General features: G+C 55.0%; 52 protein-coding genes, 1 tRNA gene and 1 pseudogene (2 of these 54 only partly in view). 36 read left to right on the top strand and 18 right to left on the bottom strand.

Annotated features, from left to right (window positions below; genetic code table 11):
• The 3 genes from U738_RS08120 to U738_RS08110 all read left to right on the top strand — a co-directional run.
• Positions 1–926 carry the 3' portion of an antiporter gene (locus U738_RS08120; RefSeq protein ID WP_035579093.1) on the top strand. The gene continues 667 nt to the left of window position 1, outside the view, so 926 of the gene's 1593 nt are visible here — the last part of the coding sequence; the start codon falls outside the window, past its left edge; its stop codon occupies positions 924–926.
• Positions 927–998: 72 nt separating this feature from the next.
• Positions 999–1457, top strand: a complete 459-nt coding sequence (locus tag U738_RS08115) for a universal stress protein (RefSeq protein ID WP_035579090.1) — start codon at positions 999–1001, stop codon at positions 1455–1457.
• 57 nt (positions 1458–1514) lie between these two features.
• Entirely contained in the window at positions 1515–3008 is a 1494-nt protein-coding gene (locus U738_RS08110; RefSeq protein WP_035579089.1) for an MFS transporter, read from the top strand.
• Positions 3009–3206: 198 nt separating this feature from the next.
• On the opposite strand, the gene U738_RS08105 is transcribed toward U738_RS08110, so the two are convergent.
• The 4 genes from U738_RS08105 to U738_RS08090 all read right to left on the bottom strand — a co-directional run bounded on the left by U738_RS08105 (position 3207) and on the right by U738_RS08090 (position 5393).
• Positions 3207–3283: transfer RNA gene (locus tag U738_RS08105), tRNA-Pro, on the bottom strand.
• Positions 3284–3415: 132 nt separating this feature from the next.
• Positions 3416–4237 carry an inositol monophosphatase family protein gene (locus U738_RS08100; protein ID WP_035579086.1) on the bottom strand — a complete coding sequence of 274 codons (822 nt, stop codon included), beginning with the start codon at positions 4235–4237 and terminating at the stop codon, positions 3416–3418.
• A 94-nt stretch (positions 4238–4331) separates the two neighbouring features.
• A complete protein-coding gene (locus U738_RS08095; RefSeq protein ID WP_035579085.1) occupies positions 4332–4766 on the bottom strand; it encodes an anti-virulence regulator CigR family protein in 435 nt (144 codons plus the stop codon).
• A 132-nt stretch (positions 4767–4898) separates the two neighbouring features.
• Positions 4899–5393 (bottom strand): pilin, encoded by a 495-nt coding sequence (locus tag U738_RS08090; protein WP_050713502.1) that lies wholly within the window; start codon positions 5391–5393, stop codon positions 4899–4901.
• Between the two features lie 219 nt (positions 5394–5612).
• Here U738_RS08090 and pilB point away from each other — a divergent pair, with 219 nt between their 5' ends.
• The 6 genes from pilB (at position 5613) to U738_RS08060 (ending at position 11348) form a co-directional block, all read left to right on the top strand.
• Positions 5613–7364, top strand: coding sequence for a type IV-A pilus assembly ATPase PilB (pilB, locus tag U738_RS08085; protein WP_035579083.1), 1752 nt, complete (start codon positions 5613–5615; stop codon positions 7362–7364).
• A gap of 3 nt (positions 7365–7367) precedes the next feature.
• Positions 7368–8600: a type II secretion system F family protein gene (locus U738_RS08080; protein WP_035579080.1), complete on the top strand. Its 1233-nt coding sequence runs from the start codon at positions 7368–7370 to the stop codon at positions 8598–8600.
• A gap of 48 nt (positions 8601–8648) precedes the next feature.
• Complete coding sequence (locus U738_RS08075; RefSeq protein WP_035579078.1) at positions 8649–9494, top strand: prepilin peptidase; 846 nt, start codon at positions 8649–8651, stop codon at positions 9492–9494.
• Between the two features lie 84 nt (positions 9495–9578).
• Complete coding sequence (gene coaE, locus U738_RS08070) at positions 9579–10181, top strand: dephospho-CoA kinase (RefSeq protein WP_035579076.1); 603 nt, start codon at positions 9579–9581, stop codon at positions 10179–10181.
• Positions 10182–10215: 34 nt separating this feature from the next.
• Positions 10216–10449, top strand: a complete 234-nt coding sequence (yacG, locus tag U738_RS08065; RefSeq protein WP_022523595.1) for a DNA gyrase inhibitor YacG — start codon at positions 10216–10218, stop codon at positions 10447–10449.
• Positions 10450–10460: 11 nt separating this feature from the next.
• A complete protein-coding gene (locus U738_RS08060; protein ID WP_035579074.1) occupies positions 10461–11348 on the top strand; it encodes a DNA replication terminus site-binding protein in 888 nt (295 codons plus the stop codon).
• A 39-nt stretch (positions 11349–11387) separates the two neighbouring features.
• Here the strand turns inward: U738_RS08060 and U738_RS08055 are convergent, their stop codons facing one another.
• Entirely contained in the window at positions 11388–11729 is a 342-nt protein-coding gene (locus U738_RS08055) for a hypothetical protein (protein ID WP_035583345.1), read from the bottom strand.
• A gap of 387 nt (positions 11730–12116) precedes the next feature.
• Here U738_RS08055 and U738_RS08050 point away from each other — a divergent pair, with 387 nt between their 5' ends.
• Positions 12117–12935 (top strand): helix-turn-helix transcriptional regulator, encoded by an 819-nt coding sequence (locus U738_RS08050; RefSeq protein ID WP_231896712.1) that lies wholly within the window; start codon positions 12117–12119, stop codon positions 12933–12935.
• Between the two features lie 89 nt (positions 12936–13024).
• Here U738_RS08050 and U738_RS08045 read toward each other — a convergent pair whose 3' ends face one another.
• The 8 genes from U738_RS08045 to U738_RS08010 form a co-directional block, all read right to left on the bottom strand.
• Complete coding sequence (locus U738_RS08045) at positions 13025–13399, bottom strand: histone-like nucleoid-structuring protein, MvaT/MvaU family (RefSeq protein WP_035579070.1); 375 nt, start codon at positions 13397–13399, stop codon at positions 13025–13027.
• A gap of 349 nt (positions 13400–13748) precedes the next feature.
• Positions 13749–15428, bottom strand: a complete 1680-nt coding sequence (gene rpsA / locus U738_RS08040; RefSeq protein WP_008957327.1) for a 30S ribosomal protein S1 — start codon at positions 15426–15428, stop codon at positions 13749–13751.
• Positions 15429–15611: 183 nt separating this feature from the next.
• The gene (gene cmk, locus U738_RS08035) at positions 15612–16310 is read right to left on the bottom strand and encodes a (d)CMP kinase (RefSeq protein ID WP_035579068.1); all 699 of its coding nucleotides are present in this window, start codon (positions 16308–16310) and stop codon (positions 15612–15614) included.
• Positions 16303–18582 (bottom strand): bifunctional prephenate dehydrogenase/3-phosphoshikimate 1-carboxyvinyltransferase, encoded by a 2280-nt coding sequence (locus U738_RS08030; RefSeq protein WP_035579066.1) that lies wholly within the window; start codon positions 18580–18582, stop codon positions 16303–16305. The genes cmk and U738_RS08030 overlap by 8 nt, the downstream gene beginning before the upstream one ends.
• Before the next feature lie 5 nt (positions 18583–18587).
• Positions 18588–19679, bottom strand: a complete 1092-nt coding sequence (gene pheA / locus U738_RS08025; protein ID WP_035579064.1) for a prephenate dehydratase — start codon at positions 19677–19679, stop codon at positions 18588–18590.
• Positions 19680–19684: 5 nt separating this feature from the next.
• Complete coding sequence (serC, locus tag U738_RS08020) at positions 19685–20788, bottom strand: 3-phosphoserine/phosphohydroxythreonine transaminase (RefSeq protein WP_035579062.1); 1104 nt, start codon at positions 20786–20788, stop codon at positions 19685–19687.
• Entirely contained in the window at positions 20772–23510 is a 2739-nt protein-coding gene (gene gyrA, locus U738_RS08015; RefSeq protein ID WP_035579060.1) for a DNA gyrase subunit A, read from the bottom strand. The genes serC and gyrA overlap by 17 nt, the downstream gene beginning before the upstream one ends.
• A 152-nt stretch (positions 23511–23662) precedes the next feature.
• Positions 23663–24097, bottom strand: coding sequence for an acyl-CoA thioesterase (locus U738_RS08010; protein WP_035579058.1), 435 nt, complete (start codon positions 24095–24097; stop codon positions 23663–23665).
• A 143-nt stretch (positions 24098–24240) separates the two neighbouring features.
• Between U738_RS08010 and U738_RS08005 the strand changes: the two genes are divergently transcribed.
• The 12 genes and pseudogenes from U738_RS08005 to U738_RS07950 all read left to right on the top strand — a co-directional run bounded on the left by U738_RS08005 (position 24241) and on the right by U738_RS07950 (position 36174).
• Positions 24241–25170: a recombination-associated protein RdgC gene (locus U738_RS08005; RefSeq protein WP_035579055.1), complete on the top strand. Its 930-nt coding sequence runs from the start codon at positions 24241–24243 to the stop codon at positions 25168–25170.
• 67 nt (positions 25171–25237) lie between these two features.
• Positions 25238–26419, top strand: a complete 1182-nt coding sequence (locus tag U738_RS08000; protein WP_035579053.1) for a 1-acyl-sn-glycerol-3-phosphate acyltransferase — start codon at positions 25238–25240, stop codon at positions 26417–26419.
• Between the two features lie 128 nt (positions 26420–26547).
• On the top strand, positions 26548–26829 hold the full coding sequence (locus U738_RS07995) for a hypothetical protein (protein WP_035579049.1): 282 nt from the start codon (positions 26548–26550) through the stop codon (positions 26827–26829).
• Between the two features lie 102 nt (positions 26830–26931).
• Positions 26932–28968, top strand: coding sequence for a methionine--tRNA ligase (metG, locus tag U738_RS07990; RefSeq protein ID WP_035579046.1), 2037 nt, complete (start codon positions 26932–26934; stop codon positions 28966–28968).
• A 175-nt stretch (positions 28969–29143) separates the two neighbouring features.
• The gene (gene rsxA / locus U738_RS07985; RefSeq protein ID WP_007114112.1) at positions 29144–29725 is read left to right on the top strand and encodes an electron transport complex subunit RsxA; all 582 of its coding nucleotides are present in this window, start codon (positions 29144–29146) and stop codon (positions 29723–29725) included.
• 12 nt (positions 29726–29737) lie between these two features.
• Complete coding sequence (gene rsxB, locus U738_RS07980) at positions 29738–30334, top strand: electron transport complex subunit RsxB (protein WP_035579043.1); 597 nt, start codon at positions 29738–29740, stop codon at positions 30332–30334.
• Entirely contained in the window at positions 30334–31986 is a 1653-nt protein-coding gene (gene rsxC / locus U738_RS07975; RefSeq protein ID WP_035579040.1) for an electron transport complex subunit RsxC, read from the top strand. The genes rsxB and rsxC overlap by 1 nt, the downstream gene beginning before the upstream one ends.
• The gene (locus U738_RS07970; RefSeq protein WP_035579037.1) at positions 31983–33032 is read left to right on the top strand and encodes an RnfABCDGE type electron transport complex subunit D; all 1050 of its coding nucleotides are present in this window, start codon (positions 31983–31985) and stop codon (positions 33030–33032) included. Before rsxC ends, U738_RS07970 begins: the two co-directional genes overlap by 4 nt.
• Positions 33029–33664, top strand: a complete 636-nt coding sequence (gene rsxG / locus U738_RS07965; protein ID WP_035579035.1) for an electron transport complex subunit RsxG — start codon at positions 33029–33031, stop codon at positions 33662–33664. The genes U738_RS07970 and rsxG overlap by 4 nt, the downstream gene beginning before the upstream one ends.
• Positions 33661–34362 carry an electron transport complex subunit E gene (locus U738_RS07960; RefSeq protein ID WP_035579032.1) on the top strand — a complete coding sequence of 234 codons (702 nt, stop codon included), beginning with the start codon at positions 33661–33663 and terminating at the stop codon, positions 34360–34362. The genes rsxG and U738_RS07960 overlap by 4 nt, the downstream gene beginning before the upstream one ends.
• Before the next feature lie 71 nt (positions 34363–34433).
• Positions 34434–35072 (top strand): endonuclease III, encoded by a 639-nt coding sequence (nth, locus tag U738_RS07955; protein WP_035579030.1) that lies wholly within the window; start codon positions 34434–34436, stop codon positions 35070–35072.
• A gap of 31 nt (positions 35073–35103) precedes the next feature.
• A pseudogene (locus U738_RS07950) lies at positions 35104–36174 on the top strand (hypothetical protein).
• Here U738_RS07950 and U738_RS07945 read toward each other — a convergent pair.
• Positions 36157–37233, bottom strand: coding sequence for a tRNA-queuosine alpha-mannosyltransferase domain-containing protein (locus U738_RS07945; protein WP_035579028.1), 1077 nt, complete (start codon positions 37231–37233; stop codon positions 36157–36159). The pseudogene U738_RS07950 and the gene U738_RS07945 sit on opposite strands and share 18 nt — an antisense overlap.
• Before the next feature lie 232 nt (positions 37234–37465).
• Between U738_RS07945 and U738_RS07940 the strand changes: the two genes are divergently transcribed.
• From U738_RS07940 to U738_RS07925, 4 genes are read left to right on the top strand one after another with little or no spacing between them, the layout of a single operon-like run.
• Positions 37466–37840: a response regulator transcription factor gene (locus U738_RS07940; RefSeq protein ID WP_035579026.1), complete on the top strand. Its 375-nt coding sequence runs from the start codon at positions 37466–37468 to the stop codon at positions 37838–37840.
• Positions 37837–39900: a 3'-5' exonuclease gene (locus tag U738_RS07935; protein WP_035579024.1), complete on the top strand. Its 2064-nt coding sequence runs from the start codon at positions 37837–37839 to the stop codon at positions 39898–39900. Before U738_RS07940 ends, U738_RS07935 begins: the two co-directional genes overlap by 4 nt.
• Positions 39897–40106 (top strand): hypothetical protein, encoded by a 210-nt coding sequence (locus U738_RS07930; protein ID WP_035579022.1) that lies wholly within the window; start codon positions 39897–39899, stop codon positions 40104–40106. The genes U738_RS07935 and U738_RS07930 overlap by 4 nt, the downstream gene beginning before the upstream one ends.
• Before the next feature lie 2 nt (positions 40107–40108).
• On the top strand, positions 40109–42874 hold the full coding sequence (locus U738_RS07925; RefSeq protein WP_035579020.1) for a sensor histidine kinase: 2766 nt from the start codon (positions 40109–40111) through the stop codon (positions 42872–42874).
• On the opposite strand, the gene U738_RS07920 is transcribed toward U738_RS07925, so the two are convergent.
• The 3 genes from U738_RS07920 to U738_RS07910 form a co-directional block, all read right to left on the bottom strand.
• A complete protein-coding gene (locus tag U738_RS07920; protein ID WP_035579019.1) occupies positions 42871–44010 on the bottom strand; it encodes a DUF294 nucleotidyltransferase-like domain-containing protein in 1140 nt (379 codons plus the stop codon). The two genes, U738_RS07925 and U738_RS07920, sit on opposite strands and share 4 nt — an antisense overlap.
• Before the next feature lie 36 nt (positions 44011–44046).
• A complete protein-coding gene (locus U738_RS07915; protein WP_035579018.1) occupies positions 44047–44376 on the bottom strand; it encodes an HlyU family transcriptional regulator in 330 nt (109 codons plus the stop codon).
• A gap of 90 nt (positions 44377–44466) precedes the next feature.
• The gene (locus tag U738_RS07910) at positions 44467–45687 is read right to left on the bottom strand and encodes an argininosuccinate synthase (protein WP_035579016.1); all 1221 of its coding nucleotides are present in this window, start codon (positions 45685–45687) and stop codon (positions 44467–44469) included.
• 255 nt (positions 45688–45942) lie between these two features.
• Here U738_RS07910 and rnt point away from each other — a divergent pair, with 255 nt between their 5' ends.
• Positions 45943–46611, top strand: a complete 669-nt coding sequence (gene rnt / locus U738_RS07905) for a ribonuclease T (RefSeq protein ID WP_035579015.1) — start codon at positions 45943–45945, stop codon at positions 46609–46611.
• A 163-nt stretch (positions 46612–46774) separates the two neighbouring features.
• Complete coding sequence (locus U738_RS07900) at positions 46775–48034, top strand: 6-phosphofructokinase (RefSeq protein WP_035579013.1); 1260 nt, start codon at positions 46775–46777, stop codon at positions 48032–48034.
• A gap of 96 nt (positions 48035–48130) precedes the next feature.
• On the opposite strand, the gene U738_RS07895 is transcribed toward U738_RS07900, so the two are convergent.
• The gene (locus U738_RS07895) at positions 48131–49846 is read right to left on the bottom strand and encodes a bifunctional protein-serine/threonine kinase/phosphatase (protein ID WP_035579011.1); all 1716 of its coding nucleotides are present in this window, start codon (positions 49844–49846) and stop codon (positions 48131–48133) included.
• A gap of 272 nt (positions 49847–50118) precedes the next feature.
• On the opposite strand from U738_RS07895, the gene ppa reads away from it, so the two are divergent.
• The 8 genes from ppa to purH form a co-directional block, all read left to right on the top strand.
• Positions 50119–50649, top strand: a complete 531-nt coding sequence (gene ppa, locus U738_RS07890) for an inorganic diphosphatase (RefSeq protein ID WP_022523655.1) — start codon at positions 50119–50121, stop codon at positions 50647–50649.
• Between the two features lie 189 nt (positions 50650–50838).
• Entirely contained in the window at positions 50839–52713 is a 1875-nt protein-coding gene (gene dsbD, locus U738_RS07885; protein ID WP_035579009.1) for a protein-disulfide reductase DsbD, read from the top strand.
• A gap of 348 nt (positions 52714–53061) precedes the next feature.
• Positions 53062–53535, top strand: coding sequence for an acetyl-CoA carboxylase biotin carboxyl carrier protein (gene accB / locus U738_RS07880; protein ID WP_035579007.1), 474 nt, complete (start codon positions 53062–53064; stop codon positions 53533–53535).
• Between the two features lie 31 nt (positions 53536–53566).
• A complete protein-coding gene (gene accC / locus U738_RS07875) occupies positions 53567–54907 on the top strand; it encodes an acetyl-CoA carboxylase biotin carboxylase subunit (RefSeq protein ID WP_035579006.1) in 1341 nt (446 codons plus the stop codon).
• A gap of 100 nt (positions 54908–55007) precedes the next feature.
• The gene (prmA, locus tag U738_RS07870; protein ID WP_035579004.1) at positions 55008–55922 is read left to right on the top strand and encodes a 50S ribosomal protein L11 methyltransferase; all 915 of its coding nucleotides are present in this window, start codon (positions 55008–55010) and stop codon (positions 55920–55922) included.
• Positions 55923–56048: 126 nt separating this feature from the next.
• Positions 56049–57086 carry a tRNA dihydrouridine synthase DusB gene (dusB, locus tag U738_RS07865; protein WP_081899069.1) on the top strand — a complete coding sequence of 346 codons (1038 nt, stop codon included), beginning with the start codon at positions 56049–56051 and terminating at the stop codon, positions 57084–57086.
• Complete coding sequence (gene fis, locus U738_RS07860; protein ID WP_035579003.1) at positions 57083–57448, top strand: DNA-binding transcriptional regulator Fis; 366 nt, start codon at positions 57083–57085, stop codon at positions 57446–57448. The genes dusB and fis overlap by 4 nt, the downstream gene beginning before the upstream one ends.
• A 69-nt stretch (positions 57449–57517) precedes the next feature.
• On the top strand, positions 57518–57671 hold the 5' portion of the coding sequence (gene purH, locus U738_RS07855; RefSeq protein ID WP_200882487.1) for a bifunctional phosphoribosylaminoimidazolecarboxamide formyltransferase/IMP cyclohydrolase. It continues 1445 nt past the right edge of the window; 154 of the gene's 1599 nt are visible here — the first part of the coding sequence; its start codon is at positions 57518–57520; its stop codon lies beyond the right edge, outside the window.

Below are 57671 nucleotides of genomic sequence, written 5' to 3'. Positions count from 1 at the left end.
GGCTTGTATTCCTGGTTCCATTAGCGTTCGCCGGTTGGTTCGGTATGAACAATCTTCGCACTATTACACCCAACCCTGGTTCGCCGCTGGCGGCTTTCAGCAAAATATTAGGCCTCTACGGCGTCGGCATGGTAACTGCCATCGTCGGCATGCTGGCTCTCAGCTGGCTTAATATGTGGGTTGCCCTGCCGCTAACCATTGTTCTGGCTCTGGTGTTGTTGCGCCTGATTCCTGGCGACATCAAGCCTAATATCCAGAAGCAGTTCGCGATATTTTCCAATAAGCACACTTGGTCAATGACCATCCTCTACATTCTGACCTTCGGCTCCTTTATCGGCTTCTCTGCAGCCCTGCCGCTCTCCATCAACGTCATCTTCGGCAACATGATGGAAGCCACAGCAGACGGTACGCTGATTCGCGTGGCCAACCCAGAGGCGCCCAGCGCTTTAACCTGGGCCTGGATAGGCCCCTTCGTGGGCGCCCTGATCCGTCCGCTGGGCGGATGGATTTCCGACAAAGTGGGTGGCTCCATCGTCACCCAAATAATCTCTGCGGTCATGGTGGTCGCCTCTATCGCCACCGGCTACGTGATGATGCAGGCCTATAACGCCACCGATCCCAATCAATTCTTCTGGCTATTCCTGCTGCTATTCATCGTGTTATTCGCCGCCAGTGGTATCGGCAACGGCTCTACCTTCCGCAGCATCGGCGTGATTTTCGACCAGCAGCAGAAAGGCCCGGTACTTGGCTGGACCTCAGCCGTCGCTGCCTATGGCGCCTTCATCGCCCCGCGGGTAATGGGTGAGCAAATCCAGGCCGGTACACCGGAACTTGCCATGTACGGCTTTGCGGTCTTCTACGCCATCTGCTTGGCCATCAACTGGTGGTTCTACCTACGCAAAGGTGCCTACGTTAAGAACCCCTAAATAGGGCTTGCTTCTTTACGCCCGGAGCCAAGCTCCGGGTCTTCACCCCCTACCCCACTGCGGGAGGACACCATGAAAATCATGATCGCCTATGACGGTTCGCGAAACGCCAAACTGGCTCTCGCTCAGGTCGTCACTATGTTCCGCTGTAACCAACCATTGCTGGTACTGGTCGGCGTGGTGGAGAACCCACTCGACGCTACCGATAACAACGAGGCGCTTTTCCAGCAGGAGCACGATGAGGTTAAACAGCACCTTCAAGAGGGTGTGGCATTCGCCATCGGCGAGGGCTTCCAAGCCGAGCAGCTTCTCGCCGATGGGGATGCGCGCAAGATGTTGCTGCAGGCCACTCGCAAACTCTCGCCAGACCTACTGGTGATTGCCCGCCATAGCCATCAACCGGACGGCGGCATCATCGCCAAGTCATTGACTTATTTCGTCGATGAACTCGATTACATGACTTTCGGCAGCGTCAGCTCATTCCTGGCCCGGCGCGCCGAATGTCCCTTATTGATCCTACCCAGCCCTTGAGCAGCCCCTACCCCTCCTTTGGTAAAGACCACCTTTGGGACACAGGACGATACGACCATGAAAGTTTCCGCTGTATTCAAGTTTCGCAGCCCCGAGATCCGGGCCTTGCACCTGACCTGGATTGCCTTCTTTATTACCTTTTACGTGTGGTTCAACATGGCGCCGCTCGCGTCGAGCATGCTCAAGAGCGTCGACTGGCTGACCACAGATGATCTCAAGCTGTTCGCCATCTGCAACGTCGCCCTGACCATTCCCGCGCGCATCATCGTTGGCATGGCACTGGATCGGTTCGGCCCGCGACGGGTGTTCTCGGTGCTCATGGTCACTATGTCGCTACCGGCGCTGGCGTTTGCTTTCGGTAACAGCATGACGCAGCTGCTGGTGGCGCGCCTGGTACTGAGCTCGATTGGCGCCAGCTTCGTGGTCGGTATCCACATGACGGCGCTGTGGTTCAAGCCTAAGGACATCGGCTTCGCCGAAGGCTTCTACGCTGGTTGGGGTAACTTCGGCTCCGCCGTAGCCGCCATGTCGCTGCCAACCATCGCCCTGAGCATGTACGGCGGCCCCGATGGCTGGCGCTGGGCAATCGCCCAGAGCGCTATTGTTATGGCCGCTTACGGCGTTTACTACTGGTTCGCGATTACCGATGGCCCGGATGCCCAGGCTCACAGGAAGCCACGCAAATCCGCTGCCATGGAAGTGAGCTCCTGGGGCGATATGATCAAGCTGATCATCTGGACGGTTCCACTGGTCGGCGTACTCGCTATCCTGGTTTGGCGTATTCAGTATATGGGCTATCTATCAATCACCGGTGCGGTCATCGCCTATCTCGTCATTGTGGCGATCGTTATTTATCAGATCGTACAGATCCTGCGGGTCAACCTGCCAATCCTGCGTAAGGGGGTACCCGAAGATGATAAATACTCGTTCAACAGTGTGGCGGCGCTTAACAGCACCTATTTTGCCAACTTCGGCGCTGAGCTAGCAGTGGTATCGATGCTGCCCATGTTCTTTGAGGAGACCTGGGGCCTGAATGCCGCTACGGCCGGCCTGATCGCTGCGTCATTCGCGTTCGTCAATCTGGTGGCGCGCCCCATGGGCGGCATGGTTTCCGACCGCATGGGTAACAGGCGCTTTGTGATGCTGTGCTACATGTTTGGCATTAGCGTGGGGTTCTTGCTGATGGCCATGCTAAATTCGAGTTGGCCACTCATTCTGGCCATTGCGGTAACCATCGGCACCTCGATTTTCGTGCAAGGGGCTGAGGGGGCAACCTTCGGTATCATTCCCTCCATCAAGCGCCGCATCACTGGGCAAATCTCGGGCATGGCCGGTGCTTACGGTAATGTTGGCGCGGTGGTTTACCTAACCATCTTTACGTTTGTCACACCGTCGCAGTTCTTCTACATCATCGCGACCGGCGCCTTCATCAGTTGGGTTATCTGCCTAGTGTGGCTCAAGGAGCCAGAAGGCGCTTTCGATGACGAATACTACGTCTCTTCAGTCGATAGAGACATCGAAGAGCAAGCCCTACAGAATGCCAAGCCCTGAGTGCTCAGGCCATCTGTAAATAACAGACACACTCCAGGTCGCTTAGGCCTGGAGGATGTTTAATGACGAAAATGGAGAGGTCAGTCTTTGCTAATGCGACTAAGAATAAGCTGAAGTGGCTGAAATCGTAAGCCAGTTTTATCTCAAACAAAAAACCGCCGATTGGTTTTACCCAAATCGGCGGTTTTTAATAATCTTTGGTCGGAGCGACAGGATTCGAACCTGCGACCTTTGCAACCCCATTGCAACGCGCTACCAAGCTGCGCCACGCTCCGCTGTCTTTATTAGCCGCTACATCTTTGCCTCAAGACGGTGCGTATACTAGCGGTTTCTTAGATAAATGAAAAGCCCTTATAGCGCTTTCTTTTCAAGTATTTGTCACACACCGCTATAAATCTCGCCAGCCTTTAGGGCTTGCGTTGATCAGCCTCAAGCAACAGATAGGCCATGGCGTCATATACGCCGGGGGCCGTTACGATTAAATGATCCGGATAAAGGTCTTCTGGTACCGCTGGGGGCACAGGGTATAAGTGCCCTACTCGCGCGCCGGCTTCCCGTGCAATAACCCAGCCTGCAACAAAATCCCAGGGCGAAACACTTTCGTAGTACGCATCTAGGCGTCCACAGGCCACATCGCACAAATCGAGCGCTGCAGCGCCATTACGACGAACATCTTGGCACTCAAATAACACGGCTTCCAACCGCTTCAAAAGGTGCTTACGCTCCTCTTTACGATAGGGAAACCCCGTACCTACCAAGGTGTGGGCCAGTGAGTCTGCACTACTGGGCTGTATGGCTTTACCGTTGCAGAAAGCTCCTGTCCCTTCGGCTGCGCTAAAAGTTTCGCCTAAAAACGGCGCATGCACAACGCCCACCTTGGCAACACCCTCTTCCATCCAGCCAATGGAGACCGCTACATGGCGCAGCCCTTGGGCAAAATTAACCGTGCCATCAATAGGATCTACCACCCACAGCTTCGGCGCCGCTTCATGTAAAGCGCTCTCTGGGGCAAGCTCTTCACTCAGCCGCGCTTCACCCGGGAAGTGCTCCTCCAGGCGCTGACTAATAAGCTTATCCACGGCCACATCCACATCGGTGACCAGCTCATTATCCTTTTTTAAGCGCTGGGCAAAGTCCTGCTGCTCCCGCGCCTTGATGATCATCTGCCCGGCTTCTTCGGCAATAGCGATAGTAATTTCAAGACGTGCGGCTAGTGTGTGGTCGCTCATTGAATCTCCCTTTTGAACGCGATGATGCTGTGAGCCTCTACCATAAGCCGCCGAGATGTAATTTTCGAGTCAAACCGACTTCCGGGGGCAGGAGTTAGCGCAATACGTCTACTAACACATCTACCACGATGCGCGTGGCGGCTTCAATTAGTACCACATCGGCACCAACACGCTCCCACTCATAGCCTGGGTAGTGCGGCAATTGAGACGCTAACTGGCCATCAAATCGCTTGGCGATACCCGGGGGTAAGGGTTTGCCACGCTCAAGGTTGCGCTGAATACCTGGCGGCAACGATTCGGCTCGCGGTGCGTCATGCCGACGCAGCAGTTGGCGTAGCTCACGCTCGTTGATACGTGGCAGATCGACTCGCTCATCGCGGGATTGGCTAGGTCGGTTAGACTCATGCTGCTGGTGCTGCCCCTTATCACGGGCACCGTGGGCCGGGGCATGGTCAGGCTGGGCAAAGGCAGCGCTATTGAGTAGCAGCGCGCCAAGCGCACTCATGGCAATCAGTTTGATAGGGTTCACTGTAAGCTCCTCGCTTAAGGTCAGAGATTTCAGTGTAAAGAACAAATGCGGAGGAAGTATGGAAATAAAACAGTCGCTCCAAAGAGCGGCTGAAAAGTAAAAGAAAACTTGTCGACTGTAGTCTGAATCGGTTTAGTCTTGGCAGCCGCGCGGAAGGATATTGTCAGAAATAGTTGCGTCACAGGTCCAGCTTCCGCTGCTCGCATTTCTACTTAGTGACATTGTGTTTGATGCGCTATCCTCACCAGATGCAGCGTCCCCTATTGATCCAAAATTGAAGGTAATTGTAGGAGCATTGGTATTTAAGTCTGAATAAGTGACGGTATTTCCACCAGTCAGATCATCTTCATTAAAACCGACATAGTCTATGAACGCATTGTCTCCATCCCCTGTTTGAAATTCGGTAGAAGGATTCACCCCCGAAGCCACCGCAGCATCAAATCCTGTTTGTAAAGATTTTAAGGTGGAATATGCTGATGTCGCTTCAGCCCGCTGGATATAAGACTGATACTGCGGCACAGCCACAGCCGATAGAACGCCAATAATAGCGATAACGATCAGCAACTCAATCAACGTGAAGCCGCCTTGTTTGGCGTTATGTGTAATAGGTTGTGCAGCATTCGGCATGAAGGCATCTCCTGAGTGAGGAAAAGATAAGCCTTTATAAGGAGCTGTAATCCTTCAAAAGAATTACAAATAATTGCAATTACATTAGCTTACGCTAACTATTTTTTCAACGCACACTATTAACTTTATCGGCTTGGCCGGATTAGCCATTTAATGCCTGTAAACGCTGGTTTATAGTACAAGCAACATGCCTACATTGATGTGAAACAGGTTTTTTGGATGAGCCAGCCCCCCTCGTTAAGTCACGCCGCCGCGCGTGGCGGCCTGCGCGGCATTGCCCAGCGCTTGGTTAAGCACGACTTGCTGACCGGCGCACAGGCCGCCACGGCAGAAACAACCGCGTCGGATTTGGAAATCTCGCTACTTCAGCATGTTATCGAAAGTGGACTGGTCGACCCTATAAAAGCCACACTGGCCGCAGGCTGGGAGTATGGGTTGCCGGTCATTGACTTGGAGACTGTGCGGCTTGCCGCCCTGCCCCCGGCCTCTGACTACCCCACCAAAGTGCTGCAGAGCCTTAACGTTCTGCCTTTAGCACGGCACGGTCATCGACTCACGGTCGCGGTACCCTACCCGGCCACGTTGACGCAACTGGATGAATTGCAGATTGCCACGGGCCTTGGCGTTGAGGGCATCCTTGCGCCCGTTGATCAAATCACCGTCGCCCTCAATAGCTACCTGGCGCAAAACGAGCGCGGCATGTTGGATGAGCTCGACGATATTGATGATGTGGTTAGCTCGTTGAGCATTGTTCAGAATAACGACGGTAGCGAGGCCCCGCTGCTGGAAGAGTCTTCCCAAAATAGCGACGACGCGCCTATCGTCAAATTTGTGAATAAGATTCTGTTGGACGCTATCCGCCGGGGCGCCTCCGATATCCATTTCGAGTCCTACGAAACACTCTACCGGGTGCGTTTCCGTGTTGACGGTATGCTAACAGAAGTGGCTCGGCCTCCCTTCGCCATGCGCAACCGTATCGCGGCCCGTCTGAAAATCATGGCGCACCTCGATATTGCCGAGCGCCGCTTACCCCAGGATGGAACGATAAAAATTAAGCTTTCCCGCACCCGCTCGCTGGATTTCCGGGTTAACTCACTGCCTACCGTCTATGGCGAAAAGCTGGTGCTGCGGATTTTAGACCCCACCACAGCGCAGCTGGGTATTGAGCAATTAGGCTTCACCGACGAACAGCGTGGCCATTATGAACGAGCGCTAAAACAGCCCCAAGGCATGATCCTGGTCACCGGCCCCACCGGTAGCGGCAAGACCGTTTCGCTGTATACCGGCATTAATATTCTTAATAAAGTTGAGCGCAATATATGCACCGCCGAAGATCCGGTTGAGATCAAAGTCGCCGGCATCAACCAGGTGAGCGTATTACCTAAAATCGGCCTCGATTTTGCCAGCGCGCTCAGAGCGTTTCTGCGCCAAGATCCTGATGTAGTCATGGTCGGGGAGATTCGCGACCTTGAGACAGCCGAAATTGCCGTTAAAGCAGCCCAGACAGGACACTTGGTGCTCTCCACGGTACATACTAACTCCGCGGCAGAAACACTGACGCGACTGGCTAATATGGGCGTCTCCTCGTTTAACATTGCCAGCGCCGTAAGTTTGATTATTGCTCAACGGCTGGCGCGCAAACTATGTACATACTGCAAAGAGCCCATTGAGATTCCCCACGAAGCGCTGCGTAAAGAAGGCTTTAGCAGCGCAGAGCTCCACCAGTCGACTACTTACAAACCGGTCGGTTGCAAACGCTGCACCCAAGGCTACAAAGGCCGCATTGGTATTTATGAGGTAGTACCCATTACGGAAGCGATGCGCCAGTTGATTATGCGTGATGCCAATGCACTCGATATTGACCAACAGGCGCGCAAGGAGGGCTATCCAAGCCTTCACCGCAGCGGGTTATTAAAAGTCATGCAGGGTATTACCAGCCTGGAAGAGGTTAACCGAGTAAGCAAGGAGTAAGGCATGGCTAAAACGGCACGTCGTCGCCAAACGCCCGCCATCAAGCTAGTACGCTGGAAATGGAGTGGTAAAGGCCCGCGGAATAGGCCGCTAAGCGGAGAGATGATTGGCCGCAGTAAAGCTGAAGTAGCCGCTGAGCTAACCAAGCAGGGTATTGTTATCCGCCGGATTAGTAAAAAGGGCACCCTGGGTGGCAGCGGTCGCATTAATCCCAACGATGTCATGGTCTTTGCGCGCCAAATGGCCACTATGATTCGCGCGAGCATTCCCTTACTGCAGGCGCTTCAGGTGGTGGCTGAGAGTCTCAAAAAGCCCGCCATGGTCGCCCTGGTTCAGCATATGATGAGCGATGTCTCGTCGGGCTCAAGCTTCTCTGACGCCTTGCGCCGCCACCCAAAGCAGTTTGATCGGCTGTTTGTTAACCTTGTCGACGCTGGCGAACAGTCGGGTGCGCTGGATCAGATGCTTGATCGTATTGCGACCTATAAAGAGAAGGTTGAGTCGCTGAAGGCGCGGGTCAAGAAAGCACTTTGGTATCCCACCGCCGTTATGACGATCGGTATTGCAGTGACCATGCTGCTGTTAATCAAAGTGGTACCTGAATTTGAAAGTATGTTCCAAAGTTTTGGCGCTGAACTGCCTGCATTGACCCAGATGACCGTGAATTTATCCGAGCTTGCCCAGCATTATTGGCTAGCAGCGCTCGTCGCAGTGGTTGCCGCTGGGCTTCTGCTCACACTAAGTATTCAGCGCTCACCTAATGTCGCCTACCGGATGCACGCACTGCTGCTTCGGTTACCGATCATTGGCGATATCATGCATAAATCTGCCATCGCCCGTTTTTCGCGCACGTTAGCGACCACCTTTGCCTCCGGCGTACCGCTCGTTGAAGGCTTAGACACCGCCGCGGGCGCCACAGGCAATAAAGTTTACGAGCGCGCAGTAATACAAACGCGCCAGGACGTAGCCACCGGGCAACAGCTACACTTCGCCATGCGGATGACCAACCGCTTCCCCCCCTTAGCGGTTCAAATGGTCAGCATCGGTGAAGAAGCGGGGTCGCTTGATGCCATGCTCAATCGCGTGGCTGATTATTACGAAGAAGAAGTCGACAATAAAGTCGATGCCCTCACCTCGCTGATGGAACCGGTTATTATTGTGGTACTTGGAGTACTCGTCGGCGGTGTGGTTGTCTCTATGTATTTACCCATCTTCGACTTGGGCTCTGCCCTCTAAGCGTCAAATGCTTAAACAACGCTAATTTCAAGAAGCCTAAGGAGCTCCATGCATCACCCTCCGTTTATTCTGTGGTTAATCGTTTTATTGATGGGACTATGCCTGGGCAGTTTTCTAAATGTGGTGATTACGCGCCTGCCGGTGATGCTGATGCGCGGCTGGCGTAACGAAGCCCGCGAAGCACTTGAGCTTAGCGCCGAACACTCACCACGCTTTAATTTGACTACGCCTGGCTCCATGTGCCCACGCTGCGAAACCCCTATAGCATGGCACGACAACCTACCGCTGATCGGCTGGATAAAGCGCCGCGGGCGCTGTGCTGCGTGCCAAACGCCTATTAGCATTCAATACCCGCTGGTAGAAATAGCCGGTGGCTTACTGGCCATGGCAGTGCTAGCGCTCCACGGGCTTTCTGCAGAATCAGTCTTCGTTTATGGCGCCTGCCTGATGCTGTTAGTGCTCGCCGTGATCGACTTTCGCACCCAGCTACTGCCCGATGTCATCACCCTCCCCTTACTTTGGGCAGGGTTACTGTTTCAGCTCCTCTTCCAGCCACTTATGCTACAGAGTGCCGTTATCGGCGCAATGGTAGGCTATCTTTCACTGTGGAGTTTTTATTGGCTATTCAAACTGGTCACCGGCAAAGAGGGAATGGGCTATGGCGACTTTAAGCTCCTAGCAGCGCTAGGCGCCTGGCTGGGATGGAGTTTTTTACCGCTGATTTTGCTACTTTCCGCAGGCCTTGGGGCCATTGTTGGACTGGTTGCCCAAGCCTGTTCACCACGCTTGCGCGGCACACCGTTTCCCTTTGGTCCTTTTCTTGCCCTCGCGGGCTGGGTTGCGTTGCTAGTCGGTGATGAAATAATGGTGCTATATCTCAGCCTGCTTATGTAAATATAAGCGATGTGAAGCTCAACTATATAAAAACTCAGCTATATAAAATTTAGCTATGTAAAAGTTAGCTAAGCGAGGCAGCAGATGATTATCGGATTAACGGGTGGCATTGGGTCGGGTAAATCGACCGTTGCACGCGCCTTCGAAACACTAGGCGCCGCCTGGGTCGATGCCGACGATGTCGCCAGGGAGATAGTCTTACCTGGGGAACCGGCACTATTAGCCATTAAAAAACGCTTCGGTGATCGGGTTATGCATGAGGATGGCACCCTTAATCGTGCCGCCCTACGCGAGATTATTTTTAACGATCCAGCACAGCGGGAGTGGCTAGAATCTGTCACACACCCCGAAATAAGGCAGCGACTATTGCAGCATTTAGAGCGACTTAAAACCCAGGGCGCACCCTATGCGCTGCTTGTGTCACCATTACTGTTTGAGTCGGGACAAAATGCGCTAGTTAATCGTGCAGTGGTTGTCGACGTGCCACAAGCGCTACAATTATCCAGAACCCAGCAGCGTGATGGGGTGAGTGAAAGCCAGGTGCGTGCTATTCTCGCCGCCCAACTTTCCCGCGAACAACGGCTAGCAAAGGCAGATGACGTGATAGATAACAGCGGTGACCACGCCAGCATGATGAAACAAGTGGCACTGCTTGATAAAAGTTACCGTCGACAGCTCAACTACTGAAATATCGCGCTTGTTAACGCAATTGGAGTTTTTTATGGCTCGCCCTGCAAACGATTCCCCGCTAGAAGTTAATTGCCCGCAGTGCGCTAAGCGCGTGCCCTGGTTACCAGAAAGCACTTATCGACCATTCTGCAGCAAGCGCTGCCAACTGTTAGATTTGGGCGCCTGGGCAGATGAGTCGCACCGCATATCGGGCGAATCCGCAATGGATGAAGCCGATATAGAAACACTGCTGGCGCAGGCCGACAAGGATGCACCGCTCACCTAAAGGCACTGACTATGGCCGATAAACACGTTAATCCATCATCGCCTTCGGCCTATCAACTGCTGCTTCAATTAGAGCAGCAGTTTGATCATCTACTTGAAACCATTGAAACCGCTGTCTTGCTATATGAACAGCAGCCATTGGCTACGTGGGTCTTTCATCAAACGAAACCGTCTAGCGACTGGCTGCGTAAAGCCCTGTTCGATATGTGGCATGAGCAGGATCAAGATGGCCGTGAGACACGCAATTATATTGCCGTAGTGGCTGCTAATGACGAACTGCTAAAGGCAATAGGCGCCGTTAATCAAGCCAAAGCCAGCTTTAGCGAGCTACTGCAGCATATTAAACAGGCATTCCCACAGGCACTTAGCGATGCCAAAAGCCGTTTGCCTCAACGCCATCCTCACGTTGATGAAGTGTTACGCCGCAATGGGCTTGCCCGCTTGCACCTTAAACAGAGCTGGCGGCAGTTACCTATCGCACAGGCGCCTGTTTCACGGGTTCGTTTTGCTTGGTACAGCAGCGGTCGCTCTATTAAACGCCTGTCCGTGCAAGAGGCTGAACATAAGCTTTTGCAGCTTGATACCGATGCGCCGCATATTCGTATTCAGCTACGCAAACTCGCTGGCATACCAAGCGACGAAGCACTCGCTCAGGTACAAACTCAGGCCCCGCTAATGCGGGCTAACCTGTTTTTTACCGAGCCACTTGATGATGGGCATACACGACGGGCATTGAACGCCGCCATGCCGATCTTTGTGCCTGACAATAACCAACGGCTGCCCCATATTAACCTACCTGCACAAGAGCCCCCCACCACCCGCACACGGGCACGACGACGAGACGAGAAACTAGAGCAAGATGTGTTTTTGCCCAGCTTGCGAGTTTATCGCTACCGTTAGCGCAGAAGCGCATCTGCGATGTTGGGTGACACAGTAGAACTAGCTACCCGGCACGACATCCTGCTGCCATAGCCCACAACCAAGTAGCGTTTCAATCAGCTCGGCCAGATCCAAATGATCCACACCGTACTCGCTCAACAAAGCCTCAAAACGCTGTCTGAACATGCGCTCCTGCTCTTGTTGGTGCTCCTTCTGCTGGGTTTCTACATCTTCTTGTTCCAATGCAGCAAGCGAGCGAACCGGTGGGCCGGTCGGTATATCGAAATTGCTCTCTGGGTCATCTAATTGGCGTAAAGCCTCCGCAAAGGCATCGTCTAATTCACGAAACTTACGTAGCTTTTCACGCTCATCTACCGGCTTTTGAACCTTTTGATATTTCATCGATGTTTCATTTACACCTTGCTTGAAATGGTCGATATGACTGCCAATATAGCTTTTTTTGGCAAAAACTGTGCACAAACGCGTAAAGATAGCGAGCAAACTTGCCTTTGTTACCCAATTGCAAGCATAAAGGCAGCATCAATAGGTATATAAGGGTAACAAGCACACTTATCAAACACGGCACAGTCAGCGACAACTTATTAATCGATGCTTAGCATCAACATTACCTACAAGTAGCCTGAATAGAGATTCAACGCTCATCTGTAGGCTGAACTGTATTCCTTTCAGCCAGGTTACCAACACTAACGCACTGGGAGAGTGCACTACAGGCGAGATAAGCACGACCTGTACGATTCACGCATGAGAGGCCAGATAATGTTCAACGCAATGACACGAGCTGAGATCTGGCTGCAGGATACACTGGATAAGCCGCTCGGTATCGAAGACCTTGCTAATCACATAGGGTATTCGTCTTCCCAAGTTCGGCGCCAATTTCGCCAAAGCTTCCACATATCACCTAGCGCCTATCGTGAAATAAGGCGGCTGGAGCGCGCGGCGGTGTTGCTAGGGCTTACTCCTCTCAATATAGCGCAAATTGCGATCCGCTGTGGTTATCATAACCACTCATCGTTTTCACGGGCGTTTCAACGTCGTTACCAGTTGAGTCCGCGCAACTTTCGGCAAACACTGAAAGCGACTCTCCACAACCCGACGCCTGGTCATGGCTTTAACACGCGTATCGAAAAAAGTAATGGCCGCCAAATGATCCTAATGCGCCTCTACAAAGCTCCCGAGCTTATTAAGGGGCTAGGGGAAGCCAGCTATCATAATAAGCAGCTAGCGTGCATACAGGCGCGCCTGCGGCTATCAAAGACCATCATTGCACTACCCGACATACTCGCAGATAGAATTAGTGCGCTTAATAATGAATCGTTTCATGCTTACCGTACCGACTTTGGCCTTTACCTGGCGGAGACGGACAATGCACAAGATATTGCCCTGCCCGTTCCCTATCGACGGGTCGACATTCCCACCCATTACTACGCAAGCACGTGCTTTGATACTTTAGCGGATCTGTATGGCGCTTTGACGCAGACCATCATGTATCTACTACACAGGCAAAACGCTTACCACGTTAGCGGCCACCCACCTCAGGTATTATGGAAAGCAAATCATTTAGAACTTCGCATCCCATTAATAAGCTAGCAGCGTTGATACCGGCACTGAGGCATAGCTAAAGCATATACCAATAAAAAACCGGCATTTCTATACAGAAATGCCGGTTTTTAGCTAACTTAGTCTTCCATACGCTCCAACCAAGATTCGACGGTTTCATCGCCATACTGGTCTTTCCAGCTACGCAGGCCTTTATGGTTGCCACCGCGAGTTTCGATCACTTCCCCTGTCTTGGGGTTTTTGTAAATCTTAAGACGACGCTTACGGCGGGCATTGCCACTCGCCGTGGTTTTAGTATTGCGCTGGTCAGCAGCAGGATCTAATAAGGCAATGACATCGCCCGGACGTTTGCCGAACTCAGTCATTAGCGCTTCAAGTTTGGCCTTAAATTCCAACTCGCTTTTTAGGCGCTGATCGCCTTCTAAGCGCTGTAGATCTTCTTGAAGCTGCTTTAGCTGCTGTTCTTTTTGGATATATTCGTTAAGTAATGACATCGGGGTTCCTTTAATATCGTATCCAACTGAACGGGGTTCAACTGAATGAGATCCAACTGGCTTAGGTGCAGATTGACAGCCTTTGCACCCACTAGTTCAGAATGCAGGGACATTATTCCTGTAAAAAGAGTAACTGACAACAGTCTAGTTGATTTTCACTCAATTACTAATCGTTTTTTTAAAACTCAATTGCCGTTTAAAGAGATTAACCCAACTAGCATATGACGACTATGCGAACCAATCTGCCGAGCTATTACATGCGTTCAATTACTACAAAGCGGTCAACCACCACAAACAAAAGCGCCGCCCATAAGGGCGGCGCTTTTACAAACCAATAACTAATCGATAATTAGTCTTGGCCCATTTGCTGCTTGATCAAATCACCGATGGTGGTCGGGCCACCCGCTGTTTCCGGCTCTTGCTCACGCATTTTCTTCAGGTTCTGACGCGTATCGTCCTGGTCTTTCGCTTTTACCGACAGATTAATCTGACGGCTCTTGCGATCAACGCTGACAATACGAGCTTCGACGCTGTCGCCTTCATTCAGCACATTGCGCGCGTCTTCTACGCGGTCAGCACTGATTTCAGAGGCTTTCAGCACAGCAATAACGTCAGTCGCCAATTCAACTTGAGCTTCTTTAGCATCAACTTCAATAACGCGACCCGTTACAATGCTGCCCTTATCGTTGACTGACAGGTACTCAGCAACGGGGTCAGAATCCATCTGCTTGATGCCCAGCGAGATGCGCTCACGCTCAGGATCAATAGATAGAATAACGGCTTCAGCTTCGTCGCCTTTCTTAAAGCTGCGTACGGCTTCTTCGCCAGTATCAGTCCAAGAAATGTCAGACAAGTGAACCAGACCGTCAATACCGCCTTCTAGGCCGATAAAGATACCGAAGTCAGTAATTGACTTAATGGTACCGGAAACGCGATCGCCCTTGTTGTAGTCAGTGTTGAAGGTTTCCCACGGGTTAGCAGTACACTGCTTGATACCCAGAGAAATACGACGACGCTCTTCGTCGATATCCAACACCATGACGTCAACATCATCGCCAACTTGCACGACTTTAGACGGATGGATGTTTTTGTTAGTCCAGTCCATTTCAGACACGTGAACCAGACCTTCAACACCCTCTTCCAGCTCGGCAAAGCAGCCGTAGTCAGTCAAGTTAGTGACGACCGCGTGCACTTTCATGCCTTCCGGGTAACGCTCTTTAATGTTGACCCACGGATCTTCGCCCAACTGCTTCAGACCCAGTGAAACGCGATTGCGCTCACGGTCAAACTTCAGAACTTTGACGTTGATCTCGTCGCCAACGGCAACGATTTCGGACGGATGCTTGATACGCTTCCACGCCATGTCTGTAATATGCAGCAGGCCGTCAACACCACCCAGGTCTACGAAAGCGCCGTAGTCTGTCAGGTTCTTAACGATACCCTTGATTTGCTGACCTTCTTGCAGAGTTGCCAGCAGCGCTTCGCGCTCGGCACTGTTCTCTGCTTCCAGAACCGCACGACGTGATACTACAACGTTGTTGCGTTTCGGATCGAGCTTGATGACTTTGAAGTCCAGCTCTTTGTTTTCCAGGTGCGCAGTGTCACGAACTGGACGAACATCAACCAGCGAGCCCGGAAGGAAGGCGCGGATAGAGTCAACTTCGACCGTGAAGCCGCCTTTAACCTTACCGTTAATAACGCCCTTAATGATTTCGTCTTTCTCGAAGGCTGCTTCAAGAATCTTCCAAGCTTCTGCACGCTTGGCTTTTTCACGAGACAGACGCGTTTCACCGAAACCATCTTCTACGGCTTCAAGTGCAACGTGCACGTCGTCACCGATAGCGATGTTCAGATTACCGTGTTCATCGCGGAATTGTGACGCAGGGATCTGACCTTCAGATTTCAGACCAGCGTTGACAGTAACCCAGTCACCGTCAATGTCGACAACCTGGGCCGCGACAATAGCGCCTGGCTCCATGTTGATGTCGTTAAGAGACTGTTCAAACAGCTCAGCAAAGCTTTCGCTCATGGTGTTCCTACGTAATTACGTTGTTGAGGCATAAATGCCTTCTCCGCACCACCAGCAAGTGCGGGCCTAATGTCACTCAGCTTTTGGAGGTGTTAACGCTGGTTAGACCTGACCGGGCTCACCGATGTGAGTTTAGTGCCCTGCCACGTCGTGACACCTATCCAAAAACGCCGCAAGGGAGAATCACACGCCGCTTACCAGCCCTCTTTGGGCGAGCAGTTCGGTCAGTCGATCAACCACTTCCGGTATGCTCAGGCGCGTGGTATCAAGCGTAATGGCATCATCTGCCGGCTTGAGAGGAGCCACACTACGTTGCGTGTCGCGTGCATCGCGTGCCTGAATCTCCTTTAAAAGACTCGAAAGACTAGCATCCACCCCGGCTTCCTGCAACTGCAGATGACGGCGACGTGCCCTTTCATCGGCACTGGCCGTCAAAAAAATCTTTAGTGGGGCATCGGGAAAGACCACCGTTCCCATATCACGGCCATCCGCCACCAAACCTGGCGCTTGGCAAAAATCACGCTGCCGCTGTAGCAGGGCTTGTCGCACTGCAGGCAGTGCCGCCACTTGGGAAGCGCGCTCGCCGGCCTGTTCGGTGCGAATAACCTGGCCAACATCTTCACCTTCAAGCAGCGTACGTGGCTGCCCCTCTTCAACAGGAAACGCCACATCTAGCTGTTCTGCCAAACGTGCCAGACCCAACTCATCGTCAACGGCTACGTTGTGCTTAACCGCAGCTTGAGCCGTCAGTCGATAAAGTGCACCACTATCGAGAAGATGCCAGCCTAAGCGCTCTGCCACCAAGCCACTGATCGTACCTTTACCTGCGCCGCCAGGGCCATCAATGGTGAGAACAGGAGCAGTAGCAACACGATCACTCATGCGCGCCCTCCACACTAACGCCCATGCCAATACGCGTGGCTAATTCGACAAAGTCAGGGAATGAGGTCGCCACATTAGCGCAGTCTTCAATCACAATTTCTGCACTTGCGCGTAGCGATGAAATCGCAAACGCCATGGCAATACGGTGATCGCCCAGGCTATCGACACGCCCACCGCCGTAACTCGCTTTTTGACCATCGCCATTGCCGACGATATCAATGCCGTCTTCAACAACAGTGTGCTGCACACCTAACACAACCAAGCCATCGGCCATGGCCTGAATGCGATCAGACTCTTTGACGCGTAGCTCTTCGGCACCTCTAAGACGTGTCACGCCTTCAGCGTTAGCGGCGGCAATAAACAGTGCAGGGAATTCATCAATCGCTAACGGCACTTGATCTTCGGGAATATCAATACCTTTCAACGGTGCATAGCGGATACGAATATCAGCCACCGGCTCCCCACCCACTTCGCGCTCGTTCTCTAGCGCTAAATTCGCCCCCATCAGGGTAAGAATATTGATCACGCCAATCCGAGTGGGGTTAATACCTACGTGCTCAAGGGTAATATCAGCGCCTGGGGTAATGGCAGCGGCCACTAAGAAGAAGGTAGCGGATGAGATATCCGAAGGCACATCAATGGGGCCTGCGGTGAGTTTGCCGCCCCCTTTGAGCCAGCAGGTATCACCTTCACGGGAAACTGCATAGCCAAAACCATTGAGCATACGCTCGGTGTGGTCGCGGGTCGGCGCAGGTTCGCGCACCCGAGTTTCGCCTTCGGCGTAAAGCCCCGCCAGCAACAGGCAAGATTTTACCTGTGCACTGGCCATGGGCATATCGTAATGGATGCCTTTAAGCTTGGCGCCACCGCGAATCTTCAGTGGCGGGCGCCCGCCCTCAGCGGTATCAATGGTTGCGCCCATCAAGCGCAGCGGGTCAGCCACACGCCCCATAGGCCGCTTGGTTAGTGATTCATCGCCGGTCAGCTCGCTATCAAACGCCTGGCCTGCCAGCAGCCCTGAAAACAGCCGCATCGCGGTGCCCGAGTTACCCACATAGAGCGGGCCAGCGGGGGCTTTTAAGCCATGCATACCGACACCATGAATGGTGACCTTACCCTGATGCGGCCCTTCAATCGCCACGCCCATTTCACGAAATGCCTGCAGAGTCGCCAGACTATCTTCACCTTCCAGAAAGCCTTTTACTTCAGTGACGCCTTCCGCCAACGCGCCCAACATAATAGAGCGGTGCGACATGGATTTATCGCCCGGTACGCGCAAGCGCCCCTGGGCTTGACCGCCCGGCTGCACACGGTAGGTGACCTTACCTTGTGGTTGCATATGATATTCCGCCTGATAACTGGTTTTATTCAATAAGGAGTCGAAATAGTGCCGGGCATGGCTGGCCCGATCAAAGGTGGCAATCAGCGCATCGCTGTCACCGGCTTCTACCGCTTGACGCAAGCGCGAAAGCCCCGCTTCAAAATCATCCAGGGAGGCTAAAACCGCCTGCTTATTGGCAATGAAAATATCCCGCCACATCACCGGGTCGCTTCCCGCAATACGGGTAAAATCGCGAAAACCGCCCGCTGCGTAACGGAAAATATCGAGGCGCTCATCCTGGCGGGCCAGCGTATCCACCAGTGAAAAAGCTAGCAGGTGCGGCAAATGGCTGGTACGCGCCAGCACCTGGTCATGGCGCTCTACATCCATTTCCAGCACATCGGCACCACAGGCTTCCCATAAGCAGCGCACGCGCTGCAAAGCTTCACGGTCGACGTTCAGCTCAGGTGTCAAAATAACCTTGTGGTCTACATACAAACGCGGATTCGCCGCTGCCACACCGCTTTTTTCTGAACCGGCAATAGGGTGCCCCAGCACCATATTAGTGGGTACCTGGCCAAATACACGCTGAGCGCAGGCGCGGATAGTCGCCTTGGTACTACCAACATCGGTAATCACAACGTCAGCCGACGCGTTAGGTAGCGCTTCGGCCAAGCTTGCCATCACGCTCTCCATGGCGAGCACCGGCACCGCTAGCACTACCATTGTGGCGTCATTGACTTGCTCATCAAGGTGGGTACCGCCTGAGTCGATCAGCCCCATCTCAATACCGCGTGCAATCTCAGCTTCGTCAGGGTCACAGGCAACAATTTGACCCTGAAACCTTACCGCGCGCAGCGCTGCCGCTAGCGAACCACCAATTAAACCCAAGCCAACAATTAATAACCGCGACTCATGACAGCCCGATGTTTTTACACTGTCTCCGACCATTAATGTCACAGCACGCCTATGGGGTAGGAACCCAGCACGCGCAGATCCGCCGCCCGCAGTTGCACTTCTTCAAGCACTGCCGCGACCTTAGGCTCATCACGATGGCCTTTAAAATCAATAAAAAAGACGTAGTTCCACACCCCGGTGCGGGAAGGACGCGTTTCAAGACGGGTTAAATCAATCTGGTGGCGATGAAACGGCTCCAGCAATGCGTGCAAGGTACCTGGCTGGTTACGCATAGCGACCACGATGGAGGTTTTATCCTCCCCCGCCATGGGCACATCCTGGTTACCAATAATCAAAAACCGCGTGGAGTTATCTGGGCTGTCCTCAATTTTTTCGGCGATATGCTCTAGACCATAGAGCTTGGCCGCCATATCGCCCGCGATGGCAGCGCTATGCCACTCGGTTTTAACTAACTTGGCCGCTTCCGCATTCGAGGAAACCGGCACGCGCTCCGCATGGGGGAAATGTGCGTCCAACCATTTGCGACACTGGGCAAAAGACTGCGGGTGCGAATAGATACGCGAGACTTTATCGCGGCGAGTGTTTTCACTGACCAGCAAGTGGTGGTGGATACGCAGCACCACCTCGCCACAAATTTTGATCGAGGAGTCCATGAAAGTATCCAGGGTGTGATTGACCACCCCTTCGGTGGAGTTTTCCACCGGCACCACACCGTAATGCACGGCGCCCGCCTCTACTTCGCGAAACACCTCGTCAATGGCTGCCATGGGCAGGCTAACCGCGCTTTCACCAAAATGCTTGAGCGCCGCCTGCTGAGTAAAAGTGCCCTCTGGGCCTAAATAGGCCACTTTAACTGGCTGCTCAAGCGCCAAACACGCCGACATGATTTCGCGGAACAGGCGTGCCATCTCTTCGGAATCAAGCGGGCCTTTATTCAACGCCATAATGCGCCGAAGCACCTGGGCTTCCCGCTCAGGGCGATAAAATACCGCGTCTTTGTCTTCAGCCAGCTTCACATGCGCCACCTGCTGGGCACAGCTAGCTCGCTCGCTGATCAGATTCAGAATATCGCTATCAAGCTGATCGATACGCTGGCGCAGTTCGTCCAGGTTGATCGACGTATCGGACATGGTGATTAGCCTCTTGTTTTCTCGAAATCAGCCATAAATGCAACTAAGGCATCTACCGCAGACTCAGGCACCGCGTTGTATAGGCTGGCACGCATACCGCCCACGCTGCGGTGGCCTTTTAAGTTAAGCAGCCCCGCCGCATTGGCTTGTTGTAAGAACGCCTTATCCAGCGCCGCATCGGCTAAGACAAAAGGCACGTTCATCCGCGAGCGGTTATGTTTGGCAATCGGGTTGCTATACAACTCGCTGGCATCAATCGCTGCATAAAGCTTCTCGGCTTTACGCTGATTGATGGCATCCATCGCCGCCAGTCCACCGATATCGTCTTTCAGCCACTGGAAAACCAGGCCGGCCAAATACCAGGCGTAAGTAGGCGGCGTATTCACCATCGACCCCGCGTCTGCCAGCATTTGATAGTCAAACAGCGAAGGCGTATTGGCCTGGGCTTTGCCTAATAGGTCGTCACGCACGACCACCAGTGTTAACCCAGCGGGGCCAATATTCTTCTGCGCCCCGGCATAAATCACACCAAACTCGCTAACGTCGATGGGCCCAGAAAGGATATTCGACGACATATCGCAGACCAGTGGCACATTAGCGCCATCGGCTCGCTGGACATGGGGCGTATAGTCAAACTCCAGACCACCAATCGTTTCGTTAGAGGTGTAGTGCAAATAGGCAGCGTCAGCGCTTACCTGAAGCGCATCACGTGCAGGCACCGCCGTATGGCCGTTGGGCTCACTGCTGGCCACCACATGGCAGTCAAAACCAAGGTGTTTGGCCTCAGCGAGAGCCTTCTTGCCCCAGATGCCGGTCTGGATAAAGTTGCCGCTACCGCCCTGTCCCAATAGATTCATCGGCAGCATGGCAAACTGCATGCTGGCACCGCCCTGCAAGAACAGCACTTTATAATTATCCGGCACGCCTAAAAGCTGACGAAAATCAGCTTCAGCGCGCTCAGCAATGGCGATAAATTCATCGCTGCGGTGGCTCATTTCCATCACGGAAAGGCCGCGCCCCTGGTAGTCCAGCAGCTCTTCACGGGCACGTTCCAGCACAGCGACTGGCAGGGCCGCTGGCCCTGCGCAGAAATTATAGTGACGTGTCATCGGTCCCCGCTTCCTCTCCGTCATCGGGTGATTCGCTCGGCTGGGTATCAAGGCTACCTTCTTCAAGATCGGTTCCTTCAAGAGCAGTGAGTTCATCGCTCTCTTCGGGTTCGTCAACGCGAACCGTCTTGACCAGCTTCTCTTCTTTGCCGAGACGAATCAGCATCACACCCTGGGTATTACGCGATGTGGTAGAGACCTCTTCCACGCGGGTGCGCACCAGCGTGCCGCGGTCAGTGATCAGCATCATCTCGTCGCTGTCGTAGACCTGCATTGCCGCCACCAGAGAACCATTACGCTCGCTGGTTTGCATGGCGATAACACCCTGGCCACCACGGCCACGCAGCGGGAACTCTTCCAAGCGGGTGCGTTTGCCGTAACCATTTTCACTGGCGGTCATAATGTAGATTTGACCATCGGTGGTTTCGGCCACAACGCCCTCTTGGGCGCCATCCTGCATTTCCTCTTCGGCATCCGCTTCAGCGTCGATCTGCTGACTCTTGGGAATAATCAAGCTAATGACTTCCGCGTCGCCTGCCAGACGCATACCACGCACGCCGCGGGCAGTACGCCCCATGGCGCGGGCTTTGCCCTCTTCAAAGCGGATCGCTTTGCCGTTAGACGACAGCAGCATAGCGTGATCGTTACCGGTGGTAATCGCCGCGCCGACTAAGCGGTCACCCTCTTCCAGGTCAATCGCAATCAAACCAACACTACGTGGGCGCGAGAACTGCTCAAGGCTAGTGCGCTTGACGGTGCCTTTGGCCGTGGCAAAGAAGATGTAGTTATCGGGATTGTAGTCGCGCACCGGTAAGATGGCGTTAACCGCCTCACCCTCTTCCAAAGGCAGCATATTAACCAACGGCTTACCGCGAGAGCCGCGGCTGGCATTGGGCATTTCGTAGACTTTCAACCAGTAAACCTTGCCGCGATTAGAGAACAGCAACACGGTATCGTGAGTCGAGGCCACCAGCAGGTGCTCAATCACATCTTCGTCTTTCATTGCGGTGGCAGACTTACCGCGACCACCACGACGCTGGGCTTGATAATCCGACAGCGGCTGGGTCTTGGCGTAGCCAGAGCGGGACACGGTGACCACCATGTCTTCCTCAGCAATCAAATCTTCAATGGAGAGATCCAGGTGGCTGGCCTGAATTTCCGTACGACGGTCATCGCCAAACTGATCACGCACGGCGTGCAGCTCTTCACGAATCACTTCCATCAAGCGATCGGCTGAAGCCAGAATTTCAGTGAGCTCGGCAATTTTCTCAAGAATATTTAAGTATTCATCGAGCAGCTTCTCGGTTTCAAGACCTGTCAAGCGGTGCAGGCGCAGCTCAAGAATTGCCTGAGCCTGGGCAGGTGAAAGCCGATAAGAAGTGGCCGCAGTATTTAAACCAAAGCCCTCTTCCAGCTCTTCTGGTTTACACGATGTGGCGCCAGCCCGCTCCAGCATGGCGGTTACCTGGCCGGGCTGCCATGTCTTGGCGAGCAGCTTTTCGCGCGCTTCTGCCGCATTCGGCGAGGCTTTGATCAGCTCAATCACTTGGTCAATATTGGAGATAGCAACGGCCAAGCCTTCCAACAAGTGACCACGCTCACGGGCTTTTTTCAGCTCATACAGCGTGCGCCGGGTCACCACTTCGCGGCGGTGGCGAATAAAGGCTTCCAGCATCTCTTTGAGGTTGAGCGTACGCGGCTGGCCGTTTTCCAGCGCCACCATGTTAATGCCGAACACATTTTGTAGCTGTGTCTGGGCAAACAGGTTATTGACCACGACTTCGCCGGACTCACCGCGCTTGATCTCAATCACCACACGCAGGCCGTCTTTATCCGACTCGTCACGCAGTTCGGCGATGCCTTCAATCTTCTTCTCTTTCACCAGCTCGGCGATTTTCTCGATCAACCGCGCCTTGTTCACCTGATAGGGCAGCTCGGTAATGATGATGTGATCGCGACCGGTTTTGTCGTGGTGCTCGATGGTATGGCAAGCGCGCACATAAATACGCCCGCGACCGGTGCGATACGCCGACAAAATACCCGCGCGGCCGTTAATAATCGCGCCGGTTGGGAAGTCAGGGCCGGGGATATACTCCATCAAGTCATCCACCGACAGCGTGTAGTCGTCGATTAACGCCAAGCAGCCGTCAATCACTTCACGCATATTGTGCGGCGGAATATTGGTCGCCATACCCACCGCGATACCCGACGAGCCGTTGATCAACAGGTTGGGCACTTTGGTAGGCAATACGGCGGGAATACGCTCGGTACCGTCGTAGTTATCGACCCAATCAACGGTATCTTTTTCCAGGTCAGCTAGCAGCTCGTGGGCGAGGCGCGACATACGCACCTCGGTATAACGCATGGCAGCCGCGTTATCCCCATCAATCGAACCGAAGTTACCCTGGCCGTCGACCAGCACATGACGCATCGAAAAGTGCTGCGCCATACGTACGATGGTGTCGTATACCGCGCTATCACCGTGCGGATGGTATTTACCGATGACATCGCCGACGACACGCGCCGACTTCTTGTACGGTTTATTCCAATCATTACCCAGTTCATGCATGGCAAACAGCACACGCCGGTGAACCGGTTTAAGGCCATCCCGCACATCTGGAAGCGCGCGGCCGATAATGACGCTCATCGCATAGTCGAGGTACGACTGTTTGAGCTCGTCTTCAATATTGACGGGCAAGATTTCTCTGGCGATGTCACCCATGAAAGTCAGATCCTTTGCACTGCATTGGCACTGCGAGAGTTGAAAGCGCTTGTAAACACCGCTCTGAAATTAGAGCAGAACGGCGCGCAAATACTTCGCCATCATACCACTGCAAAAGCAGCAAGGGCAGCCAGGGAGCTCAGCAAAGCCGTTTAGGGGCTAAATGCCTCTTTCGCCGAGGTTAACGCGGCTAACGCCTCACGCAGCTCTCCCTCTATGGCAGCGGCCTTATTGGCGCGGATATCAAGCAGCACGAAGGTTAAATCCGCACGGGCGATGACGGTGCCATCTTTACGCACAATACGGTGGTGGCACACGCCACTGCGTTCACCTATATCAACAATCCCGGTCATAATCTCCAGGTCGTCGCCGTGCCCCGCTGCCGCCAAATAATCAATATTCAAATTGACAACGACAAACGCCCGCCCGGCTTGATGGAGCTCTTTGATCATTGCGGGGTGCTGATCAAAAAAATCCCACCGCCCCTCCTCCATAAACTCAAGATAGCGGGCGTTATTGACATGGCCGTAGCCATCTAAGTGAAAACCGCGAACACGTAATTGAACCCGTGAAAGTGATGCAGTCATAACAGTTCCTTCTTTATGAATTAGCCAACGACTCAATCAAACACAAGTTTGAAACGTGCGCAACAGAGACGATTGGTGGCCGCCGCTGGTAGGAAGGCCCCGCTTTCGACATAATGTGCCACCTTTTGAACAGGATTGGCTCCATGTGGTTTAAGCACTTGCATTTATACCGCCTGCACGACGCGCCCGAATTATCCAGCGATGCGCTCGCTAGCGCTTTAGACGAGCATTCCGCTAAACCACTCGGCAACGCCGATGCGCGACGCCTGGGCTGGACTGCACCAGCGGGTCGTCTTGGCGGCGGTCAGCTCGTTCACGAAATCCAAGGGCACCGGCTGCTTTCAGCCCTGCGCCAAGAACGCTTACTGCCTGCTTCTGTGGTCAAAGAAGAAGTTGATGAACAGGTCGCCGACATTGAGGCCAGTGAAGGCCGCAAAGTAACCCGCAAAGAAAAAACCGCGCTAAAAGAGCAGGTCACCGAGAATTTATTACCCCGTGCCTTTGTGCGCAGCCAGAAAATTGATCTGTGGTGGGATACCCGCGGCCAGATGATTGGCATCAATGCCAGTTCACGTACCCGCGCCGAAGATATTCTGGATCTGCTGCGCGAAACCTTGGGCAGCTTAAAAGCCACCCCGTTAAGCTCCCAAACACTACCTATCCGCGCCATGACCACCTGGCTAGGCGACACGGCTAGCCGGCCTGCCGATCTGCAGCTGGGTGATCAGGTTGAGCTTAAAGCCAAAGGTGATGATGGCGTGTTGCGTGCTCGTCAGGTCGATTTAGACAGCGATGAAATTCAGCAACTGCTGGAGAGCGGCCGCCAAGCCAGTAAACTCGCTGTTAGCCTGGAAGGCCGGCTAAGCTTTGTATTGCACGATGATTTGGCCCTGAAATCGTTACGCTTTGGCGATGCTTTGATTGAAGAAGCCGACCATGCGGACGATGGCGATGATGCCCTTGCTCGCCTGGAAACAGACTTTATTTTAATGGCCCAGGCGCTATCCACGGATATTCCGCGCTTGATAGAGTGGCTCGGCGGCGAGACGCAGCGGGAACCTGCGGCTCAATAAGTGGTTCTATAGACCTTCGCCTCGATGTTATTAATCGATATTTATTATTTACCATCCAACGGTTCGCATGACTCAACACAATAACGCTACCAACGTCTCTACCGAGACAGACCCGTGGGCCGATATTCGGCCCTTTATGGATCATGAAGTGGCCGACGTGCTTGCCAGGCTCTCACGGGATAACGAGCTGCTGGATGCGCTGACCCGCTTTCGGCTGCCGCGTATGGCACGCTGGGCGCCGTCACTGGCGCGTGTTTTTGCCAGCCGTGCCGTGCGTCGTGAAGTCAAAGGCGTCTCGTCGGTTTACGAGTTTCAAATGCGCATTGCCCACTACATGGAGCGCATGATTCGCACCACCACGGATGCCTTTGAAGTTACCGGCCTCGACAAACTCGACGCCAACGGCGCTTACCTGTTCATAGGTAACCACCGCGATATCTCGCTGGATCCCGCGTTCGTCAACTATGCGCTGTATCAAGCAAACCGCGACACCGTGCGTATCGCAATCGGTGACAATCTGCTTAAAAAGCCCTATGTCACCGATCTAATGCGGCTTAATAAAAGTTTTATTGTGCCACGCAGTGCACGGGGCAAGCGGGCTATGCTCGCAGCGTACCAGCAGTTGTCCGCCTATATTCGCCATACCATTACCGAAGATCAGCACTCTATCTGGATGGCCCAACGCGAAGGCCGTGCCAAGAACGGCATCGACCACACTGAGCCCGCCATCATCAAAATGTTGATCATGGCCAGGCGAGCCGCAGAACGGGACATGGTGTTTGGCGAGGCGATTGCCGAACTAAAACTGGTGCCGGTATCGATTAGCTATGAATATGATCCCTGCGATGTACAAAAAGCCCAGGAACTGCACGATATCGATACGCAAGGCAGCTACGCCAAAAGTGAGTTTGAAGATATTCGCTCTATTGTCGCGGGCATTACTGGCTCTAAAGGCCGCGTGCGGCTACATTTTGGCACACCGGTAGGATCCGATATGGCCACCCCCGACGAAGTCGCTGCTGAGATTGACCGTCAGGTGATTGGTGGCTATCGCTTATTCCCCAGCCACTATTTGGCCTTAGAGGCGTTGGGGGAAGCACCTGAACTGGTAGCGCGCAAGTCGATCACACGTCAAGACAGAGAGCGCTTTAATGCCAGGCTTGCCGAAGTACCGGAGCCGTTGCGTCCTTATTGGCTTGCCCAGTACGCGAATCCCGTTAAACACAAGGCCGGTCGATTGACGCTGTAAACCTACGCTTTAATTTAGCTTTTTTAAAGCCGTGCAACGCATGCCCGTTGGCGGAAAAAATGCTATGGTCAAGGCATTGATTGGTTTCGCTTGGCGCTGTCGTCAATTGCGACCCTGAGGAGATTCCCATGTCCGGTTCAGAAATTCAGAAAACACGTGTCATCAATGAGCTACGTGGTTTTATTCGCAAACTGCTGCAAGACCCAAAAATTCTCGAGCAGTCCCTGGCGGTTGCCAGACAGCAGTTAACAGAAGGCAATAGCCCAGCAGCAATGGCCAGGATTGCCAACGAAATTTCCGATACCACCAGTGTGCACATCCCGGAAGACCCAGCCGAGCACTCTGAGGCAGATAAACTCTTTTTAGAACTACTGCGCGAAGTCGTTCAAGAGGAGCAAGCACTCTACTAGTCAGTATCGCCAACCGCGTCAGCGGCGAAGTCTTTTGAAACTTCGCCGTGTTTTTGTTATTGCCGAACCGGCACCCCTATTCACTCGGAATTAATCTTCACCATGTCTACTACCGCCACGCGCAACATTTTGGTGACTAGCGCGCTCCCTTATGCCAACGGAGCTATTCACCTCGGTCACTTGCTTGAGTATATCCAGACTGATATCTGGGTGCGTTTCCAGAAAAGCCGTGGCCAACAGTGCTACTACGTGTGTGCCGATGACGCCCATGGCACTGCCATTATGCTGCGTGCCGAGCAGGAAGGGATTACCTCTGAAGCGCTCATTGAGCGGGTATCCAACGACCACCAAACAGATTTTTCCCGTTTCGGCGTCGGATTCGACAATTATCACTCCACCCACTCCGCTGAAAACCGCCACTTCAGCGAAATGATTTATAAGCGCCTACGTGATAAAGGCCATATCGCTACCCGTGATATCGAGCAGATGTTCGACCCGCAAAAAGGTCTATTTCTGGCGGATCGCTTTATTAAAGGCACCTGCCCCAAGTGCGGCGCCGATGACCAGTATGGCGATAACTGTGAAAAGTGTGGCGCTACCTACACGCCAGCCGACTTGATCAACCCGGTTTCAGCAATTTCAGGCGCCACCCCCGAAGTACGCACCTCGACCCACTACTTCTTCAAGCTGCCCGATTTTGCCGACTTCTTACAGCGCTGGATTGACGACGGCCATGTGCAGCCGCAGATCCGCAATAAGTTGATGGAATGGTTTGAGTCCGGCTTTAACGAGTGGGATATCTCCCGCGATGCGCCCTATTTCGGCTTCGAAATTCCCGACGCCCCCGGCAAGTACTTCTATGTCTGGCTGGATGCGCCGATTGGCTATTTGGCCAGTTTCAAAAATCTATGCGACCGGGAAGGCATCGACTTCGACAGCTATTGGAACAAAGATTCCGATGCCGAGGTATATCACTTTATCGGCAAGGATATCGTCTACTTCCATGCGTTGTTCTGGCCCGCCATGCTGCATGGCGCAGACCTGCGCACGCCCACCGCTGTCAACTGCCACGGCTTCCTGACGGTAGACGGCGCCAAGATGTCGAAATCCCGCGGCACCTTTATTAAAGCCGCCACCTACGCCGATCACCTGAACCCAGAATACTTGCGCTACTATTTTGCCGCCAAACTCACTTCCAAAGTCGATGACCTGGATCTGAATTTGGAAGATTTTGCCGCACGGGTAAACGCTGACCTGGTCGGCAAAGTGGTCAATATTGCCAGCCGCTGCGCCGGGTTTGTTAAAAAGCTCGGTGGTGGAAATCTTTCCAGCCACTGCGCTGAACCACAGATGGTGGCACGTTTTATAGCCGCCGGTGACCATATCGCCGAAGACTTTGAAGCCCGTGAATTTAGCCGCGCAATGCGCAAAATTATGGATCTGGCAGACGAAGCCAACACCTACATTGCCGATAAAGAGCCCTGGGCACTGGCCAAGCAGGATGGCCGAGATGCTGAAGTCCTAGACATATGTTCGGTCGGCATAAACCTGTTCCGCCAGTTGATGGTCTATCTAACGCCCGTGGTACCCGCCATGGCCGAGCAAGCGCGTGAGTTTCTTAACGTTGAGTCGCTGGATTGGCACACTCGACAGAGTGTGCTCACCGAGCACACAATCAACAAATTCAAGCCGCTGATGACCCGCGTTGAACGCGACAAAATCGATGCCATGATTGAAGCGTCGAAGGAAGATCTCGTGGAAGAGCAAAAATTGAAAGAAGCGCCCAAAGGCCCGCTGGCGGAAGAGCCTATCGCCGAAGAAATCGACTTTGCCGCTTTTGCCAAGGTCGACCTAAGAATTGCGCGCATTGCCAAAGCCGAATACGTCGAAGGCGCCGACAAGCTGCTGCAACTCACCCTCGACCTGGGTGGCGAAACCCGCAATGTGTTCTCCGGCATTCGCTCTGCCTACGCGCCGGAAGCTCTGGAAGGCCGCTTGACCGTGATGGTCGCCAACTTGGCACCGCGCAAAATGCGCTTTGGCGTTTCGGAAGGCATGGTATTGGCCTCTGCCAACGAAGATGGCATCTACCTGCTCTCCCCTGACACGGGGGCAGAACCGGGCCAGCGGGTAACTTAATCCGTCGCATAAGCGGTAAGCAAGTTAAAGGGCAGAGACTCAAAGCGCTCTGCCCTTTGCATTTTTATTAAAGCGGCTCTGTTATTCAAACTTCTCACTGCACAGGTGTTTCAAACATCAAACTCCCTTACCTCCCACTAGCCAGCGCCGCCTTTTCTTCGCAAAATATGCAGCCATGAGTGAGCTATTTATCATTTTGATCAGCACTGCCCTGGTCAACAACTTCGTACTGGTTCAGTTTCTGGGCCTGTGCCCATTTATGGGTGTCTCTAATAAACTGGAGTCGGCCATGGGCATGTCCCTGGCCACTACCTTTGTGCTGACCCTGGCGTCGGCTGCTAGTTTCGTGGTTTATCATGGTCTGCTTGTGCCGCTGGATGTCACGTATCTGCGCACCATTAGCTTTATCGTGGTGATCGCCGCTGTGGTGCAGTTTACCGAAATCATGGTGCGCCAGCTGAGTCCGCTGCTGCACCAGGTGCTGGGCATTTTCCTGCCCCTTATCACAACCAACTGCGCAGTATTGGGCGTAGCGCTGCTGTCGTTAAACCGTGAGTTAAGCTTTTTTCACACCACCCTTTATGGGTTGGGCGCAGCGCTAGGCTTCTCACTTATTTTGGTGCTGTTTGCCGCCATGCGTGAACGTTTAGCGGGGGCGGATATTCCCAAACCCTTCCAAGGTGCCGCGATTGCTATGGTCACCGCCAGCCTTATGTCGTTAGCATTTTTAGGGTTTTCAGGGTTGGTGCAGGGATGAAGGCAGCGCGCGATGAATAGCCCCAGTGATGTCATAGCAATCCTTAGCGCTATCGCGGTATTAACCGGCTTGGGTATCGGATTTGGTGCCCTGCTGGGCGTGGTTAGCGAGCGCTTTAAGCGCGAGGATAACCCGCTAGTTGAACAAATTGATGCGCTACTGCCGCAAACCCAGTGCGGCCAGTGCGGCTACCCAGGCTGCCGCCCTTACGCTGAAGCGATTAACCAGGGCGATGCGCTGAATAAATGCCCACCCGGTGGCGAAGCGACGATTCATGCCCTTGCCGATCTGCTTGGTCGCGAACCGGAGCCCCTGGATGGCGAAGCCCAGAGCGAAGCCAAGGTGGCGTTTATTCGCGAAGCAGAGTGCATTGGCTGCACCAAGTGCATCCAAGCCTGTCCGGTCGATGCAATTATCGGCGCAGCTAAATTAATGCATACCGTGATTGAAGACGAGTGCACCGGCTGCGATCTGTGCTTAGACCCCTGCCCCGTGGACTGCATTGATATGCTGCCGCGCTCCACTCCGATCACCCAGTGGCAACCGGTAGTAGCGCACTCATCAAACATGATTGCCAGCGACCGCCAACCCGCTTCAGGGGTGTCTTGATGTCGAACGCCTTTGACTTCCCCGGTGGCATTTATCCGCCTGAGCGCAAACAGCGCTCCAACCAAACCGCACTAATTGAAGCGCCACTGCCCCGTAGGGTCACTCTCCCCCTGCAGCAGCACAGCGGCCAGGCCGCCACGCCCTGTGTGGCGCATGGAGATGCGGTGAAAGTGGGCAGCGTGATTGCCAAACGCGAAGGTATGATCTCTAGCAACCTGCACGCCAGCATTAGCGGCACGGTGAGCGAGGTTAGCGCTACCCAAATCTGCATTGATGGAGATGGGCAAGATGAGTGGCTTCGACTGCCACCCTTGGCGTGGCGACATGTCGAACCCGATGCGCTGCTCGAGCGGTTAAACGAGAGCGGCATCGTCGGCTTAGGTGGCGCTGGGTTTCCCACCCATATTAAAGCGCGTGTGGTCGAACGTCATGCGATTAACACCCTGGTGATTAACGCCGCCGAGTGCGAGCCTTATATCACCGCCGATGACCTTACCCTGCGCCACCACGCTAACGAAGTGCTCGAAGGTGCGCAGATAGTCGCCAAGCTATGCGGCGCGCAGCATATAATTATTGGCATCGAGGATAACAAGCCCGATGCCATAGAAGCCCTGAAACACGCCCTTTCAAATTGCCAGCCGATCAACATTGAGCTGAAAGTAATACCCACCCGCTACCCCAGCGGCGGCGAGCGCCAGCTAATTAAAAGGCTGCTAAACCTTGATGTACCCAGCGGCGGGCTGCCCGCTGATGTGGGCGTGCTTTGCCATAACCCAGGCACGCTACTGGCGATACTCAATGCAGTGCGTGATGGGCAGCCGCTGGTTTCCAGGGTCGTCACACTGACTGGAGAGGCGATTACCCAGCCCGGCAATCGCTGGGTGCGTCTAGGCACTTCTGTTAGAGAGCTGCTGGAGCAGGCAGGGCTGAATACCCCAGAGTTACACCAAGTGATTCAGGGTGGCCCCATGATGGGCACGCCACGGCTAACGCTCGATACGCCGGTCACAAAGCTTACCAACTGTTTAATCGCGGCCACGCTTGAAGAGTTGCCGCTGCCCCCAAAAGAATCACCCTGCATTCGCTGCGGTGAGTGCGAAAGCGTTTGCCCGGTCGCGCTGCTGCCGCAACAGCTGCACTGGTACGCTCGCGCTCAAGACGATGCCAAGTTAGAGCGCTATCATCTGTTTGACTGTATTGAGTGCGGCGCCTGTAGCTATGTTTGCCCCAGCCATATTCCGCTAGTGGCGGATTACCGGGAAGCGAAAAGCCGGTTACGCCTGCAGCGGATTGAGGCAGTAAAAGCAGAACACGCCAAGCACCGTTTTGAGTTTCGCCAAGCGCGGCTCGCTCGAGAAGAGGCTGAAAAACAGGCACGCAAGCAAGCCCGCCAGGCGCAACAACGTCGCTCGACCAGTACCGCCGCCAGCAGCGAAAAGGTCGACTTACGCGGTCTGCGCATCGCCCATGCCGCCGCCAAAGCATCGGTCAAAAAGGCTGAAAAAACCTTAGCGCGAGTCGCTCAAGAAGACCCCAAACAATCCCTGGATGACTTAGAAATGCAGCTTGCCACCGCCCAGGAGAACTTAAAAGCAGCCGAGTTGCAGCTTGCCCAGGCGCGCGAACAGCCGTCTAGCGAGGAGTCGTCATGAGCATGATGCACGCTTCAGGGGTTAAAGATGCCAACACGGCAACGTCTGTGCCGCCAACGGCGAGCTTAATGCGCTGGGTCATTGCGGCAACCCTGCCAGGCATCGCCACCATGAGCTACTTCTTCGGCCTGGGTGTTATCAGCAATGTACTGCTAGCTGCCGCTTTTGGTATTGCGCTTGAAGCCGTCGTGCTTCGGCTACGCAAGCGCCCTATCCGTGTGACGCTGAATGACTCAAGCGCTCTGCTTACCGGCGTTTTGCTAGGCGCGTCACTGCCGCCCGCTAGCCCCTGGTGGCTTATCGGCGTGGGTATGATCGCGGCGATTGTGGTCGCCAAGCAGCTATACGGCGGCTTGGGCCATAACCCTTTTAACCCCGCCATGGTGGGCTATGCGCTGCTGTTGGTGTCGTTTCCTACCTACATGACGCTGTGGGCACCGCCCCAGGAACTGCTGCCTAATGGTTTATGGACACAAATCGCCGGAACGTTGCCAACCGCCCAACTAGATAGCTTGAGCGGCGCAACGCCCCTTGATGCTTTTAAGCACAAAGGCGAAGCGGTGCTGGCCAGCGAGTTCTGGGCGACCAACCCACTGCCGGAGGGCACCCTAAGCGCCTGGCGATGGGTAGCGCTTGCTTGGCTAGCGGGTGGTGCGGTGTTGTTAGCGAAGCGGATTATTAGCTGGCACATCCCAGTAGCGATGCTTGGCAGCCTACTACTACTGGCCACGCTGTTTTATCTCAGCGACCCCAGCCACTTCGCTTCACCGCTGTTTCACCTGCTCACCGGGGCAACGCTATTCGGGGCGTTCTTTATTGCCACCGACCCGGTCTCCGCTGCCACCAGCCAACGCGGCAAGCTACTCTATGGCGCTGGGATTGGCGCGCTGGTCATCATCATTCGCACCTTTGGCGGCTACCCAGATGCGGTGGCGTTTGCGGTCTTACTGATGAACCTGTGCGTACCCTTACTGGATCTTTATAGCGTGCCGCGGCCCACTGGCCAGCAAAAAGCCTCACCGGGTAAGCCAGGAGAACAGCCATGACGCTGTTCCAGGCCATGCAGCGCGGCGCGCTTGCCCTGGGGACCTTTGCGCTAGTAACGGCAGGCAGCGTCGCGCTTACCCGCGCGCTAACCGCCGAACGGATAGAGACACATCAGCTGGCTTACCAACACCGTCAGCTGCAGGAAGTACTGCCCCAAGCGCTGGCGAATACGCCCGTCACCCAGGTGTTGGAGAGCACTTTTGCGCTTCCCAATCCAGAAGCGCTGGGGCTTGCAAGCGATAGCCAAGGCTGGTGGGTAAACGCTCAAGGTAGCAGCGCGGTGATCTTACCGGTGGTAACCCGGCAGGGATATAACGGCGAAATCCGCCTGCTGATTGGCATTGACGAGCAGCAGCGTATCAGTGGCGTACGCGTTACCCAGCATCAGGAAACGCCTGGGCTAGGCGATGACATTGAGCGCAGCCGTAGCGACTGGATCACCGAGTTTAATGGTTTAAGGTTAGATAGCTTCCCGCCAGAAGGCTGGGCGGTGACCAAAGACGGTGGTCACTTTGATGCGTTTACCGGCGCGACGATTACGCCCAGGGCCGTGGTTAACGCTGTCCATAAAGCGCTTCAGTACGCCAACGATACACCGCTACCGATATCATTTAAGGAGCCCACCCAATGAGCCAGTGGCGCGAACTCGCTCGAAGCGGTCTTTGGTCGAATAACCCCGCGCTGGTTCAGCTGTTGGGGCTCTGCCCGCTGCTAGCGGTAAGCGGCAGCGTAGTCAATGCGCTGGGGCTGGCGCTGGCCACGTTGCTGGTCATGGTCGGTGCCAGCACGGCGATTTCGCTGATTCGTCACCAGGTGCCCAGCGCAGTGCGTCTGCCCGCTTTCGTGATGGTGATTGCGGCTTTTGTTACCTGCGCTGAACTGCTGATGGCCGCCTACGCCTACCCGCTCTATCAGGTGTTGGGGATTTTTATTCCGCTGATCGTGACCAACTGCGCCATTCTTGGCCGAGCCGATGCCTTTGCCTCCCGCCAGCCGGTATTACCAGCAGCCATTGATGGCTTTATGATGGGGTTAGGTTTTGGTGCTGTGCTGGTATTACTAGGCGCTCTTCGCGAGTTACTGGGCCAAGGCACGCTGTTTAGCGATATGGCGCTACTGTTCGGGCCGCAAGCAGCCAGTTGGCAGCTGACGATTGCCGACGACTACCAGTTCCTGTTTTTCGTGCTGCCGCCCGGCGCATTCTTTGTGGCGGGTCTGTTGATTGCGCTGAAAAACGTTATCGATCAACGCAATGCGGCCCGTGCCAAGCCAGTGGCGACAACACCTAGAACTGAGCGCCGCGTGCGGGTTACCGGCACGATAAAATAGCTGGCAAAATGCCGAAAGTGCACATGTAAACAACTGCTCGTCTTTATAACGTAATTATTAAGAGACCCGCCATGAATGCCCAAAAGCGTCATGAAATTTTCACTCGCCTTCAGGCAGAGAACCCGCACCCGACTACCGAGCTTAATTGGAACACGCCTTTTGAGCTACTGGCCGCCGTGTTGCTTTCTGCTCAAGCCACCGATGTAGGGGTCAATAAAGCCACGGCGCGGCTCTACCCAGTCGCTAACACGCCCCAAGCGATCATTGATTTAGGTATCGACGCGCTTAAAGCACATATCAAAACCATTGGCTTATACAACACCAAAGCCGAAAACCTGATGAAAACCTGCCACATGCTCGTTAATCTGCACGGTGGTGAAGTGCCCAATACCCGCCAAGCGCTGGAGGCCTTGCCCGGCGTAGGCCGTAAAACGGCCAATGTAATACTCAATACGGCGTTTGGTCAGCCCACCATGGCGGTGGATACGCATATTTTCAGGGTATCCAATCGCACCGGCATCGCTAAAGGCAAAGATGTCGTTGAGGTGGAGCAGAAACTGCTACGCCATGTGCCAAAAGGGTTTCTTCACGATGCTCACCACTGGCTGATTCTGCACGGCCGCTACACCTGTATCGCACGCAAACCCCGCTGTGGTAGCTGCATTATCGAGGATCTGTGCGACTATAAAGACAAAACCGAGCTCGCATAGTCGACAAAAAACTTAGCTGATGGAACCCGCCATGCCTAGCCCCGCCACGCTACTCCACGATCAGCCGATTGCACGGCGAATTGATGCGCTGCTGGATTTGTCACGGCAACACGCCGAGCACTTCTGTAGCCCAGGGGCCTGGCTGGCGCGGCAACGTTATACGGCCGAGCACCCAACCTCCATCGTGGTAATGAAGTGTATGGATGGGCGGATTCATATTCCCCACGCCACGCGCACGCCGTTAGGGATTATTACCCCGTTTCGTAATCTCGGCGGCATTTTCGATCTGGGTTGGCCTTACTTGGGTGAGCTACTGACCGATACAGTAGTCGATACAGCTCAGGCCGGGCGCGCCACCCTGATGCTGATCACCTACCACTTTTCCCGTGGCAACCAGGCCCGCGGCTGCGCCGGTTTCAACTGCGACACCCAAGCGGCGAAAGCCCACGCCTATGCCATTGCCGAACAGGCGGGCAAGCTATTCGGTCACGATCATCAGCAGGTTTATCCGCTGGTATGTGGCTTTGAAACCGACAGCGATGCGCTAATTATTCACGGCAAAGAGGGTGCGACCCTGGATGTAAGCGACTGGGTAGGGAGAGCTGCCGAGGGGCTGAGCAGTCAACTGAACGCTATTTGCCCGGATATGCCTCATGACATGCTACGAGATCTGCTACCCCTGCTGGAAGGCAACCTTGCCCACGTTAGCGAACTCCAGGGTGTTGAGCGGGAACTGGATATCGAACACCGTGAATAGGTAATCTGCATTGGCCGGGGCTTTGATTTTCTGCACCTGCCCAATACTGCCTTGATCATAGGCCCCTACGGCCCTGATTTAGCGGTACCCATTGGCACCGCGGCCACTATTATTGACGCCAATATGCGCGCCGGACGCATTCCAGACGATGGCTTTATGCTGCTGGCTTCGACGCCCTATCAACATAGCGGAGTAGACCGCGCCCGGGCGGAGCTAAAATCACACTTTCTATCCGAGTTTGCCGAGCAGGTGATTCGCCGGGAACACCCAGCACTTGCGCAAAAGATGCGTCGTCACACCGCCGTGGTTCACTGGCCGACGCGGCGCTTAGACCGGCTCGACTAATAAAAGCTGCCGATAAGCCTCACGCCAAGCGGGCCACTCCCAAACGGCGGTATCAAGGCGTTCAGGGCGAGCCGCAGGATCGGTGAGCCAAGCACTAAGCCGGTCATAAAGCCCTTCCCGAGAGCCGTCATAGCGATAGGCTGCAGGGTAAAGCGCCGGGAAGCAGAGCCGATCGGGCACCAGTGGTAACGCCCCGCGCTGGGCCGCTTCCATTATCGCCAAGCCTTGAAACTCATGCCAAGTGGTCGAGACCACAATGCCCGCGCTATCCAATAGTTCGCGGTACGCCTCCTCCGGCTGCGGCCCCCAAGCCACAATATGCCTGGCTAAACGCTGCTCAGCCTCGGCAAAAATAGCGGGACCTTGGCGAAAACGCTGGCCAAGCACCGCCAGCTCAAATGAGATGCCTGCTTCGCTTAACGCAAACAACACGGCAAAGAAGTCGTCCGGGTTTTTGTCATACTCCCAGCGATGGTTCCAAACAATTCGCTGCGGCATTGTTTTTTTAAAAGCCGTGTGGTGGCCAGGTTCTGAACTGTCACCAATGGGCACCGGCATTACCATGGCCCGCTCGCGTAGCGCTTCAAGTGGCTTAGCTGCTGGGAGGTTTTCGGGCATTTTTTTCAGAAAGGCTCGCGCACCATCAATAAAGGAGTCGCGGTTATAGGCGCTGTTAAACACCACGCTATCCGCTGCCAGCGCCGTATAGAGGTTAACCATCTTGGCCTCTACTTGTGGCATCTGATCGCTCGATTCAGGATAGGCGAACTGGTTTTCATGAAAGTAGACGACCTTTTTTGCTCGGCCAAGATGCGGAAAAAGCCCCACCAGCGTGGCCAGATCCACCATTGATGTGGCCAGCACTACATCAAACGACTGACTGAGAGTGTCATGCTCTTTTAGCATCCAGCTCAGCGGGTTACCGCGAATACGCCAGGCGAAATGGCGCGGCGGCAGGCTCAAAAGCGTCCATGACACCTCATTAAGCTGCGCCATCAAACTTTGTGCCCAGTAGCTGTGGCTCACCGCTTCGTAGGCGGATAACAGGAGTACGCGCATTGGTAGCCTTAGCAAACAGATCAGAGAACAGCCATCACTCGTCAAGCCATGGCAAAGAGGCCAATAGTGTAACAAAGCGCTCCTGATTGCCCTGTTGAAATGGCCCTATAGAAATACCCCTGTCGAGACAGCCCCTTATCTTGCCTGCATTCGGCCAAGGTCGTCTTGGCTGACCGGTTAGATCTAACTAGACTCCATGCAATGTTAAAACAAATAAAAGCAGGAGAGCTCCATGGCTAAAGTGCTCGTTGTCGATGACGAACCCAACATTGTTTTATCGCTGGAATTCCTGATGGAGCAAGCGGGGTTCGAGGTCGTCACTGCCGAAGACGGTGAACAGGCCCTGGCAAGAGTGAATGATAGCCAGCCCGATCTACTGCTCCTCGATATTAGCCTGCCGGGAATTAGCGGTTTTGACGTGTTAGAACAGCTGCGTGGCAAAGAGGCCACTGCCCAACTGCCGATTATCATGCTGACCGCTCACGGGCGTGATGTTGAGCGGGAGAAAGGCATGGCGCTGGGCGCCGATGATTACATCACCAAACCCTTCTCAACCCAGTCGCTGGTGGAAAAAGTCAAAGCGCTACTGACTGAGGAGCAGCCATGACCCGGGGCGGGCTACCCAAACGTCAGCGCCTGATGGGTCTGTGGCTACTGCTTAGCGGCATCAGCCTGCTGGGTGGGGCCATTTTTGCCGCTTGGCTGGATGCCCAGCTCGCCCCTACTGGGGTAACGCGCATTGCCCTTTGGCTAGGCAGTTTCTCCGGTGGCGCAACGATTTTTTTAGTCGGCTTGCTGCTTGAACGCATGCTGTTTACCCCGCTGCGCCATTTACAGGTGCAGCTGGCGCGCTTAGTCGCCAACCCCGATGCCCGGGACGAACATCCACCCGAAGGCTGGCTCAAAGGGCTGGGACCCGACCTACGCCGGGTGCGCGAAAGCTGGCGTTCGGATCGTAGCCGTTTAGCCACCGCCCATGCAGACGGCGCCCGCAGCGCGGCACGCATTCGCCAAGAGCTGGAAACGCTGCTGCAAGTACTCGAAACACCGCTGCTACTGTGCGATCACCACCGCCGTCTCATGCTGTTCAATCAGGCGGCCGAGGACTTTTTTGAGGGTAACACCGGGCTAGGGCTGGGCAAACGCTTGGAGGCGCTGCTGCCGGTCGCGAGCTTACAGCAAGTGCTCAGCCAACTGCCCAACGACGGTTCTCCCAGAGAGCTGCTAGCGCCCTGTGATGATCGTTGGCTCAAGGTGATTTTACGCCGCGTGCCGGGTAGCGATGGCGAAACACTGCTGACCTTTAGTGACGCCACCGCTTCCTGGTCGAATGAAATGGGCGTTAGGGCGGAATTGGCCGATATGCTGACACCGCTGCGTCAGCATACCGCCAGCCTGACCAGCGCCGCCGATGCATTGATTCAACTGCGCAATCAAAACGATGCCAGCACGTCTGCTTTGCGCCAGCGTTTTGAGCGGGTTATCCAAGAAGAAGGCGCTACACTCGGCGACAACGTGGCGAAAATCGGCCAATTGCTCGACGATATGCAACACCAGGGCGAGCGCTTAACGCCTATGTGGTCAAACGACTTCTGGCAAGCGCTGGATGAGCGCCTTGACCCGGAGCACCGCTTGATCACCCCGGTGGGCATGCCCGCCTGGTTTAAAGGCGACGCACCTGCGTTGATCGCGCTGTTTGACTCGCTGGTCAAACACCTCAATACCCATCTGCCTGACAGTGGCTTTGAAGGTGAGATATGCCTGGGTAACAAACGCGTCTACCTCGACCTTATTTGGCGTGGCAAGGCGATCCCCGAGCATGAACTGGGGGAGTGGCGCCAGCAGCCGCTCAACTCACTGCCGTTGACGCCCAGCGTCGCCGATGTGCTACGTCAACACGCCAGTGACATCTGGAGTCTGGCTGACGATAATGGCGTTTATTCACGCCTACGACTTCCCCTACCCGCCATGGAACGCGTCGGCGCCCCACGCGAAACCGCACCGCCGCGCCCTGAATTCCATGACTTTGGCATTGCCGACCTGCCACCACCGGATGAAGCGCTGGCCAGCCGAACGCTGCGCAGCCTGGAAATTGTCGCCTTTGATACGGAAACCACTGGGCTTGAGCTGCGCCGAGGTGACACGGTGATCAGTCTTGGCGCTTGCCGCGTGGTCAACGCACGCTTATTGGCCAGCGAGGTCTTCGATCAAAAAGTTGATCCGCAGCGTCCAATCCCCCCCGCTAGCACGGCAATTCACGGCCTGACCGATGCCGATGTGGCCGGTGCGCCGCCGCTGGACATTGTACTTACTCGCTTTCGTGATTATGTCGGCGAAGCGGTATTACTGGCCCATAACGCTGCCTTTGATCTGCTCGCCATCAGCCACAAGGGGGTCGCCTTTGATATTCCCATCATCGACACCCTGTTGATTTCGCGGGCACTGGACGAAGCGCTCGATGGGCATGATCTGGATAGCCTGGCCCAGCGCTATGACCTGGCTTTTCCGCCGGGCACCCGCCACACTGCATTAGGCGATGCCCGTGTGACCGCTGAGCTATGGCTAGCCCTGCTGCCACGGCTAGAAGCCCGCGGCGTCGATACGCTTGAGCAGTTGTTAGCGCTGCAAGCCAACGCCTTTGATCGACAGGACGCCAGTGCGTTATGAAACCATCGGGCCTGAAATCGCGACGCAATGAGCGCCTGATAGCGCTAGTGGCTATCGCCCTGCTGCTATTCTGTCCTCCGCTGATTATTGTCGTAGACCGCCTGCCGGCTTTTAGCGTGGGCTGGTTACCGCTCTATCTATTTATCGCCTGGGCAGTGGTGATTGGCCTAACCGCTTGGCTAATGGAACAGCGAGCGGGCCACTAACCGTGCGTAGTGAGGCCGTTATCCTCGGCACCGCCTTTGGCTACCTGGCGCTGCTGTTTGTGGTCGCCGCCTGGGGTGACCGGCGAGCGGAGCAGGGCCGCTCAATCATTGGCTCGCCAACGGTCTATGCCCTCTCCATCGCTGTTTACTGCACGGCTTGGACGTTCTACGGCAGCGTTGGCCGCGCAGCCGAGTATGGCCCCAGCTTTTTACTCATCTACCTGGGGCCGACGCTTGCGATGCTGCTGGCTCCTTTTGTCATCCGCAAGATGGTGCGCATCGCCGCGCGGCAGCGAATCACTTCCATTGCCGACTTTATCAGCGCCCGCTATGGCAAAAGCACCAGTTTAGGCGCGCTGGTGGCACTGATGGCCCTCATTAGCATCACCCCCTATATCGCCCTGCAGTTAAAAGCCATTACCGTGAGCCACGCGGTGCTGATTAATTATCCTCGCGCGGCCGACACCACCTTGGTAGATGAACACTTCTGGATGGATAAATCCCTCTGGGTCGCCCTGGTATTGGCAGTGTTTATTATTCTATTTGGCACGCGCCACCTGGATGCCAGTGAGCGTCATGAAGGCATGGTGGCGGCAATCGCGGTGGAATCAATAGTCAAACTAGTCGCCTTTATGGCCGTTGGCGTGTTTGTCGTATTCGTGATGTTTGAAGGCCCCGCCGCGCTATTTGCCCAGGTAGCAGCCACGCCCGCCCTTGTCGATAGCATGCGTTTGGACAGCGTTCCTGGTGGCGCCACCGGCTGGGTAGGTATGCTGGTGCTGGCCTTTCTGGCTTTTCTAACGCTGCCCCGGCAATTCCAGGTATTGGTGGTCGAAAATGTCGACGAGCAGCACTTGGCTCGAGCGAGCTGGCTATTTCCCCTTTACATGCTGCTGATTAACCTATTCGTTATCCCCATTGCTTTGGCGGGCCTGCTGCTAGGCGTAAGCGCGGGTGACCCGGACAGCTTTGTGCTGACGCTACCACTTTCAGCCGGTTTAGAAGGGCTGCCGCTACTGGTGTTTATTGGTGGCCTGTCTGCGGCGACAGGTATGGTGATTGTCGAGACCATCGCGCTCTCCACCATGGTGAGCAACCAGCTGGTGATGCCGCTGTTACTGCGCTCAAGGCGGCTGCACCTAAGTACCAAAGGCGAGCTTGCCGGTTGGCTGCTGGGTATTCGCCGCATCGCTATCGTGCTGATTCTACTGCTCGGATATCTCTACCATGCGCTGATTGGTGACTCCTATAGTTTAGTGACGATTGGGCTGGTCTCCTTTGCCGGAGCGGCCCAGTTCGCCCCGGCGCTGTTAATTGGCCTGTATTGGCGCGGCGCTACTCGCCAAGGCGCCACTGTTGGCTTAATCGCCGGCTTCTTAATCTGGTGTTATACGCTGCTGCTTCCCGGGTTTGCCCAGTCCGGCTGGCTAGATGCCTCGCTGCTCACTGAAGGCCCCTGGGGAATTGCCTGGCTGATGCCCTATGGTTTATTCGGTCTGGAGAACTGGGACATTTACACCCATTCGTTGCTCTGGAGCATGTTGGCCAACGTGGGGTTATTGGTGGGTGTATCGCTATTTACCCGCCCCACGCCCCTTGAGCAAACCCAGGCAGCGCTGTTCACAGAGGCGATGCACCCCAACCTGCAAATCACCTCGCTATCGACATCACTATGGCGCGGGCAGACTACCCAGGGGGCACTCAAAGAGCTGCTTGTTCGCTATTTGGGTACCCAGACCACCCGCCGTGTATTCAGCCATAGCGGAAGTAAAAGCGCTTATGCAGCGGATGAGCCCGCCACTGCCGAGCTGATCACCCGTGCCGAACAGGCGCTGGCGGGGGCGCTGGGCAGCTCCTCAGCGCGAGTACTCATCAACTCGGTGGTACGCGGCGAGGCACTGGATATTGAGTCGATTCTGAGCATTCTGGACACCACCTCACAAACCCTGGAGTACAACCGCCGTTTGGAGCAGAAGTCCCAGGAACTGGTGCAAATCGGCGAAGAGTTGCGTAGCGCCAATGAACGACTACGCGAGCTGGATCGCTTGAAAGATGAGTTTGTCGCCATGGTCAGCCACGAACTACGTACCCCCCTCACCTCCATACGTGCCTTTGCCGAAATTTTGCGCGATAGCGGGCAACTACCTGATGAGAAGCGCCAGCATTTTCTGGGTGTCATCGTTCACGAGAGCCAGCGGCTGTCGCGTTTAATTGAGGAGATCCTGGACCTTGCCCGCCTGGAGAGCGGCCGTTTAACGCTTAATCCCGTGCCCCTCGACCTTGCCGCCCTGACGCGGCACAGCATTGATGCCATTGCCCATCTGCATGAAGAGCGCGGCATTGCACTAGACGTTAGCTTAGCAGCTGACCCTGCGATGGTAGTCGGCGATCATGACCGCTTGGAGCAGGTGATTATTAATCTGCTTGATAACGCGGGCAAGTTTGCTGACCGAGAGCAGCCAAAAGTACGCCTCACGCTTTATCGCCATCGCCGTCATTTCCGGCTAAGCGTGGAGGATAACGGCGCGGGGATTAGCGAAGACGAGCGTGAACGCGTGTTTGAAAAATTTCATCAAATTCAGCAGGACGACGATATTCCTAGGGGTCGGCCAAGAGGCAGCGGCTTAGGGTTGCCGATTAGTCGGGGCATTATTGCCCACCTGGGGGGGCGGCTATGGGTCGAGGATGCCAAAACCTTAGGCGGCGCCTGCTTAACGCTAGAACTCCCCGCGGCACCGGATGACGCTTCTCCCCCCGACTCAGGCTAGGCGTTTTTCACTCTCTGAACAAAGGATCGAACCTGCTGCAGGTCAAACTTCAGCAATAGACGCTCATCTTCGCGCAGGCGCCGCAGGTCAACCCAGCCATCGGCGGTTTGACCACGGGCTTTGTTATACCGCTGCTGATCCAATAGACGCTGCTGCAGACGCTCAAAAGCGGCCACCAGCAGCTCTGATTCAGCCGAGGTTAGCACATCTGCCCTATGACTAAGCGCGATCAAGCGTTCGCGTGTCGCTATGTTGGCTAGCCCATAGCGCAGACAGAGCAAGCGCGCAGCGCTGATCAATGGCAGCAAGCCTTGATGTTTAAGGTTAATGGCGTGCTCGTGGGGAGCATCCAGGCCCGGGCTTGAGGCGAGGCGGCCAAAACGATCCAGTGCCACCGGCAGTTCTTCCAGTAGCGCCGCCATTTCGTTCATAAACAGTGACGCTTTGGGAAGTATTGAAGCAATGCTATTACCCAATTGCTCGGCAAGCACTGGGTTACCCGCTACCGGGGCAAAATCGAGCAAAATATTGGTCTGCTGTACGCGCTTTACCTGTCGGTCGGCGCTCCATATCTCAAGCTGTGCCTGCCATTCGCTAAGCCGTTTGCGCCACATCGGCCAACGCGCCATGACATGACCATGGCAGAGTGGAATGCCTGCTTCATCCAGGCGTTGAGTAAACCGTTCGCCTAGCGCTTGAAAGTAGCCGTCAATCTCCACATGGCGGTAATCCGGATAGTCATCAATAATCAGCGCATTATCCTGGTCGGGGCCTAGCAGGCTTTCGAAACGCGCCGCAGAGCCTAACATCAGAACACAGTAGCCGACTGGCGGTGGGCCCCACCCTTGCGCCTGCATTTCGTCCAGGGATAGCGCAACAGCTTGGCGATACAGTGAAGCATTGTGGTCACTGATAATCTGGCTAATACGCCAGGCGGGCAGGTCGTAATGCACCAATGTTTCCACCAGCGACAGTTGCCAAGCGTAGGCGTCCGCTAATGAGGTGTTCGGCGAGGAGAGCTTTGCGAAGAGTTTAGAGAACAGATGGTCTAACGGCGCGTTGAGCGCCGAGGTATTAAGCGTTCCATTCTCATGGAATAGAGAGCGCCAGGGCGAGGCTTGGTGTACTACACGCATACGCCTCTCCTTTACTCAATGTGTTTGGCGGCATAACTACTCGCTATCGCCTGCCCGGCGAGGGTCGGGCTCAAACATCGCTTCGCCGACTTCATCGATATAGCGCTGCGCTTTGGTGACCATCATGGTATCGCAGGCATCTCGCCCTGGCAGCATATCGGAACGCTCAAAGCGGTGTTCCAGGGTTTCACCGCTGGCATCCGCCTTACGAATCCAGCCGCTGACGCGGTACTGACCGCTCTGATCATCTGGCTGAGAGACAATTTCGTAGCCCTTGTATTCCACCGGTTCAGCAGCTTTGGTGGTAGCGCCTGGCTCAGCCTGACGATCACTACCAAAGAGACCGGAAAGTATTTTTTTTAGCATAATGGCTCCTTTTTAAACACATTGGCTCCTTTTCTTGTAGAGCGGCAGTAATTGCCTGCCGCTCTAGCAAGGTTTGCAGTGCTCTTTTTATTAGCTCTGTTTACGCCCTTTACCTGCGGCAATGCGTAACCGCAGCGCGTTCAGCTTGATAAAGCCTTCCGCATCTTTCTGGTCGTAAGCGCCCGCATCATCTTCGAAGGTAGCGATTGATTCATCAAATAGCGACTCATCAGATTTACGCCCCACCACGATAGCGTTGCCTTTATAGAGTTTCATACGCACGACGCCCGATACATTCTTTTGGGTCTCGTCAATCGCCACCTGCAGCATGCGGCGCTCGGGGCTCCACCAATAACCGTTGTAGATCACTTCCGCGTATTTAGGCATCAGTTGATCTTTCAGGTGGGCTTCTTCGCGGTCTAGGGTTAGCGACTCAATCGCGCGGTGGGCACGCAACATAATGGTGCCCCCTGGAGTTTCGTAACAGCCGCGGGATTTCATACCCACGTAGCGGTTTTCAACAATATCCAGCCGGCCGATACCGTTGTCGCCACCTAGTTTGTTGAGTTTTTCGAGCACTTCATGCGCTTTCAACGGCTCGCCGTCGATGGCCACGATATCGCCCTTTTCATACGTCAGCTCAACGTAAGTCGGGGTATCAGGTGCGGCTTCAGGAGAAACGCTCCAGCGCCACATATCGTCTTCCGCTTCGGCCCACGGATCTTCCAAGATGCCACCCTCGTAGGAGATATGCAGCAGGTTGGCATCCATTGAGTAGGGCGACTTTTTCTTTTTATTGGCAAAATCGACGGGGATTTTGTGCTCTTCGCAGTAAGCCATCAGCTTTTCGCGGGAGGTTAGGTCCCATTCACGCCAAGGGGCGATCACTTTGACGCCGGGCTTCAGAGCATAGCCACCGAGCTCAAAGCGTACCTGGTCGTTGCCTTTACCCGTCGCACCATGGGAAATAGCGTCGGCACCGGTTTCATTGGCAATTTCGATCAAGCGCTTGGCAATTAGCGGCCGAGCGATAGAGGTGCCCAGCAGGTATTCGCCTTCATAAATAGTGTTGGCGCGGAACATCGGGTAGACGTAGTCACGCACGAACTCTTCGCGCAGATCTTCAATATAAATCTCTTTTACGCCAAGCGCTTGCGCTTTTGTTCGCGCCGGTTCGACTTCTTCGCCCTGACCGATGTCGGCAGTAAAAGTCACTACCTCGCAGTTGTAGGTCTCTTGCAACCACTTAACGATTACGGATGTGTCCAGGCCGCCTGAATACGCCAGCACAACCTTTTTGACATCGGACATTCTTTGCTCCTCGTTGACGATAAGAAATTCATGAGTAAAAACCACATCTGCCATTAGCGCTCGGCTAATGCGATCGCTCTCGGGGCTAGACCTTTGAGATAGCCCTTTGAAACAGACCTTGAGTATAGCGTTCTCAATGCCCAGCGAATACCGTCAACGACGCCTGGGGGCTAAAGCTGCTAGAATCACACCACTCAAAGCGGTGGTTTGCCGCTGATGTTGACTGATTACTCGCTTTACACTGAGGAGAGCTGCATGAGCGAGGCAATTGCCCGCGAATTAATGGCCCAACGTTTTCGCAGTTACCTGCCCGTGGTCGTTGATTTAGAAACCGGGGGATTTAATGCCCAAGGCGACGCCGTACTTGAGATAGCCGCCGTCACGCTGACCATGGATCCGGAGGGCAACCTGCTTCCTGATGCTACCTATGCTTACCACATTCAGCCCTTTGAAGGGGCGAACGTGGAGCAGTCCGCGCTCGATTTTACCGGTATTAACCTGGACGACCCCCTGCGCCGTCAGGTAGCACTGAGTGAATCGGAAGCGCTGGGAGAAATTTTCCGCCCGATCCGAAAATCGATCAAGGCCCACGACTGCACCCGAGCTATTTTAGTCGGCCATAATGCGGCGTTCGATCAGGGTTTCTTGAACGCAGCAGTCAATCGCTGCGGCATTAAGCGCAATCCTTTTCACCCGTTCTCAAGCTTTGACACCGCCACACTTGCAGGTCTGGTCTATGGCCAAACGGTGCTTGCCCGTGCCTGTCGTGCCGCGGGCATTGAGTTTGACAACAAGGCTGCCCACTCCGCTCGCTACGACACCGAGCGCACTGCAGAGTTATTTTGCGCCATGGTCAATCGCTATAAAGACCTGGGTGGCTGGCAGCTCGCCCAGCGTGAACAGGAGATGGACGGCGGGGATTAACAGACCGCCGCAGCTAATGCAGTCAACAGGGCTTTACGCTAAACTTTGCGACATTGCAGTAGCGCCATTTTGTAACCCCACTGCCGCCTGTAACCAGAGCATACCTAGCAGTGGGAGATTGTTGCCGATTTACCCAACCGTTTTCAGGAGATGAGACGTTTCCATGGCCCAGCATAATGCCTTTTACGCCCAATCCGGTGGCGTCACCGCCGTGATCAATGCCAGCGCCTGTGGCGTTATCGAAGCCTGCCGTCAAGCACCCGATCAGATTGGCAAGGTTTACGCCGGTCATAACGGCATTATCGGTGCCTTAACGGAAGACCTGATCGACGTTACCCAGGAGAGCGATGAAGCGATTGCCGCTCTACGCCATACACCGGGCGGCGCTTTCGGCTCCTGCCGCTATAAGCTGAAAGATATTGATACCCATCGCGCCCAGTACGAGCGCTTGATCGAGGTATTCAAGGCCCACGATATTCGCTACTTCTTTTACAACGGTGGCGGTGACAGCGCCGACACCTGCTTAAAGGTCTCGCAGCTTTCCGAGAAGCTGGGCTATCCGCTGACCGCTATCCACGTGCCTAAAACCGTGGACAACGACCTGCCGATTACCGATAACAGCCCAGGCTTTGGCAGCGTGGCAAAGTATATTGCCACCTCGACCCTGGAAGCCTCGCTGGATATCGCCTCCATGTGTGCAACGTCCACCAAGGTATTTGTACTTGAAGTCATGGGCCGCCACGCGGGCTGGATCGCCGCCGCGGGTGGCTTAGCAGGCGAAGCCGAAGGCGAGCCGCCACATATGATTATCTTCCCGGAAATTCCGTTTAACCGTAAAGCGGCCATGGCGCGGGTTGAAGAGAGCGTTAAGCAGTATGGCTACTGCGTTATTGTGGTTTCTGAAGGCGCTCGCTATGAAGATGGCACCTTCCTGGCCGATGCGGGTAATACCGATGCCTTCGGCCACCGTCAGCTTGGCGGCGTAGCCCCGACGCTTGCCGGTATGATCAAGCAGGATTTGGGCTACAAGTATCACTGGGCGGTGGCTGACTACCTCCAGCGTGCGGCGCGTCACCTGGCGTCTAAAACTGACGTTGAACAAGCCTATGCGGTGGGCCGCGAAGCGGTCACCTTGGCGCTGGCGGGTAAAAACGCCATGATGCCCGCTATTCGCCGTATCTCCCAGACGCCCTACCAGTGGGACGTGATCTCCGCCCCGCTCTCCCAGGTGGCTAACCAAGAGAAGTTTATGCCCCGGGACTTTATCAGCGAAAACGGCTTTGCGATTACCCAGACCTGCCGTGACTATCTCTCACCGCTGATTCAGGGCGAGGACTTTCCGCCGTTTGAAAACGGCCTGCCTAAAGTGGCTAAGCTAAAACTGGCCAAAGCAGAGCGCAAGCTGCCTATTTTTACGCTGTAAACAGCTAACCCAGCAAGGCTAAAAATAGCGGCAATAAAAAAACGGGGCGATGAAGTGATTCATCGCCCCGTTTTATGTCCAGTTCGCTGCTTGGGCTTAGCGCAACAACCAGGAAAGCACTAGCAGCAGTAACAGAATGCCCGCCACGCCCTGCCAGAAACGCCGCGGCTCCTGGCGGTTCTCTTCCCGATGGGGCAACCGCCCAAGCGGCACCCTCAACGCATGCAAAAACTCGGACATGCGCCTAAACCGCAGTGCCCTTTGAGGGTCCAAGGCACGGCGAAGCGCATCGTCTAGTTCTGGCGTGATTTCCGGGTTAGTGGTACGCGCACTGCGATAGGTCAACTCTTCAAGGTCGGTATGACTGCGCAAACGATTGGGTGTCAACGTATAGGGCAAAGCACCGGTTAACAGCCAGTAAGCCGTCGAGGCTAGCGAGTACTGATCGCTGCGTCGACCGATGCTGTCGCCCAAGGCATATTCAGGGGCGGTGTGCTCGTTAAAGCCAATTTGGCGGAGCAATTCACCGGAGTGACGGTGGCCTTCACCATCGCGCATATGGCAAGCACTAAAATCAGTGAGCACTAGCTTGCCGTGGGGGTCAATCAAGATGTTATCGGGATTGATCTGCTGATGAATAATGTCCCGATGATGCAGCGCCTGCACCGCTTTCCCCAGCTGATTGGCGATATCCAGGCGCTGGGTCAGGCTCGCCTGAGGATGGCGCTCCGCCCATTGCCGCAGCGTCTCGCCTTCAATATGTTGCATCAAATAATACAGGTAGCGGCGTGGCCGGGATGGCTCCATCACCTTCACCACAAAGGGCGAATTAACGCGCTCCACTACCCACTGCTGGAGCAGGAAGTGCTCAAGATAAGCATTGCGCAGCGAAAGCTCAGGGCTAGGCGCTTTCATCACCATTTCCCGTTCGCTATGCACATCACGGACCCGATAAACCCGCGACTGGGCCGTTCGCGATAGCACGGCGAGAATCTCCAGGCCGTCTAAACGCTCACCCGGTGCCAGCTCAGGGGGAATCGGCAGATCGCCGTATAGCTGCCCCGGGTGCTCGGTGACCTCATCGGGTAGTTCATCTATACGTACCAGCTGGAAACAGAACTGATCCCCCCCATAGCCGCGCTCCTGGGCGCGCTGCTTGGCCTCATCGGCTAAGCGCTCGCAGGCGGCATCCAGATCACTGGCGTCCTGACGAATCAGGCGCACATAGTCGGATGGCAACAGCGTGCCGCGCACGCCCTGGGTGGTGAACAGGAACAAATCGCCCTGTTTAAGCGCAACGTGGGTGTAATCGATATCGACACTGCCGTCCATACCCAGTGCCCGTGAAGGGTAGCGATAGCCGCCCAAGTCGGTTACATGGTCACGGCTCAATTGCTCAAACTCCGCGCCGCGTAAACGAAACACCAACGTATCGCCCATATGAAACAGGTGGGCTTCGCGACCACGAAATACCATCGCTGACATAGAGGAGACAAAACTGCCCTCTTTAACATGCTGGCTTTGGCTGTAACACCAGCTGTTGAGCGCGCGTAGTACGCGGGTGGCCGACGTTTTAACATCCCAGTGGTCGGGGGTAGAAAAATAGTCGGCCAGGAAGCCGCGTACACTTATATCCCCCGCCTGCTTGGCCATGGTATTGCGTGAAATGGAGTCGCTAATCACCGCGCAGCCGCCTTTGGCGCGAAGCAGCGGCGCTTCAGGAAAGCGAACCGACATTGAACTGCGGTGCAGGCGCCTATCGGGCGCGACAAACGCTTGACCATAACTGATGAGCAATTGGGCGTGCGACAAGTCATCCTCCTAGGCTGCCGACTCGATCGAGGGACATCACTGTCAACCAATACTGTCAATAAACTCTGCCTATGATACACGCAGCAGAGCAGAAACGATGCCCACCAAACGTCTCTATCGTATTCATCTAATTTGAAGGGCTCCTAGCGGCCAACCTATGTCGCATTGGTAATCGGGCAGCCATGTTCGTATAATTCTTCGCCATAAACGACTTTGAAACGATTGCCTAATCACTGCACGACTTTAGCCACAGCACTATCAAGGAATCAACGATGAACTTCGATAATATCCCCGCTGGAAAGGATCTCCCCAACGACGTTTACGTGGTGATCGAAATTCCAGCTAACCACGACCCAATTAAATATGAAATTGATAAGGACATGGGCGCACTCCTCGTTGACCGCTTTATGGCCACCCCCATGTTCTACCCCGCCAACTATGGCTTTATCCCACACACTCTGGCCGATGATGGCGATGCCCTGGACGCCTTGGTGGTTACCCCGCACCCAGTTCAACCTGGCAGCATTATTCGCGCACGTCCGGTCGGCATTCTGAACATGACCGACGAAGCCGGTGAAGATGCCAAGTTAATCTGCGTGCCCCATGCCAAGCTCAGCTCGCTCTACGACGATGTCCATGAAGTAACTGACCTGCCTGAGCTACTGCGCCAGCAAATTGCACACTTCTTCGAGAACTACAAAGATCTCGAAAAAGGCAAATGGGTAAAAGTCGAGTCCTGGGAAGGCGCAGATGCCGCACGTAAGGCGATTGAAAAGTCCGTTACTGCCTATCAAAAAGCGTAACAATCTCCTTGCGGTGTATCTACCCGCCGCCAATGGGATAAGAGGCCGCCTTCGGGCGGTCTTTTTATATGCGTAGGATTAACGCATTATTAACGGCCGCGTCACGTCACCGCAGCGTATACGCCAGGGGCTTAAGGTTGCGGTATGCTGTTCGCCTTTCATTGCGATGCCATTGATTAAGGACGCACCGTGTTATCTCTTAAACGCCTGAGCCTGTTTACATTATTGATTTTCTTTCTTGGCTTGCTACCGCTAAGTGCAAACGCCCAATGGTTTTCATCATCTAGCAACCAAGACGAATTTTTGCCAGTGATGGAAGCCTTTCAGCCGACTGCTTGGCATGATGGCAATACGCTCTATATCGGCATGGATATCGCAGATGAGTACTACCTATATCGCCACCAGTTCGCGGTAGTCAGCCAAACGGAGGATGTCAGTCTCGGCGACCCCATTATCCCCCAAGGCATCTTTACCAACGATGAGTTTATGGGCGATGTGTATGTGTTCCGCGATCAGGTAGTGTTTGAAGTACCGCTGGAAGCACCCTACTCAGGCCCGCTCAATATTGCCCTGACCTTTCAAGGCTGCGCAGATGCCGGGCTCTGCTACCCTCCAGAGCAAACAACCCTAGAGGCCAGCGAAACCCAACCCCCCAGCCAGTTTGCCGATTGGCAAGCCGATAGTACGGCATCCAGTCCAGCAGCCAACACTTCAGCCGCTAACACCTCTGAACAGAATGGTTTCGCCGCCCCCCAAAGCGAAGACAGCCGCTTTAGCGCTTTGATCAGCGATGCCAGCTTGCCGCTAGGGCTGGGGCTGTTTTTTATTGCTGGCCTGGGGCTTACCTTTACCCCCTGCGTGCTGCCGATGATTCCGATTTTGTCATCGATCGTGGTGGGTCAAAACCCTACCCGCCCTCGCGCCTTTGCACTCTCGTTCAGTTACGTAATGGGCATGGCGCTGACCTACGCGCTGGTCGGGGTGTTAATGGGATTGTTTGGTGCCGGGCTTAATCTTCAAGCGCGTCTACAGTCAGCCCCGGTATTAATCACCTTTGCCGTGCTGTTCACGCTCTTCGCGTTGGCCATGTTCGGGGCCTTTAACCTTAACCTGTCGCCCCGTCTAGCCAACCGTATCGACGCTTGGCAGGCCCGAGCACAGCGCAGTGGACCGGCGGGCTTAGCCTTGGCTGGCGCCCTCTCGGTGCTGGTGGTGTCACCCTGTGTAACAGCACCCTTAGCGGGCGCGCTGGTGTTTATCTCGTCGACCGGTGATGCGGCGATGGGCGGCGCGGTGCTGTTTGCGTTGGGCATGGGTATGGGCGTACCGCTACTGTTAGTCGGCACCTTTGGTACCACGCTGCTGCCCCGCTCGGGCGCCTGGATGAATGGGGTGAAAATTGCCTTTGGCCTTTTGCTGTTGGGCGTCGCGATTTGGATGATCGAGCGTTTAGTGGCCGCGCCCATTGCGCTGTTGCTATGGGCAGCGCTTGCGCTTGGCACAGCGCTCGCCTTGGGGGCGTTAAATTTCAATCAGCCACAGGGGTGGCCGCGGGCACGCCAAACGCTGGGGCTAATGCTGTTGGTCTGGGGAATAGTGCTGGTAATTGGTGCCGCTCAAGGCGGCAGCAACCCCCTGCGCCCTCTCGCGGCAACGTCCAGCCTTTCCGGCGAGCAGCAAGCAGCAACACTCGACTTTACTGAGGTAAGCAGCTTAACCGAGCTTGAAGCGGCAATTGCCCAAGCTGAAGGCGCTAATCAGCCGGCGTTTGTTCACTTTACCGCCGACTGGTGCATTTCCTGCAAGTTGCTGGAGCGGGATGTTTATCCCGACCCACAGGTTTCCGCAGCGCTAAGTAATTACACCTTGATCGCCGCCGATGTTACCCACACTAACGCCCAGAGTCGTGAGTTGCTTGACCAATTCAATCTTTTCGGCCCTCCCAGTCTGCTGTTTTTTAGCCAGGGTGAAGAGATCCGTCCTGCACGCATCCAAGGTGAAGTGACTGCCGACCAACTGCACGAGCATCTCGAAACAGTCAGCCAATGGCTAGTGAACCGTTGATTTCAATACCTGTCATAGCAGCACGTTGAAGCGCTAAAACGGCTTTTTGCAGCGAACATCGTCAAACAGTTGTTTAATTCTTAGCGGCAAGCAGATATAGACGTTGACTTAGGCTGTTGCTGGACATCCTGGCACTTTTTCGGCAAACTCCGCTGCCATATTAGCTAAAAACTTGCTTTTTAACGGTGAGAACGGGGTAACGTTCGCTAACATGCAGCGTTCTCTTCATTTTTACATTTGGTTTACTGCGCTTACATAAGTGCCGCACAGCACCCTTGCCTGCTGGCTAGGGTTAGCTCTGTGACTATTTTTCATAATCTTCTGTTATGACATTGATGGGGCTATGCCATGGATATCCGCAAAGTTAAGAAACTGATTGAGCTGCTCGAAGAATCCAATATTAGCGAGATTGAAATTCAGGAAGGTGAAGAGTCAGTACGTATCAGCCGCCACCCTAATGGCGCCTCGTGGCAGCCACAGCCCATGCCGCAATATGCTCAGCAGCCTGGCTACGCTCCAGCCCCTGCAGCGGGTGCTCCGGCGGCAGCGCCTGCTGCTGAAGCAGAACCCCAGGGCGTTAGCTACCGCGGTGAAGCGGTCAACTCTCCCATGGTAGGCACCTTCTACCGTAGCCCTGCGCCGGGCGCCAAGTCGTTTGTCGAAGTCGGCGATAGCGTCAAGCAAGGCGACACCATATGCATCATTGAAGCCATGAAAATGATGAACCAGATTGAAGCTGACCGTGACGGTGTGGTGGAAGCCATCCTGGTGGAAGATGGCGAGCCAGTAGAATTCGATCAACCCATGATCGTTATCGCTTAATCTTTCATTTTCAACACGGGTGGACTCTCCCATGCTGGACAAGGTACTTATCGCCAACCGCGGCGAGATTGCCCTCCGTATCCTGCGGGCCTGTAAAGAACTGGGCATTAAAACCGTAGCGGTACACTCCAAAGCTGATCGTGAACTAATGCACGTTCGCCTGGCGGATGAAGCCGTGTGTATTGGCCCGGCGTCGTCAGCGCAATCTTATTTAAATATTCCGGCCCTGATTAGTGCGGCCGAAGTCACCGACTCAACCGCTATTCACCCTGGCTACGGCTTTTTGTCTGAAAATGCCAACTTTGCCGAACAGGTTGAGCGCTCGGGTTTTACCTTTATTGGCCCCCGCGCCGAGACGATTCGCCTAATGGGCGACAAAGTCAGCGCCATCCAGTCGATGAAGGAAGCAGGCGTTCCCACGGTGCCAGGCTCAGACGGCCCCTTGGGTGACGATGACGCCACTAATCTCGCCACCGCGCGTCGCATTGGCTACCCGGTCATCATCAAAGCGGCCTCTGGCGGCGGTGGTCGCGGTATGCGCGTAGTGCACACGGAAGGCCATCTGCTCTCGGCGATTACCGTTACCCGCACGGAAGCCCACGCCGCCTTTGGTGATGGCACGGTCTACATGGAAAAATTCCTTGAGAAGCCGCGCCACGTCGAAGTACAGGTGCTAGCCGACGGTCAGGGTAACGCGATTCATCTCTATGACCGCGACTGCTCACTGCAACGTCGTCACCAAAAGGTGCTTGAAGAAGCCCCGGCACCAGGCCTCGACCCAGATGCCCGCGCCCAGGTGCTTGAAGCGTGCCGCCAGGCCTGTATCAAGATCAACTACCGCGGTGCGGGCACCTTCGAGTTCTTGTACGAAGACGGTGAATACTTCTTCATCGAGATGAATACCCGCGTTCAGGTTGAACACCCGGTCACCGAAATGGTCACCGGCGTGGATATCGTCAAAGAGCAGCTACGTATTGCCTCGGGTCTGCCGCTGTCGATTCGCCAGGAGGATGTGCAGCTCAACGGCCACTCTTTTGAGTGCCGGATTAATGCCGAAGACTCGCGCACCTTTATGCCTTCGCCCGGCAAGGTAACGTTGTTTCACGCTCCGGGTGGTTTGGGCGTTCGTATGGACTCTCACCTGTATACCGGCTACACCGTGCCTCCGCACTATGACTCCCTGATCGGCAAGCTGATCACCTGGGGCGCGGATCGTGAAATAGCCTTGACGCGGATGCGCAATGCCCTCGACGAGCTATTGGTGGAAGGCATTAAAACCAATATCGACCTGCAAAAGGATTTGGTTCGCGACAGCTATTTCCGTCAAGGCGGTGTCAACATTCACTATCTGGAAAAGAAACTCAGCAGTTAACGTCTTCCAGCGCTATGCTTGATGCCCAGCGGGGTGGCCATGTCCACCCCGTTTTTGTCTTTACTGTATTTGCCTTTTATTTGCCCCGCGGAGACTCTCCATGCCCTGGCTTCAACTCAAAGCCCACGTCGCTCCCGAACAGGCAGAGTTCCTCGAAGAACTGCTGCTTGACGAAGGTGCGACGGCCATTGGCCTTCAGGACGCCCACGATGATCCGGTATTTGAGCCAGAGCGTGGCACCACGCCGCTATGGGAAGATACCATTCTCACCGGCCTGTACGATGACCTGGAGGGCGTCGAGAGCATGCTGGAGCGTATTGAGGCCGCTTGGTCCGAACAGATGCCTGGCGAGCCCTGTCCCACCATAGAGTATGAACTGCTCGCCGATCGAGATTGGGAGCGCGAGTGGATGGATGACTTCACGCCGCTGCGCATGGGCCAACGCCTGTGGATTGTGCCTAGCTGGCACGAGCCACCTCAAGCCGACGCCGTCAACCTGATTCTCGACCCCGGCCTTGCCTTTGGTACCGGTACGCACCCGACCACAGCACTCTGCCTTGAGTGGCTGGATGAACTGGCCGTAGCCGGTCACTTAGCCCAGCACCCCGTACTTGATGTGGGCTGCGGCTCAGGCATTCTCGCTATCGCCGCGCTCAAGCTGGGGGCTAGTCACGCCGACGCCACCGATATTGACCCCCAGGCGCTACAGGCCAGCCGCGATAATGCCGAGCGCAACGGTATCGCCGAGTCGGATTTAAACCTCTACTACCCTGAGCAGTTAAGCGATAGCGGCGGCTACCCTATCGTGACCGCGAATATTTTAGCGGGCCCGCTGGTTGAGCTAGCGCCAATGATTGCCGGCCACTTGGCTTCTGGTGGTCGCATTGCGCTATCAGGGATTTTGGCCAACCAGGCCGATGAGGTTTACGAGGCCTATGTGGCCCAGGGGCTCGCTATGGATGAGCCGGTGATTCGTGAAGGCTGGGTGCGGCTTAGTGGCGTACGGCCGCGTTAAAGCGGCAATTGGCCTTCACCCCATCACCGAGTAGGCGTATCATACGCCCCCTTGAAACGCCTACTCGCCGCCAGAGCGTACTCACACACCAGTACTCACAGCTGATAACCAACAAAGCCTGACGCCATGACCTCAATCGATACATTACCCACCATTGGGGCCTTTGCATTACCTAATAGGGTAATGCTTGCGCCAATGGCCGGCGTCACCGACCGGCCTTTTCGCCAGCTATGTCGGCGGCTTGGGGCTGGCTGGGTAGTGGGCGAAATGGTCACTTCAGACCCTAGCTTATGGCATACTCGTAAATCTCAGCTGCGCATGGACCACCAAGGTGAGCCCGACCCGAGGGTGGTGCAAATCGCCGGTGGCGACGCTGACATGCTCGCCCAAGCGGCACGCTTGAATGCCGAGCTGGGCGCGCAGATTATTGATATCAATATGGGCTGCCCGGCCAAAAAAGTATGCAACAAAGCAGCCGGATCGGCGTTACTTCGCGATGAAGCCCTGGTGGCCGAGATTCTTGAAGCGGTGGTGGCAGCGGTTGATATACCCGTGACGCTAAAAATACGCACGGGCTGGTGCGCCGAATCAAACAATGCCCTGCGTATTGCCCGGCTCGCCGAGTCAGCCGGTATTCAATCGCTCGCTGTACATGGCCGACATCGTCAACAGCGCTATACTGGACAGGCAGAGTACGACACGATTGCTGAGATCAAGTCTCACCTATCGATCCCAGTGATTGCTAATGGCGACATAACAAGTCCCGAAAAAGCCGCCGAAGTTCTCGCATATACCGGCGCTGATGCCGTAATGGTCGGCCGTGGCGCCCAGGGCAACCCGTGGATCTTTCAACAGATCAGCCACTACCTCCAACATGGAGAGCGGATGGCGCTACCCAGCCTTACGGAGCGCCACCAAGTGCTGCACGGGCACGTCGAAGCGTTGCATGAGTTTTATGGCACCACCATGGGTGTGCGTATTGCCCGCAAGCATGTCGGCTGGTACCTCAGCGATGACCAACGCTTTACGCCGCCTCAACAGCGCGCGCTTAAGCAGCAGTTCAATGCGTTAGCGACACCTGAGACGCAATTTGATTGGATCAACGACGCGATGGCCCCGGGCGCCGCCACGCGTTTGCTAGCCAAAGGAAGCCATGCTGCATGACCGAACGCGATCTTCTCTCTAGCGACAGCTACTCCAGCGACGCTTATTCCAGCGACGCCTTCTACAAAAGCAACGCTCATTTAGCGGGCACGCTCGCGGATCCTGCGGCTAACGCACCGCCACAGCCCCTTCGCGAGGCCGTGGAAGCGGCCATGCGCCGCTACTTTGAACATCTGGACGGTAGCCAGGCTAGCGATCTTTACGCCATGGTGATGGCTGAAGTAGAGGCGCCTTTACTTGCCTGCGTCCTAGAGCACACCGACGGCAACCAGACCCGGGCCGCAGATGTGCTGGGGCTGAACCGAGGCACGCTGCGCAAGAAACTCAAGCTATACGGACTTATCGAAGGTGACGCCCCATAAACCCAGGGGCGTTGTTGTTTTTAATTCTCGACTCTGCACACGAGCACTCTAAAGGCTGATACCCCTGTTATGGCTGATAATCCTCCCCTGACTGACCGCAACGCTACCCCCGTCCGCCACGCCCTGCTGAGCGTTTCGGATAAAACCGGCATTGTGGAATTCGCCCGCGGCCTCACTGAGCAGGGTATTGAACTGCTCTCCACCGGTGGTACTTTCCGCTTGC

Origin of the sequence: Halomonas sp. TG39a (assembly GCF_000744395.1) — a bacterium.
GTDB lineage: Bacteria > Pseudomonadota > Gammaproteobacteria > Pseudomonadales > Halomonadaceae > Vreelandella > Vreelandella ventosae_B.
This window is presented reverse-complemented; position numbering and strand designations above follow the sequence as displayed.

Coding starts and splice junctions, on each gene's coding strand:
- U738_RS08115 (WP_035579090.1), top strand. CDS start 999: ATGAAAATCATGATCGCCTATGACGGTTCGCGAAACGCCAAACTGGCT.
- U738_RS08110 (WP_035579089.1), top strand. CDS start 1,515: ATGAAAGTTTCCGCTGTATTCAAGTTTCGCAGCCCCGAGATCCGGGCC.
- U738_RS08100 (WP_035579086.1), bottom strand. CDS start 4,237: ATGAGCGACCACACACTAGCCGCACGTCTTGAAATTACTATCGCTATT.
- U738_RS08090 (WP_050713502.1), bottom strand. CDS start 5,393: ATGCCGAATGCTGCACAACCTATTACACATAACGCCAAACAAGGCGGC.
- pilB (WP_035579083.1), top strand. CDS start 5,613: ATGAGCCAGCCCCCCTCGTTAAGTCACGCCGCCGCGCGTGGCGGCCTG.
- U738_RS08080 (WP_035579080.1), top strand. CDS start 7,368: ATGGCTAAAACGGCACGTCGTCGCCAAACGCCCGCCATCAAGCTAGTA.
- U738_RS08075 (WP_035579078.1), top strand. CDS start 8,649: ATGCATCACCCTCCGTTTATTCTGTGGTTAATCGTTTTATTGATGGGA.
- coaE (WP_035579076.1), top strand. CDS start 9,579: ATGATTATCGGATTAACGGGTGGCATTGGGTCGGGTAAATCGACCGTT.
- yacG (WP_022523595.1), top strand. CDS start 10,216: ATGGCTCGCCCTGCAAACGATTCCCCGCTAGAAGTTAATTGCCCGCAG.
- U738_RS08060 (WP_035579074.1), top strand. CDS start 10,461: ATGGCCGATAAACACGTTAATCCATCATCGCCTTCGGCCTATCAACTG.
- U738_RS08055 (WP_035583345.1), bottom strand. CDS start 11,729: ATGAAATATCAAAAGGTTCAAAAGCCGGTAGATGAGCGTGAAAAGCTA.
- U738_RS08050 (WP_231896712.1), top strand. CDS start 12,117: ATGACACGAGCTGAGATCTGGCTGCAGGATACACTGGATAAGCCGCTC.
- U738_RS08045 (WP_035579070.1), bottom strand. CDS start 13,399: ATGTCATTACTTAACGAATATATCCAAAAAGAACAGCAGCTAAAGCAG.
- rpsA (WP_008957327.1), bottom strand. CDS start 15,428: ATGAGCGAAAGCTTTGCTGAGCTGTTTGAACAGTCTCTTAACGACATC.
- cmk (WP_035579068.1), bottom strand. CDS start 16,310: ATGAGTGATCGTGTTGCTACTGCTCCTGTTCTCACCATTGATGGCCCT.
- U738_RS08030 (WP_035579066.1), bottom strand. CDS start 18,582: ATGGTCGGAGACAGTGTAAAAACATCGGGCTGTCATGAGTCGCGGTTA.
- pheA (WP_035579064.1), bottom strand. CDS start 19,679: ATGTCCGATACGTCGATCAACCTGGACGAACTGCGCCAGCGTATCGAT.
- serC (WP_035579062.1), bottom strand. CDS start 20,788: ATGACACGTCACTATAATTTCTGCGCAGGGCCAGCGGCCCTGCCAGTC.
- gyrA (WP_035579060.1), bottom strand. CDS start 23,510: ATGGGTGACATCGCCAGAGAAATCTTGCCCGTCAATATTGAAGACGAG.
- U738_RS08010 (WP_035579058.1), bottom strand. CDS start 24,097: ATGACTGCATCACTTTCACGGGTTCAATTACGTGTTCGCGGTTTTCAC.
- U738_RS08005 (WP_035579055.1), top strand. CDS start 24,241: ATGTGGTTTAAGCACTTGCATTTATACCGCCTGCACGACGCGCCCGAA.
- U738_RS08000 (WP_035579053.1), top strand. CDS start 25,238: ATGACTCAACACAATAACGCTACCAACGTCTCTACCGAGACAGACCCG.
- U738_RS07995 (WP_035579049.1), top strand. CDS start 26,548: ATGTCCGGTTCAGAAATTCAGAAAACACGTGTCATCAATGAGCTACGT.
- metG (WP_035579046.1), top strand. CDS start 26,932: ATGTCTACTACCGCCACGCGCAACATTTTGGTGACTAGCGCGCTCCCT.
- rsxA (WP_007114112.1), top strand. CDS start 29,144: ATGAGTGAGCTATTTATCATTTTGATCAGCACTGCCCTGGTCAACAAC.
- rsxB (WP_035579043.1), top strand. CDS start 29,738: ATGAATAGCCCCAGTGATGTCATAGCAATCCTTAGCGCTATCGCGGTA.
- rsxC (WP_035579040.1), top strand. CDS start 30,334: ATGTCGAACGCCTTTGACTTCCCCGGTGGCATTTATCCGCCTGAGCGC.
- U738_RS07970 (WP_035579037.1), top strand. CDS start 31,983: ATGAGCATGATGCACGCTTCAGGGGTTAAAGATGCCAACACGGCAACG.
- rsxG (WP_035579035.1), top strand. CDS start 33,029: ATGACGCTGTTCCAGGCCATGCAGCGCGGCGCGCTTGCCCTGGGGACC.
- U738_RS07960 (WP_035579032.1), top strand. CDS start 33,661: ATGAGCCAGTGGCGCGAACTCGCTCGAAGCGGTCTTTGGTCGAATAAC.
- nth (WP_035579030.1), top strand. CDS start 34,434: ATGAATGCCCAAAAGCGTCATGAAATTTTCACTCGCCTTCAGGCAGAG.
- U738_RS07945 (WP_035579028.1), bottom strand. CDS start 37,233: ATGCGCGTACTCCTGTTATCCGCCTACGAAGCGGTGAGCCACAGCTAC.
- U738_RS07940 (WP_035579026.1), top strand. CDS start 37,466: ATGGCTAAAGTGCTCGTTGTCGATGACGAACCCAACATTGTTTTATCG.
- U738_RS07935 (WP_035579024.1), top strand. CDS start 37,837: ATGACCCGGGGCGGGCTACCCAAACGTCAGCGCCTGATGGGTCTGTGG.
- U738_RS07930 (WP_035579022.1), top strand. CDS start 39,897: ATGAAACCATCGGGCCTGAAATCGCGACGCAATGAGCGCCTGATAGCG.
- U738_RS07920 (WP_035579019.1), bottom strand. CDS start 44,010: ATGCGTGTAGTACACCAAGCCTCGCCCTGGCGCTCTCTATTCCATGAG.
- U738_RS07915 (WP_035579018.1), bottom strand. CDS start 44,376: ATGCTAAAAAAAATACTTTCCGGTCTCTTTGGTAGTGATCGTCAGGCT.
- U738_RS07910 (WP_035579016.1), bottom strand. CDS start 45,687: ATGTCCGATGTCAAAAAGGTTGTGCTGGCGTATTCAGGCGGCCTGGAC.
- rnt (WP_035579015.1), top strand. CDS start 45,943: ATGAGCGAGGCAATTGCCCGCGAATTAATGGCCCAACGTTTTCGCAGT.
- U738_RS07900 (WP_035579013.1), top strand. CDS start 46,775: ATGGCCCAGCATAATGCCTTTTACGCCCAATCCGGTGGCGTCACCGCC.
- ppa (WP_022523655.1), top strand. CDS start 50,119: ATGAACTTCGATAATATCCCCGCTGGAAAGGATCTCCCCAACGACGTT.
- accB (WP_035579007.1), top strand. CDS start 53,062: ATGGATATCCGCAAAGTTAAGAAACTGATTGAGCTGCTCGAAGAATCC.
- accC (WP_035579006.1), top strand. CDS start 53,567: ATGCTGGACAAGGTACTTATCGCCAACCGCGGCGAGATTGCCCTCCGT.
- prmA (WP_035579004.1), top strand. CDS start 55,008: ATGCCCTGGCTTCAACTCAAAGCCCACGTCGCTCCCGAACAGGCAGAG.
- dusB (WP_081899069.1), top strand. CDS start 56,049: ATGACCTCAATCGATACATTACCCACCATTGGGGCCTTTGCATTACCT.
- fis (WP_035579003.1), top strand. CDS start 57,083: ATGACCGAACGCGATCTTCTCTCTAGCGACAGCTACTCCAGCGACGCT.